49 protein-coding genes (1 of these 49 cut by a window edge) are annotated in these 56881 nt (G+C 73.8%); 37 read left to right on the top strand and 12 right to left on the bottom strand.

The genetic code is table 11. The features are described 5' to 3' along the window. From ACFVTF_RS33125 to glmM, 7 genes are all read left to right on the top strand, one after another. A protein-coding gene (locus tag ACFVTF_RS33125; protein WP_030232516.1) for a DNA-directed RNA polymerase subunit alpha crosses the window boundary here: on the top strand, positions 1–361 show its end. 662 nt of this gene lie to the left of the window's left edge; 361 of the gene's 1023 nt are visible here — the last part of the coding sequence; its start codon lies off the left edge, out of view; the stop codon is at positions 359–361. A gap of 126 nt (positions 362–487) precedes the next feature. Beyond that, positions 488–964: a 50S ribosomal protein L17 gene (gene rplQ / locus ACFVTF_RS33120; RefSeq protein ID WP_387817802.1), complete on the top strand. Its 477-nt coding sequence runs from the start codon at positions 488–490 to the stop codon at positions 962–964. Positions 965–1040: 76 nt separating this feature from the next. After that, complete coding sequence (gene truA, locus ACFVTF_RS33115; protein WP_387817800.1) at positions 1041–1952, top strand: tRNA pseudouridine(38-40) synthase TruA; 912 nt, start codon at positions 1041–1043, stop codon at positions 1950–1952. Between the two features lie 41 nt (positions 1953–1993). Then, positions 1994–3652, top strand: a complete 1659-nt coding sequence (locus tag ACFVTF_RS33110) for an ATP-binding cassette domain-containing protein (RefSeq protein ID WP_363617995.1) — start codon at positions 1994–1996, stop codon at positions 3650–3652. A gap of 234 nt (positions 3653–3886) precedes the next feature. Continuing rightward, a complete protein-coding gene (rplM, locus tag ACFVTF_RS33105; protein WP_030055846.1) occupies positions 3887–4330 on the top strand; it encodes a 50S ribosomal protein L13 in 444 nt (147 codons plus the stop codon). 45 nt (positions 4331–4375) lie between these two features. Further along, the gene (rpsI, locus tag ACFVTF_RS33100) at positions 4376–4885 is read left to right on the top strand and encodes a 30S ribosomal protein S9 (RefSeq protein ID WP_363580124.1); all 510 of its coding nucleotides are present in this window, start codon (positions 4376–4378) and stop codon (positions 4883–4885) included. Between the two features lie 165 nt (positions 4886–5050). Next, positions 5051–6415, top strand: a complete 1365-nt coding sequence (gene glmM / locus ACFVTF_RS33095) for a phosphoglucosamine mutase (RefSeq protein WP_387817799.1) — start codon at positions 5051–5053, stop codon at positions 6413–6415. 63 nt (positions 6416–6478) lie between these two features. On the opposite strand, the gene coaA is transcribed toward glmM, so the two are convergent. Further along, on the bottom strand, positions 6479–7474 hold the full coding sequence (gene coaA / locus ACFVTF_RS33090; RefSeq protein WP_063348983.1) for a type I pantothenate kinase: 996 nt from the start codon (positions 7472–7474) through the stop codon (positions 6479–6481). A 99-nt stretch (positions 7475–7573) separates the two neighbouring features. Here coaA and glmS point away from each other — a divergent pair, with 99 nt between their 5' ends. Next, positions 7574–9430: a glutamine--fructose-6-phosphate transaminase (isomerizing) gene (glmS, locus tag ACFVTF_RS33085; RefSeq protein ID WP_387817798.1), complete on the top strand. Its 1857-nt coding sequence runs from the start codon at positions 7574–7576 to the stop codon at positions 9428–9430. A 31-nt stretch (positions 9431–9461) separates the two neighbouring features. Here the strand turns inward: glmS and ACFVTF_RS33080 are convergent, their stop codons facing one another. Continuing rightward, the gene (locus ACFVTF_RS33080) at positions 9462–10019 is read right to left on the bottom strand and encodes a Uma2 family endonuclease (protein WP_387817797.1); all 558 of its coding nucleotides are present in this window, start codon (positions 10017–10019) and stop codon (positions 9462–9464) included. A gap of 171 nt (positions 10020–10190) precedes the next feature. On the opposite strand from ACFVTF_RS33080, the gene ACFVTF_RS33075 reads away from it, so the two are divergent. The 5 genes from ACFVTF_RS33075 (at position 10191) to ACFVTF_RS33055 (ending at position 15191) form a co-directional block, all read left to right on the top strand. Continuing rightward, positions 10191–11678, top strand: coding sequence for an NAD(P)H-hydrate dehydratase (locus ACFVTF_RS33075; protein ID WP_387817796.1), 1488 nt, complete (start codon positions 10191–10193; stop codon positions 11676–11678). Positions 11679–11896: 218 nt separating this feature from the next. Then, positions 11897–13096, top strand: a complete 1200-nt coding sequence (gene alr, locus ACFVTF_RS33070; RefSeq protein ID WP_371518436.1) for an alanine racemase — start codon at positions 11897–11899, stop codon at positions 13094–13096. Beyond that, the gene (locus tag ACFVTF_RS33065; protein WP_387817794.1) at positions 13093–14286 is read left to right on the top strand and encodes an alpha/beta fold hydrolase; all 1194 of its coding nucleotides are present in this window, start codon (positions 13093–13095) and stop codon (positions 14284–14286) included. The genes alr and ACFVTF_RS33065 overlap by 4 nt, the downstream gene beginning before the upstream one ends. Positions 14287–14381: 95 nt before the next feature. Beyond that, positions 14382–14879 (top strand): tRNA (adenosine(37)-N6)-threonylcarbamoyltransferase complex ATPase subunit type 1 TsaE, encoded by a 498-nt coding sequence (tsaE, locus tag ACFVTF_RS33060; RefSeq protein WP_371518439.1) that lies wholly within the window; start codon positions 14382–14384, stop codon positions 14877–14879. Between the two features lie 117 nt (positions 14880–14996). Further along, the gene (locus ACFVTF_RS33055; RefSeq protein WP_063348989.1) at positions 14997–15191 is read left to right on the top strand and encodes a hypothetical protein; all 195 of its coding nucleotides are present in this window, start codon (positions 14997–14999) and stop codon (positions 15189–15191) included. A 16-nt stretch (positions 15192–15207) separates the two neighbouring features. Here ACFVTF_RS33055 and ACFVTF_RS33050 read toward each other — a convergent pair whose 3' ends face one another. Next, a complete protein-coding gene (locus ACFVTF_RS33050; protein ID WP_371522784.1) occupies positions 15208–15777 on the bottom strand; it encodes a hypothetical protein in 570 nt (189 codons plus the stop codon). A 153-nt stretch (positions 15778–15930) separates the two neighbouring features. Between ACFVTF_RS33050 and tsaB the strand changes: the two genes are divergently transcribed. The 5 genes from tsaB to ACFVTF_RS33025 all read left to right on the top strand — a co-directional run bounded on the left by tsaB (position 15931) and on the right by ACFVTF_RS33025 (position 19452). After that, on the top strand, positions 15931–16587 hold the full coding sequence (gene tsaB, locus ACFVTF_RS33045) for a tRNA (adenosine(37)-N6)-threonylcarbamoyltransferase complex dimerization subunit type 1 TsaB (RefSeq protein WP_387817793.1): 657 nt from the start codon (positions 15931–15933) through the stop codon (positions 16585–16587). Positions 16588–16610: 23 nt separating this feature from the next. After that, entirely contained in the window at positions 16611–17090 is a 480-nt protein-coding gene (gene rimI / locus ACFVTF_RS33040) for a ribosomal protein S18-alanine N-acetyltransferase (protein WP_363580297.1), read from the top strand. Continuing rightward, a complete protein-coding gene (gene tsaD / locus ACFVTF_RS33035) occupies positions 17083–18189 on the top strand; it encodes a tRNA (adenosine(37)-N6)-threonylcarbamoyltransferase complex transferase subunit TsaD (protein ID WP_387817792.1) in 1107 nt (368 codons plus the stop codon). Before rimI ends, tsaD begins: the two co-directional genes overlap by 8 nt. Before the next feature lie 11 nt (positions 18190–18200). After that, positions 18201–18446: a hypothetical protein gene (locus tag ACFVTF_RS33030; RefSeq protein WP_387817791.1), complete on the top strand. Its 246-nt coding sequence runs from the start codon at positions 18201–18203 to the stop codon at positions 18444–18446. A gap of 91 nt (positions 18447–18537) precedes the next feature. Next, positions 18538–19452 (top strand): polysaccharide deacetylase family protein, encoded by a 915-nt coding sequence (locus ACFVTF_RS33025; RefSeq protein WP_387817790.1) that lies wholly within the window; start codon positions 18538–18540, stop codon positions 19450–19452. 25 nt (positions 19453–19477) lie between these two features. On the opposite strand, the gene ACFVTF_RS33020 is transcribed toward ACFVTF_RS33025, so the two are convergent. After that, positions 19478–20644 (bottom strand): SAM-dependent methyltransferase, encoded by a 1167-nt coding sequence (locus ACFVTF_RS33020; RefSeq protein ID WP_387817789.1) that lies wholly within the window; start codon positions 20642–20644, stop codon positions 19478–19480. A 317-nt stretch (positions 20645–20961) separates the two neighbouring features. Between ACFVTF_RS33020 and groES the strand changes: the two genes are divergently transcribed. The 3 genes from groES to ACFVTF_RS33005 all read left to right on the top strand — a co-directional run bounded on the left by groES (position 20962) and on the right by ACFVTF_RS33005 (position 24145). After that, a complete protein-coding gene (gene groES, locus ACFVTF_RS33015) occupies positions 20962–21267 on the top strand; it encodes a co-chaperone GroES (RefSeq protein WP_014136232.1) in 306 nt (101 codons plus the stop codon). Between the two features lie 116 nt (positions 21268–21383). Beyond that, the gene (gene groL / locus ACFVTF_RS33010) at positions 21384–23009 is read left to right on the top strand and encodes a chaperonin GroEL (protein WP_387817788.1); all 1626 of its coding nucleotides are present in this window, start codon (positions 21384–21386) and stop codon (positions 23007–23009) included. A gap of 140 nt (positions 23010–23149) precedes the next feature. Continuing rightward, a complete protein-coding gene (locus tag ACFVTF_RS33005) occupies positions 23150–24145 on the top strand; it encodes a LysR family transcriptional regulator (protein WP_387817787.1) in 996 nt (331 codons plus the stop codon). Between the two features lie 89 nt (positions 24146–24234). Here ACFVTF_RS33005 and ACFVTF_RS33000 read toward each other — a convergent pair whose 3' ends face one another. Continuing rightward, entirely contained in the window at positions 24235–24561 is a 327-nt protein-coding gene (locus tag ACFVTF_RS33000; RefSeq protein ID WP_063348997.1) for a WhiB family transcriptional regulator, read from the bottom strand. Between the two features lie 559 nt (positions 24562–25120). On the opposite strand from ACFVTF_RS33000, the gene ACFVTF_RS32995 reads away from it, so the two are divergent. The 4 genes from ACFVTF_RS32995 (at position 25121) to ACFVTF_RS32980 (ending at position 29859) form a co-directional block, all read left to right on the top strand. Further along, positions 25121–25732 (top strand): response regulator transcription factor, encoded by a 612-nt coding sequence (locus ACFVTF_RS32995; protein WP_014136228.1) that lies wholly within the window; start codon positions 25121–25123, stop codon positions 25730–25732. Between the two features lie 338 nt (positions 25733–26070). Continuing rightward, the gene (gene shbA, locus ACFVTF_RS32990; protein WP_079135824.1) at positions 26071–26787 is read left to right on the top strand and encodes an RNA polymerase sigma factor ShbA; all 717 of its coding nucleotides are present in this window, start codon (positions 26071–26073) and stop codon (positions 26785–26787) included. A 251-nt stretch (positions 26788–27038) separates the two neighbouring features. Further along, the gene (guaB, locus tag ACFVTF_RS32985) at positions 27039–28541 is read left to right on the top strand and encodes an IMP dehydrogenase (protein ID WP_063348998.1); all 1503 of its coding nucleotides are present in this window, start codon (positions 27039–27041) and stop codon (positions 28539–28541) included. 190 nt (positions 28542–28731) lie between these two features. Beyond that, the gene (locus ACFVTF_RS32980; RefSeq protein ID WP_063348999.1) at positions 28732–29859 is read left to right on the top strand and encodes a GuaB3 family IMP dehydrogenase-related protein; all 1128 of its coding nucleotides are present in this window, start codon (positions 28732–28734) and stop codon (positions 29857–29859) included. Between the two features lie 65 nt (positions 29860–29924). Here the strand turns inward: ACFVTF_RS32980 and ACFVTF_RS32975 are convergent, their stop codons facing one another. Next, positions 29925–30488 (bottom strand): hypothetical protein, encoded by a 564-nt coding sequence (locus ACFVTF_RS32975; protein WP_371518446.1) that lies wholly within the window; start codon positions 30486–30488, stop codon positions 29925–29927. Between the two features lie 254 nt (positions 30489–30742). Between ACFVTF_RS32975 and ACFVTF_RS32970 the strand changes: the two genes are divergently transcribed. After that, a complete protein-coding gene (locus ACFVTF_RS32970) occupies positions 30743–32725 on the top strand; it encodes a protein kinase (protein WP_387817785.1) in 1983 nt (660 codons plus the stop codon). A gap of 22 nt (positions 32726–32747) precedes the next feature. Here the strand turns inward: ACFVTF_RS32970 and ACFVTF_RS32965 are convergent, their stop codons facing one another. Next, positions 32748–33290: an SHOCT domain-containing protein gene (locus ACFVTF_RS32965; RefSeq protein WP_387817784.1), complete on the bottom strand. Its 543-nt coding sequence runs from the start codon at positions 33288–33290 to the stop codon at positions 32748–32750. 57 nt (positions 33291–33347) lie between these two features. Here ACFVTF_RS32965 and ACFVTF_RS32960 point away from each other — a divergent pair, with 57 nt between their 5' ends. The 7 genes from ACFVTF_RS32960 to ACFVTF_RS32930 all read left to right on the top strand — a co-directional run bounded on the left by ACFVTF_RS32960 (position 33348) and on the right by ACFVTF_RS32930 (position 45914). Continuing rightward, a complete protein-coding gene (locus ACFVTF_RS32960; protein WP_387817783.1) occupies positions 33348–34472 on the top strand; it encodes a protein kinase in 1125 nt (374 codons plus the stop codon). Between the two features lie 160 nt (positions 34473–34632). Then, positions 34633–36384, top strand: coding sequence for a protein kinase (locus ACFVTF_RS32955; RefSeq protein WP_387817782.1), 1752 nt, complete (start codon positions 34633–34635; stop codon positions 36382–36384). 87 nt (positions 36385–36471) lie between these two features. Beyond that, positions 36472–38103: a succinic semialdehyde dehydrogenase gene (locus tag ACFVTF_RS32950; RefSeq protein ID WP_387817781.1), complete on the top strand. Its 1632-nt coding sequence runs from the start codon at positions 36472–36474 to the stop codon at positions 38101–38103. Between the two features lie 99 nt (positions 38104–38202). Next, complete coding sequence (locus tag ACFVTF_RS32945) at positions 38203–40008, top strand: GMC oxidoreductase (RefSeq protein WP_387817780.1); 1806 nt, start codon at positions 38203–38205, stop codon at positions 40006–40008. 218 nt (positions 40009–40226) lie between these two features. After that, positions 40227–41993 carry a hypothetical protein gene (locus ACFVTF_RS32940; RefSeq protein ID WP_387817779.1) on the top strand — a complete coding sequence of 589 codons (1767 nt, stop codon included), beginning with the start codon at positions 40227–40229 and terminating at the stop codon, positions 41991–41993. A gap of 1094 nt (positions 41994–43087) precedes the next feature. Continuing rightward, positions 43088–44683 carry a glutamine-hydrolyzing GMP synthase gene (gene guaA / locus ACFVTF_RS32935; protein WP_387817778.1) on the top strand — a complete coding sequence of 532 codons (1596 nt, stop codon included), beginning with the start codon at positions 43088–43090 and terminating at the stop codon, positions 44681–44683. 193 nt (positions 44684–44876) lie between these two features. Then, the gene (locus ACFVTF_RS32930) at positions 44877–45914 is read left to right on the top strand and encodes a ubiquinol-cytochrome c reductase iron-sulfur subunit (RefSeq protein ID WP_387817777.1); all 1038 of its coding nucleotides are present in this window, start codon (positions 44877–44879) and stop codon (positions 45912–45914) included. A 16-nt stretch (positions 45915–45930) separates the two neighbouring features. Here the strand turns inward: ACFVTF_RS32930 and ACFVTF_RS32925 are convergent, their stop codons facing one another. Together ACFVTF_RS32925 and ACFVTF_RS32920 are read right to left on the bottom strand one after the other, a co-directional pair. Continuing rightward, on the bottom strand, positions 45931–46140 hold the full coding sequence (locus ACFVTF_RS32925) for a hypothetical protein (protein WP_371518459.1): 210 nt from the start codon (positions 46138–46140) through the stop codon (positions 45931–45933). Further along, complete coding sequence (locus ACFVTF_RS32920; RefSeq protein WP_387817776.1) at positions 46140–47570, bottom strand: PspC domain-containing protein; 1431 nt, start codon at positions 47568–47570, stop codon at positions 46140–46142. Before ACFVTF_RS32920 ends, ACFVTF_RS32925 begins: the two co-directional genes overlap by 1 nt. 179 nt (positions 47571–47749) lie before the next feature. Here ACFVTF_RS32920 and ACFVTF_RS32915 point away from each other — a divergent pair, with 179 nt between their 5' ends. From ACFVTF_RS32915 to pcrA, 3 genes are all read left to right on the top strand, one after another. After that, positions 47750–49162 (top strand): PspC domain-containing protein, encoded by a 1413-nt coding sequence (locus ACFVTF_RS32915; protein WP_371522787.1) that lies wholly within the window; start codon positions 47750–47752, stop codon positions 49160–49162. Further along, positions 49155–49832, top strand: a complete 678-nt coding sequence (locus ACFVTF_RS32910) for a response regulator transcription factor (RefSeq protein ID WP_350877187.1) — start codon at positions 49155–49157, stop codon at positions 49830–49832. The genes ACFVTF_RS32915 and ACFVTF_RS32910 overlap by 8 nt, the downstream gene beginning before the upstream one ends. A 106-nt stretch (positions 49833–49938) precedes the next feature. After that, positions 49939–52584, top strand: a complete 2646-nt coding sequence (gene pcrA / locus ACFVTF_RS32905; protein WP_371518463.1) for a DNA helicase PcrA — start codon at positions 49939–49941, stop codon at positions 52582–52584. Positions 52585–52604: 20 nt separating this feature from the next. Here the strand turns inward: pcrA and ACFVTF_RS32900 are convergent, their stop codons facing one another. Continuing rightward, complete coding sequence (locus ACFVTF_RS32900; RefSeq protein ID WP_387817775.1) at positions 52605–53444, bottom strand: M23 family metallopeptidase; 840 nt, start codon at positions 53442–53444, stop codon at positions 52605–52607. 369 nt (positions 53445–53813) lie between these two features. Between ACFVTF_RS32900 and ACFVTF_RS32895 the strand changes: the two genes are divergently transcribed. Continuing rightward, entirely contained in the window at positions 53814–54221 is a 408-nt protein-coding gene (locus ACFVTF_RS32895; RefSeq protein ID WP_063351339.1) for a cobalamin B12-binding domain-containing protein, read from the top strand. Between the two features lie 88 nt (positions 54222–54309). Here ACFVTF_RS32895 and ACFVTF_RS32890 read toward each other — a convergent pair whose 3' ends face one another. After that, positions 54310–55911 carry a DUF5691 domain-containing protein gene (locus tag ACFVTF_RS32890; RefSeq protein WP_387817774.1) on the bottom strand — a complete coding sequence of 534 codons (1602 nt, stop codon included), beginning with the start codon at positions 55909–55911 and terminating at the stop codon, positions 54310–54312. A gap of 39 nt (positions 55912–55950) precedes the next feature. Further along, on the bottom strand, positions 55951–56881 hold a 931-nt coding region (locus ACFVTF_RS32885; protein WP_387817773.1), incomplete at its 5' end, for an SWIM zinc finger family protein.

The following is a 56881-nucleotide window of genomic DNA, read 5'->3' as shown; positions in this document are numbered from 1 at the left end:
CGCCCGCGAGCTGAACATCGACGCCGAGGGCATCGACATGGGCCCGTCCCCGACGGACGCCGCCCTGGCCGCCGACCTGGCGCTGCCGATCGAGGAGCTGGAGCTCACGGTCCGCTCCTACAACTGCCTCAAGCGCGAGGGCATCCACACCGTGGGTGAGCTCGTCGCCCGCTCCGAGGCCGACCTGCTCGACATCCGCAACTTCGGTGCGAAGTCGATCGACGAGGTCAAGGCGAAGCTGGCCGGCATGGGCCTGGCCCTCAAGGACAGCCCGCCCGGGTTCGACCCGACCGCCGCCGCCGACGCCTTCGGCGCCGACGACCTGGACGACGCGGGTTACGCCGAGACCGAGCAGTACTAAGAGATTTGGCCGCGGGGGCGGTTCCACCGAACCGCCCCCGTCGTCGTGAAAGTCGTCCGGGCAACAGTGCCCGGACGCCCGCTGCGGTACCTGATACGGCCGTAGTCGGAGATTCAAGGAGTCACCATGCCGCGTCCCACCAAGGGTGCCCGCCTCGGCGGCGGCCCGCACCACGAGCCGCTGCTGCTCGCCGGTCTGTGCCGGGAGCTGTTCCAGTACGGCCGCATCACCACGACCGAGGCCAAGGCCCGTCGGATGCGCCCGCTGGCGGAGAAGCTGATCACCAAGGCGAAGAAGGGCGACATCCACAACCGTCGCCTGGTGCGCAAGACGATCACCGACATCGCCGTGCTGCACACCCTCTTCACCGAGATCGCGCCGCGCTACGAGAACCGCCCGGGTGGTTACACCCGTATCACCAAGATCGGTCCCCGTCGTGGCGACAACGCCCCGATGGCCGTGATCGAGCTGGTCGAGGCGCTGACCGTCGCGCAGACCGCCGTCGGCGAGGCCGAGGGCGCCACCAAGCGCGCCGTCAAGGAGGCCGAGGCCAAGGTCGAGGCTCCGGCCGACGCCAAGGTCGACGAGGCCGAGCAGGCCTGACACCGCTAGGTGTGGTCGCGGGCCCGCTCTCCCATCCGTGGGGGAGCGGGCCCGTTCCTTCTGTCTGGAGTGGATTGTGGTCAACGATTGCGCCGAGCAGCCGCCGGTGAAGGACGGCCCGGCCGACGGGTGCGTCCGGGTCCGGCTCGATCTCGCCTACCAGGGCGCCGAGTTCTCCGGCTGGGCCCGCCAGCGTGGCGGCCGTCGGACGGTCCAGGAGGAGATCGAGAGCGCGCTGCAGATCGTCACCCGCAGCCCCGAGCTGTTCCCGCTGACCGTGGCCGGGCGCACCGACGCCGGGGTGCACGCCCGCGGCCAGGTCGCGCACGTCGACCTGCCGGCCGAGCTGTGGGAGGCGCACCGCGAGAAGCTGCTGCGCCGGCTGGCCGGCCGGCTGCCCGGGGACATCCGGATCTACCGGGTCGGCGAGGCGCCGGCCGGGTTCGACGCCCGCTTCTCGGCGATCTGGCGCCGCTACGCCTACCGGGTCGCCGACCACCCCGGCGGGGTCGACCCGCTGCTGCGCGGGCACGTGCTCTGGCACGACCGCCCGCTGGACGTCGACCGGATGAACGAGGCCGCGAAGCTGCTGCTCGGCGAGCACGACTTCGCCGCGTACTGCAAGAAGCGCGAGGGCGCCACCACCATCCGTACCCTGCTGGAACTGCACTGGGACCGCGTCCCGGTGGACTCCTACGCCGCCCAGGAGGGCTCGCTGGCGGTCGCCACCGTCCGCGCCGACGCGTTCTGCCACAACATGGTCCGGGCGCTGGTCGGGGCGATGCTGCTGGTCGGCGACGGGCACCGGCCGGTGGAGTTCCCCGGCGAGGTGCTGGCCGGCGGGGTCCGCAACTCGGCCGTCAACGTGATCCGGCCGTACGGGCTCACGCTCGAGGAAGTCGGCTACCCGGCGGACGACCAGCTCGCCGAGCGCAACCGCCAGGCCAGGCGGCTGCGCACACTGCCCGGTCAACCGCCCGTCGGGTAATCCGTTTGGGCCGGGCGCGTCGGCTTGGGACAATCGTCCGCATGGGACACGTCGAGATTTCGCACCTTGAGTACTACCTGCCGGACGGGCGGGTGCTGTTCGACGACGCGTCCTTCCGGGTCGGCGAGGGCGCCGCGGTCGCCCTGGTCGGCGCCAACGGGGCCGGCAAGACCACCCTGCTGAGGATGATCGCGGGGGACCTCCAGCCGCACGGCGGCACGGTGACGATCAGCGGCGGGCTCGGCGTGATGCGCCAGTTCGTCGGCACCACCGGCCGCGAGGACGAGCGGGCCACCCCGGGCGCGCTGGCGCCGGACGCCTCCGTCCGCGACCTGCTGGTGTCCGTCGCCCCCGAGCGGATCGCCGTCGCCGCCCGCGCGGTGGACGCCGCCGAGCTGGCGATGATCGCCCAGGACGACGAGAAGACCCAGATGGCCTACGCCCAGGCGCTCTCCGACTGGGCCGACGTCGGCGGCTACGACTACGAGACCGACTGGGACGTCTGCACCATGGCGGCCCTCGGGATGCCCTTCGACAAGGCCCAGTGGCGCGGCCTGAACACCCTCTCGGGCGGCGAGCAGAAGCGGCTCGTCCTGGAGGCGCTGCTGCGCGGCCCCGAAGAGGTGCTGCTGCTCGACGAGCCCGACAACTACCTGGACGTCCCGGGCAAGCGCTGGCTGGAGGAGGCCCTCAAGGCCACCTCGAAGACCGTCCTGTTCATCTCGCACGACCGCGAGCTGCTCTCCGAGGCCGCCGACAAGATCATCGCCGTCGAGTCCGGCGCGGCCGGGAGCAGCGTCTGGGTGCACGGCGGCGGCTTCGACAGCTTCCACGAGGCTCGCAAGGACCGCTTCGCGCGCTTCGAGGAGCTGGGCCGGCGCTGGGACGAGGAACACGCCAAGCTCAAGAAGCTGGTCGTCACCCTGCGTCAGGCGGCCTCCGTCAGCCACGCGCTCGCCACCCGCTACGCCGCCGCCCAGACCCGGCTGAAGAAGTTCGAGGAGGCCGGCCGCCCGGAGGAGCCCCCGCGCGAGCAGAGCATCACCATGCGGCTCAAGGGCGGGCGCACCGGCGTGCGCTCCTTCACCGTGGAGCAGCTGGAGCTCACCGGTCTGATGAAGCCCTTCGACCTGGAGGTCTTCTACGGCGAGCGGGTCGCCGTGCTCGGCTCCAACGGCTCCGGCAAGTCGCACTTCCTGCGGCTGCTGGCGGGCGACGAGAGCGTCGCGCACACCGGCACCTGGAAGCTCGGCGCCCGGGTCGTCCCCGGCCACTTCCGGCAGACCCACGCCCACCCGGAGCTGTTCGGCCGGACGGTGCGCTCGATCGTCGAGGAGGAGCACGCGCTCAGCCGCAGCGCCGCGATGGGCGCGCTGCGCCGCTACGAGCTGGACCGCCAGGAGGAGCAGAAGTTCGAGTCGCTGTCCGGCGGGCAGCAGGCCCGGCTGATGATCCTCAAGCTCGAACTCTCCGGCGTGACGGCCCTGTTGCTCGACGAGCCGACCGACAACCTGGACCTGGACAGCGCCGAGGCGTTGCAGGCCGGGCTGGAGGCCTTCGACGGCACCGTGCTGTGCGTCACCCACGACCGCTGGTTCGCCAGGACCTTCGACCGCTACCTGGTGTTCGGCGCCGACGGCCGGGTCTACGAGTCGCCCGAGCCGGTCTGGGACGTCAGCCGGGTGGAGCGCGAACGCTGAGTGACGGCGGGGGTGGGGGAAGCCGATTTTTGACCCCCACCCGTGCGCCCGGTAACCTGGACGCTTGATGTGCGTATTGGCTCGCTCTATCTCACGTGAGAGGTCGGTACGCCGGAGACATCAGGTTCGACGACCAGCGGTCCCCCTTGAATTGCGTCCAAGGTTGGCCAGGCTGCTCTTCCGTCCCAGGTGCTCCTGTCAGGACTCACTCACTGAAAAGCGAAGGCTACGACCGTGCGTACGTACAGCCCCAAGCCCGGCGACGTCCAGCGTCAGTGGCACGTCATCGACGCGACCGACGTCGTGCTCGGCCGCCTGGCTTCCCAGGCCGCCAACCTCCTCCGGGGTAAGCACAAGGCGATCTACGCGCCGCACGTTGACACTGGTGACTTCGTCATCATCATCAACGCCGACAAGGTGCACCTGTCCGGTAACAAGAAGACCCAGAAGCTGGCCTACCGCCACTCTGGCTTCCCGGGCGGTCTGCGGTCGGTGCGCTACGACGACCTGCTGGCGAACAACCCGGAGAAGGCCGTCGAGAAGGCCATCAAGGGCATGATCCCCAAGAACAGCCTGGGCCGCCAGATGCTCTCGAAGCTGAAGGTCTACTCGGGCGACCAGCACCCGCACGCTGCCCAGCAGCCGGTGCCGTTCGAGATCACCCAGGTCGCGCAGTAATTCGGCCACCAAGCCCCCCAACACTGAAAAGAGCTGAGGAACACCGTGGCCGAGACCACTGAAACCCTTGAGGTCGACTTCGACGAGGCCGTTGAGGCCGTCGAGGGCGAGTACACCTCCGAGGAGAGCTACACCTCCGAGTCGCTGGCCGGCCGCTTCGGCGAGGCCATCCCGGGCGCCGGCCTCGGCCGTCGCAAGGAGGCGATCGCCCGCGTGCGCATCGTCCCCGGCACCGGCCAGTGGAAGATCAACGGTCGCACCCTGGAGAACTACTTCCCCAACAAGGTGCACCAGCAGACCGTGAACGAGCCCTTCAAGCTCCTCGAGCTTGACGGCCGTTACGACGTCGTCGCCCGCATCACCGGTGGCGGCGTCTCCGGCCAGGCCTACGCGCTGCGCCTCGGCGTTGCCCGTGCCCTGAACGAGGCCGACGTGGACAACAACCGCGGCGCGCTGAAGAAGGCCGGCTTCCTGACCCGTGACGCCCGCGCCGTCGAGCGCAAGAAGGCCGGTCTCAAGAAGGCCCGCAAGGCGCCGCAGTACAGCAAGCGCTAATCGCGTCCCTGGGGGTGCGGTCCGCCCTGGCGGCGCACCCCCTGGTTGCGCGAACCGTCGCCCCGGAGTACCACGTGTACTCCGGGGCGACGTGTTCCCCGGCTATCGTGCGGCGGCCGGGTGCCATCGGTTGGGTTCCGAGCAGTGGTGATGGAGGACGGGACAGTGGGACGACTCTTCGGTACGGACGGCGTGCGCGGGGTGGCCAACGAGGGCCTGACGGCCGAGCTCGCGCTCGGGCTGTCGGTCGCGGCGGCCCATGTGCTCGGCGAGGCCGGCGCCTTCGAGGGCCACCGGCCGGTCGCGGTGGTCGGCCGGGACCCGCGCGCCTCGGGCGAGTTCCTGGAGGCCGCTGTCATCGCGGGCCTGGCGAGCGCCGGCGTCGACGTGCTCCGGGTCGGCGTGCTGCCGACCCCGGCTGTGGCGTATCTCACCGGCGCGCTCGGCGCCGACTTCGGCGTGATGCTCTCCGCCAGCCACAACGCGATGCCCGACAACGGCATCAAGTTCCTCGCCCGCGGCGGCCACAAGCTGGACGACCGCATCGAGGACGCGATCGAGACCCACTACCGCAAGCACACGCTCGGCAGCGAGGACTGGAACCGCCCGACCGGCGCCGCCGTCGGCCGGGTGCGCGAGTACACCGAGGGCTTCGACAAGTACGTCGCCCACCTGATCGGCGTGCTGCCCAACCGCCTCGACGGCATCAAGGTCGTCATCGACGGCGCCCACGGCGCGGCCGCCTACGTCGCCCCCGAGGCCTTCGCCCGGGCCGGCGCCGAGGTCGTCCACACCCTGGGGGCGGAGCCCACCGGCCTCAACATCAACGACGGCGTCGGCTCCACCCACCTGGACCGGCTGCAGGCCGCCATGACGGAGTACCGCGCCGACCTCGGCATCGCCCTCGACGGCGACGCCGACCGCTGCCTGGCCGCCGACGCGGACGGCAACGAGGTGGACGGCGACCAGATCATCGCCATCCTGGCCGTCGCCATGAAGGACGCCGGCACCCTGCGCCGCAACACCGCGGTGGCCACCGTGATGTCCAACCTCGGCTTCAAGCTGGCGATGGAGCGCGAGGGCGTCGACCTGGTGGAGACCGCCGTCGGCGACCGCTACGTGCTGGAGGCGATGAAGGAGCACGGCTTCGCGCTGGGCGGCGAGCAGTCCGGCCACGTCATCCTGCTCGACCACGCCACCACCGGCGACGGCACCCTGACCGGCCTCATGCTGGGCGCCCGACTGGCCGCCACCAAGCAGCCGCTGGCCGACCTGGCCGCCGTGATGACCCGTCTGCCGCAGCAGCTGATCAACGTCAAGGGCGTCGACAAGAGCCGGGTGAACACCAGCGTCGAGCTGGCCGCCGCCGTCTCCGAGGCCGAGGCCGAACTGGGCTCCACCGGCCGGGTGCTGCTGCGCCCGTCCGGCACCGAGCCGCTGGTCCGGGTCATGGTCGAGGCCGCCGACCCGGTGCAGGCCGAGTCCGTCGCGCAGCGGCTCGCCGAGGCCGTGCGGACGCACCTGGGCTGAACGGGCCCGGTATGACGGAAGGGGCCCCCGCCAGCGGCGGGGGCCCCTTCCGTCATACCGGCGTCAGAGCTTGCGCAGCAGTGCCCGGCGGACCTTGTGGTCCGCCCCCTTCTGGAGGATCAGGGTGGCCCGGCCGCGGGTCGGCAGCACGTTCTCCAGCAGGTTCGGCTTGTTGATGGTGCGCCAGACCTGACGGCCGTACTCCATCGCCTCCTCCTCCGGCACCTCGGTGAAGCGGCGGAAGTAGGAGTTCGGGTCCTGGAAGGCCGTCTGCCGGAGCTTGCGGAAGCGGTCCAGGTACCAGTGCTCGATGTCGTCGGTGCGGGCGTCGACGTAGATCGAGAAGTCGAAGTAGTCGGCCACCGCCAGACGGGTGCGCCCGTCGCTGCCGGGCAGGGCCGGCTGGAGCACGTTCAGGCCCTCGACGATCAGGATGTCCGGGCGCTCCACGGTGAGCCGCTCGCCCTGCACGATGTCGTACACCAGGTGCGAGTACACCGGCGCGGTGACCCGCTCCTTGCCCGCCTTCACGTCCGCGACGAAGCGCATCAGCGCCCGGCGGTCGTACGACTCCGGGAAGCCCTTGCGGGCCATCAGGCCGCGGCGGCGCAGCTCGGCGTTGGGCAGCAGGAAGCCGTCCGTGGTCACCAGCTCGACCCGCGGGTGCTCGGGCCAGCGGGCGAGCAGCGCCTGGAGCAGGCGGGCCGTCGTCGACTTGCCGACCGCGACCGAGCCGGCCACCCCGATGATGAACGGGGTGCGGGTGCGCTCGGTGTCCGGCGTGTCCAGGAAGGTGCCCAGCGTGCCGCGCAGCTCGTGCGTGGCGTGGATGTACAGGTTCAGCAGCCGGGACAGCGGCAGGTAGACGTCGCGGACCTCGTCCAGGTCGAGGGCGGTACCGAGGCCGCGTAGCCGTTCCACCTCCTCGGCGGTCAGCGGCAGCGGCGTACGCTCGCGCAGTGCGCTCCACTCGGCCCGACTGAGGTCCACGTAGGGGGACGGCGACGGGCCGGGCGTGGCGGCGCCCCGCGTACAGAGTTCGGTCAGCACATGCTCCATTGTGAGCCGTGGCGGCGTTCACCGTGGTTGTGGTGTCGGTCACGCAGTGTTCGCGGGAATCGGGAAAAGGGCCTCAGAACCGCCCTTATGCTGGCACGCATGTGCGGAATTGTTGGATACGTGGGCGCGCAGTCCGCCCTCGACGTAGTAATCGCAGGCCTGCAGCGACTGGAGTACCGGGGCTACGACTCGGCCGGTGTCGCGGTGCAGGCGCAGGACTCCGACGGGCAGTGGAGTCTGGTCACCGACAAGCGGGCCGGCAAGCTCGCCAACCTGGAGAAGTCGCTCGCCGAGACCCCTCTGCCCGGCGGCACCACCGGCATCGGCCACACCCGCTGGGCCACCCACGGCGGCCCGACGGACGCCAACGCCCACCCCCACCTGGACGACCACCTCCGGGTGGCCGTGGTGCACAACGGCATCATCGAGAACTTCGCCCAGCTGCGGGCCGAGATCGCCGAGCGCGGCCACACCCTCCGCTCCGAGACCGACACCGAGGTCGTCGCGCACCTCCTCGGCGAGGCCTACGACGGCGACCTCGCGGAGGCCATGCGAGTGGTCTGCCGCCGCCTCGACGGCGCCTTCACCCTCGTCGCCGTGCACGCCGACGCGCCGGACGTCGTCGTCGGCGCCCGCCGCAACTCGCCGCTGGTGGTCGGGCGCGGCGAGGGCGAGAACTTCCTCGCCTCCGACGTCTCCGCGTTCATCGCGCACACCCGCGAGGCCATCGAGCTGGGTCAGGACCAGGTCGTCGAGCTGCGCCGGGACGCCGTCACGGTGACCAACTTCGACGGCACCCCGGCCGACGTGCGCGAGTACCACGTCGACTGGGACGCCTCGGCCGCCGAGAAGGGCGGCTACGACTACTTCATGCTCAAGGAGATCGCCGAGCAGCCGAAGGCCGTCGCCGACACCCTCCTCGGCCGGATCGGCACCGACGGCCGGCTCATCCTCGACGAGCTGCGGATCTCCGACGCGGACCTGCGCTCGGTCGACAAGGTCGTCATCGTCGCCTGCGGCACCGCCTTCCACGCCGGCATGATCGCCAAGTACGCGATCGAGCACTGGACCCGCATCCCCTGCGAGGTCGAGGTCGCCTCCGAGTTCCGCTACCGCGACCCGATCATGGGCCCGGGCACGCTGGTCATCGCCATCTCCCAGTCCGGCGAGACCATGGACACCCTGATGGCCCTGCGACACGCCCGGGAGCAGGGCGCCAAGGTGCTGGCGATCTGCAACACCAACGGCTCCACCATCCCGCGCGAGTCGGACGCGGTGCTGTACACCCACGCCGGCCCCGAGGTCGCCGTCGCCTCCACCAAGGCGTTCCTGACCCAGCTGGTCGCCTGCTACCTGGTCGCCCTCTACCTGGGCCAGGTGCGCGGCACCAAGTGGGGCGACGAGATCTTCGCCGTCATCAAGGAGCTCGGCGACGCGCCCAAGCAGGTCGAGCAGGTCCTGGAGACCATGGAGCCGGTGCGCGAGCTGGCCCGCTCGCTCGCCGACGCCCGCTCGGTGCTGTTCCTCGGCCGTCACGTCGGCTTCCCGGTGGCCCTGGAGGGCGCGCTCAAGCTCAAGGAGCTGGCGTACATGCACGCCGAGGGCTTCGCGGCGGGCGAGCTCAAGCACGGCCCGATCGCGCTGATCGAGGAGGGGCTGCCGGTCGTCGTGGTCGTCCCCTCGCCGCGCGGGCGGTCGATCCTGCACGACAAGATCGTCTCCAACATCCAGGAGATCCGGGCCCGTGGCGCCCGTACCATCGTGATCGCGGAGGAGGGCGACGAGGCGGTCGTCCCGTACGCGGACCACCTGATCCGCATCCCGGCCACCCCGACCCTGCTCCAGCCGCTGGTCTCCACCGTGCCGCTCCAGGTCTTCGCGTGCGAGCTGGCGACGGCCAAGGGCCACGAGGTCGACCAGCCTCGCAACCTGGCCAAGTCGGTCACCGTCGAGTAGTACGGCGTGGTGCCCCTGCGGTGGCTGTGCCCTACCGCAGGGGCGCCGTGTCGAGCGTGAAGGAGAAGGGGGCGGGCAGGTCGATCGGCTTGCCGAAGGGGACCGAATCCTTGTCGGTGTAGTCGTTGTCCTCGGGTTTGGAGAACAACGTGACCATGCCTTCGCTGCGGTCGACCAGTAGGTAGCAGGGGATGCCGGCGGCGGCGTAGCCGCGACGCTTCTGCTCGCGGTCCAGGCGCGGGCTCGTGGACGTGATTTCGAAGACGAGCAGTACGCCGTCGGCGTCGGCCCACGAACCGGCGTTCAGGAAGTGGTTGACCGGGCAGACGGTTCCATCGGGGATGAACCGTCCGGTCGGTACGATCAGGCCCTTGTTGCCGAGGAGATCCAGGTCGATCGCGGCCTTGCGGAAGAACTGCTTGGCGAGCAGGGAAAACGCGGTCTCGTGCTCTCCGTCCGGCGGTGGCGTCACGGCGATTTCCCCTTCGATGAGCTCTGCCTTGTAGCCGGGCGGGGTGTCCAACTCCAGGAACGCCTGGATGAGGTTGTCCCGGCCTCGCGGGCCCTCGACAGCTGGCATGGCGACCATGGCCCTTCTCCCTCCTGTGGGTCCGTGCCGAGCCACAAGGTAGGCGCGTGGACTGACACCGGTGGGGGATCGAAGTGGTTGTCACTCGAAAGTGTCCCGCAGCTCGGCCTGCCGTGGGGCGGTGACGCGGGCTAGCGTCGGCGGTACGTCGACTGCTGAAGGAGCCCTCGCATGCGTCATGCCCATCGGGTGGAAGTCGTCCGGGCCGCCGAGGCCGCGCTGATGGCGCGGCTGCCGGAGGGGACGCTGATGCAGCGGGCGGCCGCCGGGCTGGCGGCGACCTGTGCCCGGCTGCTGGCGGGGCGTCGGGGGCGGGTGTACGGCAGTCGGGTGGTGGTGCTGGCCGGCAGCGGGGACAACGGGGGTGACGCCCTGTACGCCGGGGCGGCACTGGCCCGGCGGGGCGCGCGGGTGACGGCGGTGCTGCTCGCGCCGGAGCGCGCGCACGCGGGCGGGCTGGCCGCGCTGAGGGCTTCCGGCGGGCGGGTGGTGCTGGATCAGGAAGTCGGCCTGGCCGACTTCTCGCGCGCCGACCTGGTGCTGGACGGCATCGTCGGCATCGGCGGCCGGGGCGGGCTGCGGGACGGGGCCCGGCCGTACGCGCGGGCCGGGCGGCGCGGGGTCGTGGTGGCCGTGGACCTGCCCAGCGGGGTCGACGCCGACACCGGCGAGGTGCCGGGCGAGGCGCTGCGCGCGGACGTCACGGTCTGCTTCGGCACGTACAAGCCGGGCCTGCTGGTGGACCCGGGCGCCTCCTACGCGGGCGCCGTCCAGCTGGTCGGGATCGGACTGGAGCCGCCCGCGCCGGAGGTGACGGCCCTGCAGCACGCGGACGTGGCGGCGCTGCTGCCGCTGCCGGGCGCCGAGAGCGACAAGTACCGGCGGGGCGTGGTCGGGGTGGCGGCCGGTTCGGCGACGTACCCGGGCGCGGCGCTGCTGGCGGTGGCCGGGGCGCTGCACGGCGGCGCGGGCGCCGTCCGGTACGTCGGCACGGCGGCCGAGGAGGTGGTGCGGCGCTTCCCGGAGGTGCTGGTCACCGAGGGCGGGCCGGCCGGGGCCGGGCGGGTGCAGGCCTGGGTGGTCGGGCCGGGCGGCGGCGAGGGGGCGCGGCAGGCGCTGGCCGAGGCGCTGTCGAGCGACGTCCCGGTCCTGGTGGACGCGGACGGGCTGACCGAGCTGGCCCGGCTCGGCCCGGACGCGCTGGCCGGCCGGACGGCCCCCACCCTGCTCACCCCGCACACCGGCGAGGCCGCCCGGCTGCTCGCGGGCGCCGACGGCACCGCGCCGCCGCCCGCCGACTCGCTGGCCGCCGCCCGGCTGGCCACCGCCCGCCGGCTGGCGGCCGCCTACCGGGCGACGGTCCTGCTCAAGGGCTCCACCACGGTGATCGCCGACCCGGGCGGCGCCGTCCGGGTCAACCCGACCGGTACGTCCTGGCTGGCCACGGCCGGCAGCGGCGACGTCCTGGCGGGCCTGGCGGGCTCCCTGCTGGCGGCCGGCCTGTCGCCGCTGGACGCCGCGTCGGTGGGCGCCTACCTGCACGGTCTGGCGGGCCGCCACGCGGCGGGCGACCCGGGCGCGCCGGTGACGGCGCCGGCGGTGGCGCAGGCGCTGCCCGCGGTGTGGCGGGCGGTGCGGGAGGCGGCGCGGGAGGCGTAGCCGGGGGCGTCGGTCGAGGACGGACGGGCGGTGCGGGAGGCGTAGGCCCGGGGCGGGCGGGACGGGCGATGCGGAACCGATCGGTCCTCCGTGGGCGTCCGGAACAGGGTGACGAGCGGTGCGCCGCAGGTCGGCGCGGTGCCGGGGGCCCCGGCACCGGCCGCCGCACGGACGGGCCGTTCGGCGAGGACTCCGGGATGTCTGGGAGACTGACCCTGATGACAACTGCGAACACGACCGGCACGGCCACCCTGACCGACGGCGTAAGGGCCGAGGCGACCATCGATCTGGCCGCCCTGCGCGGCAACCTCGCCGCGCTGCGCGAGCGCGTCGGCAGCTCGGCGGTGATGCTCGCGGTCAAGGCGGACGCCTACGGCCACGGCGCCGTCGAGTGCGCCCGCGAGGCGGTCGCGAACGGGATCGGCTGGCTCGGCTGCGCGACGCCCGAGGAGGCGCTGGCACTGCGGGCCGCGGGCATCCGCCCGGAGCAGGCCCGCGTCCTGTGCTGGCTGTGGACGCCGGGCGGACCGTGGCGGGAGGCGCTGCGCGCGGGCATCGACATCTCGGTGAGCGGCCAGTGGGCGCTGGACGAGCTGCTGCCGGCCGTCCGGGAGACCGGCATCCCGGCCCGGGTGCACCTGAAGGCGGACACCGGTCTGGGCCGCAACGGCTGCCAGCCGCACGACTGGCCGCACCTGGTGGCCGCCGCCCGCCGCGCCGAGGCGGAGGGGCTGCTGACCGTGGTCGGCGTCTGGTCGCACTTCGCCGCCGCCGACGAGCCGGGCCACCCGTCGATCCAGGCCCAGCTGGACTCCTTCCACGTGGCGCTGGCCCGGGCCGAGGCCGCCGGGCTGCGCCCGGAGGTGCGGCACCTGGCGAACTCGCCGGCCACCCTGCTGCTCCCGCAGTCGCACTTCGACCTGGTCCGCACCGGCCTGGCCGCGTACGGGCTGTCGCCGGTGCCGGAGGTCGGGTCGCCGGCCGACTTCGGGCTGCGCCCGGTGATGGCGCTGACCGCGCGGCTGGCGCTGGTCAAGCACGTTCCGGGCGGGCACGGGGTCAGCTACGGCCACCACTACGTGACGCCGGGCCCGACCACGCTGGGCCTGGTCCCGGTCGGCTACGGCGACGGCATCCCGCGGCACGCCAGCGGTACCGGCCCGGTGCAGATCGGCGGCAAGTGGCGCACGATCGCCGGCCGGGTGGCGATGGACCAGTTCGTCGTGGACCTGGGCGGGGACACCCCCGCGATCGGCGACGAGGTGCTGCTGTTCGGCAACGGCGAGCAGGGCGAGCCGACCGCCGAGGACTGGGGCCGGGCCTGCGGCACCATCTCGTACGAGATCGTGACCCGGATCGGCGCCCGGGTCCCGCGCCGCTACCTGGGCGGCAGCCGCACCGAGGGCGCGGGCGCATGACGGAGGGACCGGCCGAGAGCGGCCCGGTCGCGGCGGTGGCCAAGGCGGCCGGCGCGGCCTCCGGGGTGAGCCGGGCCGGTGTGATCGGGATCTCGGTCGGCGTGCTGGCGGCCGGGGCGGCCGCCGGGGTGGCGATAGAGCGGCTGACCGTCGGTCGGGCGACCCGCCGCCGGGCCCGGGCCGAGCTGGACGCCGAGGCCCCGTACGGCTCGCTGCGCGGGCGCCCGCGGACGGTGGCCGCGCCGGACGGCACTGAGCTGTACGTCGAGCTGGACGGCACCGGCCCCGAGCCGGACGGCGACACCTCCGGCCCCGAGCCGCTGACCGTGGTGTTCTGCCACGGCTACTGCCTCAACCAGGACAGCTGGCACTTCCAGCGGGCCGCGCTGCGCGAGGGACTGCGGCTGGTCTTCTGGGACCAGCGCAGCCACGGCCGCTCCGAGCGCTCCCGCTCCTACCTGGCCGGTGAGCCGGCCAGTATCGACCAGCTGGGCGGCGACCTCAAGGCGGTGATCGACGCCGTCGCGCCGACCGGGCCGCTGGTGCTGGTGGGCCACTCGATGGGCGGCATGACGGTGATGGCGCTGGCCGACCAGTACCCGGAGCTGTTCCGGGAGAGGGTCGCCGGGGTGGCGCTGATCGGCACGCTGGCGGGGGACTGGAACGAGGTCAGCCTCGGGCTGCCGTCGGCCGGCGCGAAGCTGTTCAAGAAGGTCGCGCCCGGGATGATGCGGCTGCTGGGCCGACAGGTCGAGCTGGTGGAGGCGAGCCGGCGGCTGGGCGCGGACGTCGCCGCCGTCTTCTACCGGAGGTTCTCCTTCGGCGGGCGGGACGTCGACCCGGGCGTGGTGCGGTTCGCCGAGCAGCTGCTGGACGCCACCCCGATCGACGTGGTCGCCGAGTTCTACCCGGTGTTCGGCACGCACGAGAAGTACGGGGCGCTCGCCGCGCTGAGGGGCCTGCCGGCGCTGGTGCTGGCCGGTACGAAGGACCTGCTGACGCCGTCGGCGCACAGCGAGGCGATGGCCGAGCGGCTGCCCGGCGCGGAGCTGGTGCTGGTGGAGGGCGCCGGGCACCTGGTGATGCTGGAGCGTCCGGAGCTGGTCGACCACGAGCTGGTGGCGCTGCTGCGCCGGGCCGCCGACTTCGCCGCCGCCGGGCCGCCCCCGGCGGTCCTGGACGGCCCCTGACCCCTTCCGGCGCACGCCGGGCCGGCGATGTGGCACGGTAGCGGTGGCGGCCGGCGGTCGGCACGCCGGTACGGACCGAAGGGCAAGACACGCGCATGGGCTCGCACGCCACTCTCACCGTCCCCACCCCGGAGCGGATGGGCCGGCTCGGCCGGGAGCTGGCCGCGCTGCTGCGGCCCGGGGACCTGGTGCTGCTCTCCGGCGAACTGGGAGCGGGGAAGACCACGCTGACCAGGGGCCTGGGGGAGGGGCTGGGGGTCCGCGGGGCGGTGACCTCGCCGACCTTCGTGATCGCCCGGGTGCATCCGTCGCTGGTCGGCGGCCCGGCGCTGGTGCACGTGGACGCGTACCGGCTCGGCGGGGACCTGGACGAGATGGAGGACCTCGACCTGGACGTCTCGCTGCCGGAGTCGGTGGTCGTGGTCGAGTGGGGCGAGGGCAAGGTCGAGCGGCTGTCCGAGGACCGGCTGGAGGTGCGGATCGAGCGCGCCCTCGGCGACACCGCCGACGAGGGCGACCTGGACCCGCGCCGGGTGGTGCTGACCGGCCTCGGTCCGCGCTGGACGGGCGTCGCGCTGGAGGCGCTCGGCTGAGGCCCGAACCCGGGTGTGCGCCGTTTTGCCGACAGGCTGTCGGGAAGTGTTGCGGGCGTGGTGCCCGGCGTGGTGGGATGGGTGCTGCGGTTAGGTCTGCCTAACTAGGGAGGCGCCATGTCGAGCACCACCCCCGCCCCGAAGCGCGCCGGGCACGGCGCCGGGGCCGGAGAGTCCGCCCGCCGCGTCCAGGGGGCGCCGATGCGGGCGCTGCTGGCCGCCTGCGCGGCCGCCGAGGCGGTGTCCACCCCGCCCGAGCCGGAGCCCCGGCGGGCCGAGGAGCCGGAGACGGGCACACCCCGCGCGGCCTGACACGCCCGGGCCGGGTTCAGGCGACCACGACCACCTTGGTGCCGTTCGGCGCGAAGTCCCAGAGCAGCTGGCCGTCCGGGCGGCCGCTGCGGATGCCGCCGGTCTTGGCGTTCGGCTCGGCGGTCGGGGTCGCGCCGTCCACGGCGGCGCTGAAGCCGAACACCACGCCGTTCTGCTGCGCGAAGCGCACCACGTGCTCGATCTGCTTGCCGTCCGTCCCGGTGGTCGTCGGGGTGCGGCTGTAGACCGAGTAGCTGCCCGGAGCCGGCTCGACCGAGCCTGGGGTGACCGGGAAACCGGGTGTGACCTGCGGGTTCTTCTTCGGGTCGACCAGCCAGACGTAGTGGCTGCTGATCGAGTAGACCACCCGGGTGCCGCTGCCCGAGACGGTCGGCAGCGGCGGGGCCGTCGGGGTGGCCGAGGCGCTCGGCGTCGCGGAGGCGGCCGGCCCGCTGGACGTCGCGGTGCTGGCGGTCGGCTTGGCGCCGGCCGCCCGGTCCTGGGCTCCGTTGGCCTGGAAGGCCAGCAGGCTCACCACCGCCAGGGCCCCCAGGGTCAGCCCCGTGACCACCACACCAGGACCCATCTTCGCCACGTGCCGCTCCCGCCGCCGTCCCTTTACGTACCGCCCCATCGTGCCAGGTCCGTCCAGCCGGGGCGCGGCGCCCCGGATGTGTGTTCCCGGGTGGCACACCCGGTCGATCAGCCGGTCGGACCAACGTCGGTCTAACCTTGACCCGTGCTGCTGCTCGCGTTCGACACCGCTACCCCCGCCGTCACCGCCGCCGTCCACGACGGCACGGCCGTCCTCGCCGAGACCCACCAGGTCGACGCCCGGCGCCACGGCGAACTGCTCCTGCCCGCGATCGACCAGGTCCTGCGGGCGGCCGGCGTCGACAAGCACCGGCTCACCGGCATCGCGGTGGGCGTCGGTCCGGGCCCGTACACCGGCCTGCGGGTCGGCCTGGTGACCGCCGCCGCGCTCGGCCACGCCCTCGGGCTGCCGGTGCACGGCGTCTGCACCCTGGACGCGATCGCCCACCAGGCCCGCGCCGAGGGCCTGGACGGGCAGCCGTTCACGGTGGCCACCGACGCGCGCCGCAAGGAGGTCTACTGGGCCTCCTACGACGCCGACGGCCGCCGCACCGAGGGCCCCGGCGTGGACCGCCCCGCCGAGCTGGCCCCGCGCCCGCGGTCGGTCGGCGCCGGCGCGCTGCTCTACCCCGAGACCTTCCCCGGCGCGCACGGCCCCGAGCACGTGTCGGCCGGCGCCCTGGCCGGCTTCGCCGCCGCCGAGCTGAAGGCCGGCCGGGAGCTGCTGCCGAACGTCCCGCTGTACCTGCGCCGTCCGGACGCCCAGGTGCCGGCCGGCTACAAGGCGGTGCTCCCGGCGTGAAACACGGCACCACCCTGCGCCCGATGCGCTGGTGGGACATCGCGCCGGTGATGGAGCTGGAGCTGCGACTCTTCCCCGAGGACGCCTGGTCCACCGGGATGTACTGGTCCGAGCTGGCCGAGACCCACCCCGGCGGCACCCGCCACTACACCGTCGCCACCAACGCGGACGGCGCCGTCGTCGGCTACGCCGGGCTGATGGCGATCGCCGGCGAGGGCGACGTCCAGACCATCGCCGTCGACCAGCGCCACCAGGGCGCCGGCCTCGGCGCGGCGCTGCTCACCGACCTGATCCGGGAGGCCGCCCGCCGCGGCTGCGCCGAACTGCTGCTGGAGGTGCGGGTGGACAACCCGCGCGCCCAGCAGCTGTACGAGCGCTTCGGCTTCCAACCGGTGGGCATCCGGCGCGGCTACTACCAGCCCGCCAACGTCGACGCGCTGGTGATGCGCCTCGACCACCCCAGCACTGACCCGAAGGACCTTAAGGACACCCGCCATGGCTGACGAACCGCTCGTCCTCGGCATCGAGACCTCCTGCGACGAGACCGGCGTCGGCATCGTGCGCGGTACCACGCTGCTGGCCGACGCGGTCGCCTCCAGCGTCAACGACCACGCCCGCTTCGGCGGCGTCGTCCCGGAGATCGCCAGCCGCGCCCACCTGGAGGCGATGGTCCCGACCATCCAGCGCGCCCTGGACACCGCCGGCGTCAAGGCGAGCGACCTGGACGGCATCGCGGTCACCGCGGGCCCCGGTCTGGCCGGCGCGCTGCTGGTCGGCGTCAGCGCCGCCAAGGCGTACGCCTGGGCGCTGGACAAGCCGCTGTACGGGGTCAACCACCTCGCCTCGCACATCTGCGTCGACCAGCTGGAGCACGGCCGGCTGCCGTCGCCGACGATGGCGCTGCTGGTCTCCGGCGGGCACTCCTCGCTGCTGCTCAGCGAGGACATCACCAGCGACGTCCGACCGCTCGGCGCGACCATCGACGACGCGGCCGGCGAGGCCTTCGACAAGGTCGCCCGGGTGCTCGGCCTGGGCTTCCCCGGCGGCCCGGTGGTCGACCGCACCGCCCGCGAGGGCGACCCCAAGGCGATCGCCTTCCCGCGCGGCCTGAGCGGCCGCAACGACCCCGCGTACGACTTCTCCTTCTCCGGCCTGAAGACCGCCGTCGCCCGCTGGGTGGAGGCCAAGCGCCGGGCCGGCGAGGAGGTGCCGATCGCCGACGTGGCGGCGTCCTTCCAGGAGGCCGTCACCGACGTGCTCACCCGCAAGGCCGTCAAGGCGTGCCGGGACAACGGCGTCGACCACCTGATGATCGGCGGCGGGGTGGCCGCCAACTCGCGGCTGCGCGAGATGGCCCAGCAGCGCTGCGACCGGGCCGGCATCCGGCTGCGGGTGCCCCGGCCGGGCCTGTGCACCGACAACGGCGCGATGGTGGCCGCGCTGGGCTCCGAGATGGTGTGGCGCGACCGCACGCCGTCCGCGCTCGACCTGTCCGCCGACTCCTCGCTGCCGGTGACCGAGGCGCACGTGCCGGGCGCGGACGTCCGGCACGGCGACGTCCACGGCCAGGCGTACCAGGCCCTCACCGGCGGCTCCGAGTGACCGTCGCCGCGATGTGGGAGGCCCGCGCCGCCACCGGTCGCGGGGCCGAACTCGCCTCCTGGGTACGGGAGGTGGCGCTGCTGGCGGTGCGCGGCTCGGCCGGGCTGGTCCGCACCGAGCTGCTCGGCGCGCCCGGCGAACGGGTGCTGCTGATCACCTGGTGGACCGGCGAGCCGGTGCCGGTCGCCGACCCGCCGGCCGACCTGCTCGGCCGCCCGGTGCACCGCTGGTCCTTCACCAGCGAGCACGTCGAATAGGCGTCGAACAGGCACTGTCCGGGAACCGCCGCCCCGACCGCTACCGTGCATAGCTGAGAAGAAGCTGGACGGGAACCGGGAGCGCGCTGCGGTGAACAGGGACGGTCGGAGCAGGACCAGGACGTACGCGGTGGGGGCGCTGGCCCTGCTGGCCCTGGCCACCGGATGCGGCGACAACGGGGGCGGCGCCGCCCCGGCGGCGGCCGGCGGCAGCTCGGCGACCACGCCCCAGCCCGCCGGGGGCGGCGCCGTGCCGACCAGCCCGGCCGGCACGCCCACCACCGCGGCCCCGGCCGGCGGGGACCCGGCGGCCTGGGCGAAGTGGAACCTCAAGCCGCTGGCGCCGGCCCCCGCACCGCCCGCGGACAAGCCCATCAAGCTCGAACGGACCGGCCCCGTACCGGTGTTCAGCGAGGTGAAGACGAGCGACAAGGTCGTCTTCATCACCATCGACGACGGCGCCGAGAAGGACCCGAAGTTCGTCGAGATGCTGACCGAGCTCAAGGTGCCGATCTCGATGTTCCTGACCCGGGACATCGTCAAGAACGACTACGGCTACTTCAAGCCGCTCCAGGCGCTCGGCAACCACATCCAGAACCACACCGTGGACCACCCGGTGATGAGCAAGATCCCGGTGGAGAAGCAGAAGTCCGAGATCTGCGACGCGCAGTCCGCGCTCACCCAGCAGTACGGCACCGCCCCGCTGCTGTTCCGCCCGCCGTTCGGGGACGGCGCCAACACCCCGACGCTGAACAACTCGGTCCAGCAGTGCGGCCCGCGCGCGATGGTGCTCTGGCGCGAGTCGATGCAGATCCACGACATGCAGTACCAGGCGGCGGACAAGAAGCTGAAGTCCGGCGACATCATCCTGGCGCACTTCCGCGGCCCGAAGGAGCTCAAGGGCGCCACGATGACCCAGATGTTCGGCGACCTGCTGGCCCGGATCCAGGAGCAGGGCTTCTCGGTGGCCCGGCTGGAGGACTACATCCAGGCGCCCGCCTCGTAGTCCGGGCGCCCGCCCCGCGGCCGCCTCAGGCGGGCCGGCCGAGCATCATCAGCGGCCCGTTGTCGGTGCGGCTGAGGATCACCGTGACGGCGTTCGGCCCGGAGGGCTTGAGCTGGCGGCGCAGCTCCTCCGGGGTGATCGCCATCCCGCGCTTCTTGATCACCACCGTGCCGACCCCGCGCTCGCGCAGCAGCGCCTTCAGCCGCTTGATGTGGAACGGCAGCACGTCGGTGAGCTCGAAGGCGTGCGCGTACGGGGTGGCCACCAGCCGGTCCGAGGTCAGGTAGGCGATCTTCGGGTCGATCAGCCGCCCGCCCACCTGCTCGGCCACCTCGGCCACCAGGTGGGCCCGGATCACCGCGCCGTCCGGCTCGTACAGGTAGCGCCCGACCGGGCCGGCCGGCGGGTCGGGCAGGTCGCCGCCGGTGAGGCTGGCGGCCTGCGGCAGCAGGGTGGCGCGGTGCGGGCGGGCGGCCCCGGTGCCGAACCAGAGCACCGCCTCCTTCACGTCGCCGTGGTCGGAGACCCACTCCGCCTCGGCGTCGGCCGGGACGGCCTCGTGCGGGATGCCCGGGGCGACCTTCAGCGCGCCGATCGGGGTCCGGCGGCCGGCCTCGATCGCCCAGGAGAGCGGCGGGGCGTACGCCTCCGGGTCGAACACCCGGCCGCGCGCCGTCCGCCGCGCCGGGTCGGTGAACACCGCGTCGTAGCCGGTGACGTCCACCTCGGCGACGTCCGCGCAGCGCACCCGGACCAGGTCGGACAGGCCCAGCGCGGCCGCGTTGGCGGCGGTGGCGGCGCAGGCCGCCGGGTCCTTGTCGACGGCCAGCACCTCGATCCCGGCCCTGGCCAGCGCCAGCACGTCCCCGCCGATGCCGCAGCACAGGTCGGCCAGCCGGCGGACGCCCAGTTCGGCGAAGCGGCGCGCCCGCCACTCGGCCACGCTGCGCCGGGTGGACTGCTCGACGCCGTTGGGCGTGAAGTACATCAGGTCGGCGTCCGGCCCGAACTTCGCCCGCGCCCGCTGCCGCAGCCGGGCCTGCCCGAAGGCCGCCGACACCAGCTCGGCCGGGTGCTCCCGCCGCAGCCTGGTGGCCAGCGCCAGCTCCTCCTCGGGCGTGAACTCGCGCAGTTCGGCGAGCAGGGCCTGGCCCTCGGGGGTCAGCAGGGGCTGGAGGTTCTCGGTGTCCACGGGGCCATTCTGGCGGGTTGGCGGCCCCACCGGCTCCGACGGCCGGCGCGGTGGGCGGGGTCGCGGCCCGCGGCGGGAGCCCGCCCGGGGCGGGGTGGTCGCACAGGAGTACGGCTGCGCGCCCGCGGTTCGGGACGCCAGGGCGCGCCGTTGGCACTCTGGTTGACTGAGTGCTAACACCGGCCTATGGTCGTCCTTGGCACTCCCCACTGGGGGAGTGCTAACGCGAAGACGTGTGCCTGACCCCCGCGACGGCAGGCCCGCAGGTTCGCTCCTACCCGTTAGAAACCCCGTAATCTCCGAAGGGGAGCTCGGACGTGACCACCAGCAGCAAGGTTGCCATCAAGCCGCTTGAGGACCGCATCGTGGTCCAGCCGCTCGACGCCGAGACCACCACGGCCTCCGGCCTGGTTATCCCGGACACCGCCAAGGAGAAGCCCCAGGAGGGCGTCGTCCTGGCCGTCGGCCCGGGCCGCTTCGAGGACGGCCAGCGTCTGCCGCTCGACGTCGCCGTCGGTGACATCGTCCTGTACTCGAAGTACGGCGGCACCGAGGTGAAGTACCAGGGCGAGGAGTACCTGGTTCTCTCCGCTCGCGACGTTCTCGCCATCATCGAGAAGTAAGTCGTTCCGACCCGCCCCGGATCCGTGTCCCAAGTGACAGGGGCCCGGGGCGTGGTTGTTGGTTCACGTAGTCCGGCGGCCGGTGGGCCGGCCGAAGCCCCGAGGGAATAGGGAACATGGCGAAGATCCTGCAGTTCAACGAGGACGCCCGCCGCTCGCTGGAGCGCGGTGTCAACAAGCTGGCCGACACCGTCAAGGTGACCATCGGCCCCAAGGGCCGCAACGTCGTCATCGACAAGAAGTTCGGCGCCCCGACCATCACCAACGACGGTGTCACCATCGCCCGTGAGGTCGAGCTGGACGACCCGTACGAGAACCTTGGCGCGCAGCTCGTCAAGGAGGTCGCCACCAAGACCAACGACGTCGCGGGTGACGGCACCACCACCGCCACCGTGCTGGCCCAGGCCCTGGTCAACGAGGGTCTGCGCAACGTCGCCGCCGGTGCCGGCCCGGCCGCCCTGAAGAAGGGCATCGACAAGGCCGTCGCCGCCGTCTCCGAGCACCTGCTCTCGGTGGCCCGCGAGATCGAGGGCAAGGACGACGTCGCCGCCGTCGCGTCCCTCTCCGCCCAGGACACCCAGGTCGGCGAGCTGATCGCCGAGGCGATCGACAAGGTCGGCAAGGACGGTGTCATCACCGTCGAGGAGTCGAACACCTTCGGCGTGGAGCTGGACTTCACCGAGGGCATGCAGTTCGACAAGGGCTACCTGTCGCCGTACTTCGTCACCGACGCGGAGCGGCAGGAGGCGGTCCTGGAGGACCCGTACATCCTGATCAACCAGGGCAAGATCTCCTCCATCCAGGAGCTGCTGCCGCTGCTGGAGAAGATCCTCCAGGGCGGTGCCTCCCGGCCGCTGCTGATCATCGCCGAGGACGTCGACGGCGAGGCGCTGTCCACCCTCGTGGTGAACAAGATCCGCGGCACCTTCAACGCGGTCGCCGTCAAGGCCCCGGGCTTCGGCGACCGCCGCAAGGCGATCCTCGGCGACCTGGCCACCCTGACCGGCGGCACGGTCATCTCCGAGGAGGTCGGCCTCAAGCTCGACCAGGTCGGCGTGGACGTGCTGGGCACCGCCCGTCGCGTGACCATCACCAAGGACGAGACCACCGTCGTCGACGGCGCCGGTGACACCGAGGCCGTGGCCGGCCGCGTCGCCCAGATCAAGGGTGAGATCGCCGCCACCGACTCCGACTGGGACCGCGAGAAGCTGCAGGAGCGCCTGGCCAAGCTGGCCGGCGGCGTCTGCGTCATCAAGGTCGGCGCCGCCACCGAGGTGGAGCTGAAGGAGCGCAAGCACCGCCTGGAGGACGCCATCTCGGCGACCCGTGCCGCGGTCGAGGAGGGCATCGTCGCCGGTGGCGGCGCCTCCCTGGTGCACGCCGCCAAGGTGCTGGACGGCGGCCTGGGCCTGTCGGGCGACGAGGCGACCGGTGTCGCGGTCGTCCGCAAGGCGCTGCACGAGCCGCTGCGCTGGATCGCCCAGAACGCCGGCCTGGAGGGCTACGTCATCACCTCCAAGGTCTCCGAGCTGGAGATCGGCCAGGGCTACAACGCGGCCACCGGCGAGTACGGCGACCTGGTGAAGGCCGGCGTCATCGACCCGGTCAAGGTCACCCGCTCCGCCCTGGAGAACGCGGCCTCGATCGCCTCCCTGCTGCTCACCACCGAGACCCTCGTGGTGGAGAAGAAGGAAGAGGAGGCCGAGGCGGGCCACGGCCACGGTCACGGCCACTCGCACTGACGCCTGACGGTCGACCGGAGGCCCGGTCCGCGCCCCTCGGGGTGCGGCCGGGCCTCCGGCGTGTTCGGCGTGTTCGGCGCTTGAGGGTTCAATCATCAGTAGAATTTTGCCATTGGCAAAGATTGCCTTATAACTGAGGCATGATCGAGGCCCGTCACCTGCGCGTTCTGCGTGCCGTCGCCCGCACCGGCTCCTTCTCCGCCGCCGCCCGCGAGCTGGGCTGTACGCAGCCCGCCATCAGCCAGCAGATGAAGGCCCTGGAGAAGTCGGTGGACACCCCGCTGGTGGTCCGCTCCGGCCGGGGCATGCAGCTCAGCGAGGCGGGTCGGGTGCTGCTCAAGCACGCCACCGGGATCCTGGCCGGGCTCTCCGCCGCCGAGGAGGAGATCGCCGCGATCGCCGGGCTGCGGGCCGGGCGGGTGCGGCTGGTCTCCTTCCCGACCGCGAGCTCCACCCTGGTGCCGCCCGCGGTCGCCCGGCTGCGGGACAGCCATCCGGGGGTGCGCGTGTCGCTGGTCGAGGCGGAGCCGCCGGAGTCGCTGGCGATGCTGCGCGGCGGCGAGTGCGAGATCGCGCTGGCCTTCCGCTACCCGCAGTCCGACGACGGCGTCGCGCTGCCGGCGCCCGCGCACGGGACACCGCGCGAGGCGCGGGCCGAGGCCAACCTGGAGGCGCAGCAGCTGAGCGCCGGCTCCGACTGGTCCGATCTGGTGGTCACCCCGCTGCTGGACGACCCGCTGGTGGGCCTGCTGCCCGCCGCGCACCGGCTGGCGGGGCGCGGCAGGCCGGTGGAGCTGGCCGAGCTGGCGGGGGAGCAGTGGATCGCGGGCTGCCCGCAGTGCCGGGGGCACCTGGTGGAGCTGTGCGCGGGGGCGGGCTTCGAGCCCAGGATCGACTTCGCGACCGACGACTATCCGGCGGTGGTCGGCCTGGTGGCGGCCGGGCTGGGGGTGGCGGTGCTGCCCCGGCTGGCACTGGAGTCGGTGCGCCCGGACGGGGTGTCGACGGTGCCGGTGCGGACGGCCGCGGGGGCGCCGGCGGTGCGGCAGGTGGTCGCGCTGACCCTGCCGGACCTGGCCGAGGTGCCGGCCGTGGCGCTGATGCTGGAGCGGCTGGCGGGGTCGGCCGGGCGCTGACCTCCGGGGCCTGAGCGTTCTGGACCGGGCTTGAACGGCCCGGGATGCAGAGAGGAAACGTTTCTTCGCGGTGCGCCGTGGAGGCGGGGCTAGCGCCGGGCGATCGCCGGCGGGGTCAGCGGGACCTCCACCAGCCGGTGCCGCGAACGCCCCAGCATCTCCTCGCGCTCGTCCTCGGTCATCCCACCCCAGACGCCGTACGGTTCGCGGACCGCCAACGCGTGCGCCGCGCACTCGGTGATCACCGGGCAGCGCATGCAGACCTCCTTGGCACTGGCCTCGCGCGAACTCCGCGCGGCCCCGCGTTCGCCCTCGGGGTGGAAGAAGAGCGAACTGTCCACGCCACGGCAGGCTGCTGAGAGCTGCCAGTCCCAGAGGTCCGCGTTGGGGCCTGGGAGGCGGGAGAAATCTGCCATGGCTCATTCCCTTCAGAGGCTCGTCGGCCGTGGGCCGGCGCTCAGCGGGCTGCTGCTGGGCGGCACGGCGGGCGTCGATGCACTGGTGTGGACACCTGGAAATATGACTTACGGCAACTCCATGGACAAGTCACCCACAGAGTGGCACAACAGTCAATGACCATACGAAAGCTATAAAAACGGGCAAAGTGGGCAAGGGCTTCGGCGGGCGCGGGCGTGGCATTCGGGTGGCCGACGGGCGCGCGACGCTCCGCACCGGTGTGCGGGTCGTGCGCCCACCGCGCGCGAGCTGGGCAAAAGTGCGGCGTGTGCACCGCGATGCGGCTGATCGGTAATGGGTTGGCCACGTACAGTGGTGGAGATGGCCCCGAAGGCCGTAACTCATTCGAGTGACGGTCGTTGGAAGTGCGGAGGCGGTTAGCGGGCGCCGGACGTCGGGAACGATCGCGGGAATTCGAGGCGATCAGCACGGACTCTGTCGCCGATCGGCCGTGTCGGAGAGGTTCGTACCAGCCAGGAGGCTCAACGTGACGCGGATCAGCTGCGGAGGACGACGGTCATGACTTCCGTTCTCGTTTGCGACGATTCCCCGCTCGCCCGCGAGGCGCTTCGCCGCGCGGTCGCGACCGTACCCGGTGTGGACCGGGTCACCACCGCGACGAACGGGGAGGAGGTCCTCCGCCGCTGGGTGGCCGACCGCTCCGATCTCGTTCTGATGGACGTCCGGATGCCCGGCCTCGGCGGGGTCGAGACGGTCCGGCGGCTGCTGTCCGCCGATCCGGGCGCGCGGATCATCATGCTCACCGTCGCCGAGGACCTCGACGGGGTCGCGCTCGCGGTGGCCGCGGGCGCCCGGGGGTACCTGCACAAGGACGCCTCGCGCGCCGAGCTGCGGGCCACCGTCACCCAGGCCCTCGCCGACCCGACCTGGCGGCTCGCCCCGCGCCGGCTGCGCAGCCCCGACATGGGCGCGGCGCCCACGTTGACGGCGCGTGAGATCCAGGTGCTGGAGGGCATGAGCCACGGCCGCAGCAACGCCGAGATCGGCCGCGAGCTGTTCCTGTCCGAGGACACCGTCAAGACCCACGCCCGACGGCTGTTCAAGAAGCTCGGGGCCTCCGACCGCGCGCACGCGGTGGCGCTGGGTTTCCGCTGGGGCCTGGTCCGCTGACCGCCGGTGGCGCCGCCGGCTGCGGCGCGCCGCCGGCGGTTCCCGGGACGGACGCCGTCCGGGCGTGTGACGTTACGGTCCCGAGGTTGCACCATGGAGGAGTGGAGCACCTCGGGGACCAGCGGACAGGCACTGCGGCGAACCACACGGCCGCGGGACATTCGGCGGACGGCGCGAAGGACGGGACCACCGACGGCGGCGGGGCGGGAGGCGGCACGGTGCAGGAGGGGCCGGTGGTGCGCGGCGGCACGCCGTACGGCGCCGCAGCGCATAACGTTCCGGTGCACAACTCCGGACGCGGTGCCGCGTTTTCCCGCGCGACCAGGCACCATGGACCGATGCGTGACGACGTCGCCGGTGCGGCCGGCCAGGCGGACCCGGTGGAGGCCGAGCCCTCCGGCCCGGGTGGCGATCCGTCGTACGCCGATCCCGGCGGCCCCGGCGCGGTGCCCGGCCCCGGTCGACCGCCGGTGCTCGGCGCGGGCGGCTCCCCGCTGGTGGGCGAGCTCGTCGCGGCCGCCGTCCGCGGTGAGGGCCCGGCCATCGACGCCCTGCTCGCCTACGTCCATCCGCTGGCGCTGCGCTACTGCCGCGGCCGGCTGGTCCGGCTGCCCGGCGGCGCCCGGCACCACGTGGACGACGTCGCCCAGGAGGTCTGCGTCGCGGTGCTGTGCGCGCTGCCCCGGTACAAGGACCAGGGGCGGCCGTTCGAGGCCTTCGTCTACGGCATCGCCGCGCACAAGATCGCCGATCTGCAGCGGGCCGCGATGCGCGGGCCCGGTTCGACGGTCGTCCCGCAGGACGACCTGCCGGAGGTGCCGGACGAGGCGCTCGGCCCGGAGGAGCAGGCGCTGCTGAGCAGCGACGCGGCCTGGGCCAAGGAACTGCTCTCCAACCTGCCGGCCCGTCAGCGCGAACTGGTGCTGTTGCGGGTGGCCGCCGGGCTCTCGGCGGAGGAGACCGGCGAGGTGCTGGGGATGTCCCCGGGCGCCGTCCGGGTGGCGCAGCACCGGGCGCTCAGTCGGCTGCGGGCACTCGCGGAGGAGTCCTCCTGAAGCCTTGACCGGCCGGAATGAGCCACGGGGGGCCGGTGTTGTCAAGGGCACACGAGGACACATTCGCGGTGCCAGTACCATGGGGTATCGGCGCCTGGGCGGGTTGCCAAAGTTTCGCGGGTGCGCGCGGGGTTCCCCTGGAGGTTCCTCCAAAACCACCCGGCTTCGGCGGTCTGCTGCGAGTGAGCGATGAACGCGCCCCACCCTCAGGGCGTGAGCGGAATAGGCCGGCCACGGAAGGTACCCCCCAAATGTCTTACAACGCCGCAGGCGTACCCGAGAAGTTCGCCATGCTCGGGCTCACGTTCGATGACGTCCTGCTGCTGCCCGGGGCCTCCGCGGTGCTGCCGAACCAGGTCGACACCTCCTCGCGGGTCTCCCGGAACGTGCGCGTCAACATCCCGCTGCTCTCCGCCGCGATGGACAAGGTCACCGAGGCGCGGATGGCGATCTCGATGGCCCGCCAGGGCGGCGTCGGCGTGCTGCACCGCAACCTGTCGGTCGAGGACCAGGCCAACCAGGTCGACCTGGTGAAGCGCTCCGAGTCCGGCATGGTCACCGACCCGATCACGGTCGGCCCGAACACCACGCTGGCCGAGGCCGACGCGCTGTGCGCCAAGTTCCGCATCTCCGGCGTGCCGATCGCGGACGAGGCCGGCAAGCTGCTCGGCATCGTCACCAACCGTGACATGGCCTTCGAGTCGGACCGCAGCCGCCAGGTCCGCGAGATCATGACCCCGATGCCGCTGATCACCGGCAAGGTCGGCATCTCCGGGGTGGACGCGATGGCGCTGCTGCGCCGTCACAAGATCGAGAAGCTGCCGCTGGTCGACGACGAGGGCCGGATCAAGGGCCTGATCACCGTCAAGGACTTCGTCAAGGCCGAGCAGTACCCGAACGCCGCCAAGGACGCCGAGGGCCGTCTGCTGGTCGGTGCCGCCGTCGGTGCCAGCGCCGAGGCGTTCGACCGGGCCCAGGCCCTGGTCGAGGCCGGTGCGGACTTCCTGGTCGTGGACACCTCGCACGGTCACAGCCACAACGCGCTGGCCTGGATCGGCAAGATCAAGTCGGCCGTCGGGATCGACGTGGTCGGCGGCAACGTGGCCACCCGTGACGGCGCCCAGGCGCTGATCGACGCGGGCGTGGACGGCGTCAAGGTCGGCGTCGGCCCCGGCTCCATCTGCACCACCCGCGTGGTCGCCGGCATCGGCGTCCCGCAGATCACCGCCATCTACGAGGCCGCGGTGGCCTGTCAGGCGGCCGGCGTGCCGGTCATCGGCGACGGCGGCCTGCAGTACTCCGGCGACATCGGCAAGGCGCTGGCCGCCGGCGCCGACACCGTGATGCTGGGCTCGCTGCTGGCCGGCTGCGAGGAGTCCCCGGGTGAGCTGATGTTCATCAACGGCAAGCAGTTCAAGTCCTACCGCGGCATGGGCTCGCTGGGCGCGATGCAGTCCCGCGGCCAGGGCCGCTCGTACTCCAAGGACCGCTACTTCCAGGCCGAGGTGGCCTCGGACGACAAGCTCGTCCCCGAGGGCATCGAGGGCCAGGTGCCCTACCGCGGCCCGCTGTCGGCCGTGCTGCACCAGCTGGTCGGCGGCCTGCGCCAGACCATGGGCTACGTCGGCGCCGCCACCATCGCCGAGATGGAGAGCAAGGGCCGCTTCGTCCGGATCACCTCGGCGGGCCTCAAGGAGAGCCACCCGCACGACATCCAGATGACCGTCGAGGCGCCGAACTACTCCAACCGCTGAGTCCGCGGACCTCAGGGGCCCGTCGCCGCACCGCGGTGGCGGGCCCCTCGGCGCGCCCGGGAGCGGGGGCCGGGCCGCCGGGGCGGGCCCCGCGCCCCGGAGGCGAGCGCGCGAGGCAACCGGGGTGCGGGATACTGGGGGCGGCCGGGGTGACCCGGCGGGCATGAGCAACAAACCAGAAGGGCTCGAAGTGACTGAGATCGAGATCGGGCGAGGCAAGCGCGGCCGACGGGCGTACTCCTTCGACGACATCGCCGTCGTCCCCAGCCGCCGTACCCGGGACCCGAAGGAGGTCTCGATCGCCTGGCAGATCGACGCCTACCGCTTCGAGCTGCCGTTCCTGGCCGCCCCGATGGACAGCGTGGTCTCGCCGCAGCAGGCCATCGCCATCGGCCGCCTCGGCGGCCTCGGCGTGCTGAACCTGGAAGGCCTCTGGACCCGCTACGAGGACCCGCAGCCGCTGCTCGACGAGATCGCCACGATCACCGACGAGGCCGCCGCGACCCGCCGCCTCCAGGAGATCTACGCCGCGCCGATCCGCGCCGAGCTGATCAAGCAGCGGATCCAGGAGGTCCGCGACTCCGGTGTGGTCACCGCCGCCGCGCTCTCGCCGCAGCGCACCGCCGAGTTCTCCAAGGCCGTCGTGGACGCCGGCGTCGACGTCTTCGTCATCCGCGGCACCACCGTCTCGGCCGAGCACGTGTCCAGCGGCGCGGAGCCGCTCAACCTCAAGCAGTTCATCTACGAGCTGGACGTCCCGGTGATCGTCGGCGGCTGCGCCACGTACACCGCGGCCCTGCACCTGATGCGCACCGGCGCGGCCGGCGTGCTGGTCGGCTTCGGCGGCGGCGCCGCCCACACCACCCGGGGCGTCCTCGGCATCCAGGTGCCGATGGCCACCGCCGTCGCCGACGTGGCCGCCGCCCGCCGGGACTACATGGACGAGTCCGGCGGCCGCTACGTGCACGTGATCGCGGACGGCGGCGTCGGCTACAGCGGCGACATCCCGAAGGCCGTCGCCTGCGGCGCCGACGCGGTGATGATCGGTGCCGCGCTGGCCCGTGCCACCGACGCGCCCGGCAAGGGCTTCCACTGGGGCATGGAGGCCGTCCACGAGGAGCTGCCGCGCGGCAAGCGGGTGGACCTCGGCACGGTCGGCACCACCGAGGAGATCCTGACCGGTCCCTCGCACACCCCCGACGGCACCATGAACCTGTTCGGCGCGCTGCGCCGCGCGATGGCCACCACCGGCTACACCGAGCTCAAGGAGTTCCAGCGGGTCGAGGTGACCGTCAACCCGGCGCTCAACCACCGCTGAGACGCGTCGTGGTGAAGGCCCCCGTCGGTTCGGCCGGCGGGGGCCTCGGGCTGTCCGGACCGGCGTCAGCCGCGGTTGGCGGTGCGGCGGGTGAGCAGGAAGCCGCCGACCAGGGCGATGCCGTAGAAGGCGAGGTCGAGCGCGCGCAGCTCGGCGCGCCAGTGCGCCAGGGCGTCGTGCGGCAGGCCGCGCGGGCCGGGGCCGGCCGCGTGCACCCGGCGGAGCTGGCCGGTCAGCTGGCCGATCAGCAGCGCGCAGGCCGCGAGCAGCGCGCCGAGCAGCGGCAGCACCCGGCTGCGGCCGCCGAGCCGGCCGAGCGGTAAGGCGACCAGGGCGGCGAGGGCGATGGCCAGCCAGCCGAGGCTGTCCGCGGCCCGGGCCGGCGCGCAGCCGTAGGCCAGGCCGCCGAGCAGCATGGCGAGGACGGCGAGGGTGACCGCCAGGGCGGTGCGGCGGCGCGGGCCCGTCCGGTGGGAGCGGACGGCGGGGACGTATCCGGCCACCGGGACACCGGGCATACCGGGTGCGACGTAGCCCTCGGGGGAATCCAGGGTGGGTGTGACCGAGTAGTGCTGGGCGGTGCGCGGCCGGCCCGACTGGCCGTCAGCGCCCGGTGCGGGTGCGGTCATGGGCGTCGGATCCCCCCGGAAAGACGATGAGCTGCCGAACGGTAGCAGCGCCCCGGTTAGATCTTGGCGAGTTTTCGATCACAGATCGGGCACGGAGCGCCGAGCCCGATCCGGCACGCCCCGGATCGGGTGCGGGGGTCGGGTGGTCCCGGCCCCCGGGGACAGGGGATGATGGAGACTTGGGCGTTCGGGCCTGAGGCCGGGCCGACACGCCGTCACCACGACCGCCAGCAGCACATGGGGGAACGTTCCGAATGACCCAGGCGCAGGGTTCCACCGGCCGCCTCCTGGCCGGCCGCTACCGGCTGAACGGCGTGCTCGGGCGCGGCGGCATGGGCACCGTCTGGCGCGCCGAGGACGAGATGCTGGGGCGGACCGTCGCGGTCAAGGAACTGCGGATGAACGCCAGCGTCGAGGAGGAGGAGAAGCACCGGCTGATCGTCCGGACGCTGCGCGAGGCCAAGGCCACCGCACGGATCCGGCACAACTCGGCGGTCACCGTCTTCGACGTGGTCGACGAGGACGACCGGCCGTGGATCGTCATGGAGCTGGTCGAGTCCCGCTCGCTGGCCGACGTCATCCGGGAGGACGGGCCGCTGGCCCCCGCCCGGGCCGCCGAGATCGCGCTCGACGTGCTCGGCGTGCTGAGCGCCGCGCACGCGCTGGGCATCCTGCACCGGGACGTCAAGCCGTCCAACGTGCTGATCGGCGACGACGGCCGGGTCGTGCTCACCGACTTCGGCATCGCCAGCGTGGAGGGCGACGCCTCGGTCACCTCCACCGGCATGCTGGTCGGCGCGCCCTCGTACATATCCCCGGAGCGGGCCCGCGGGCAGAAGCCCGGGCCGCCGGCCGACCTGTGGTCGCTGGGCGGCACGCTGTACGCGATGGTCGAGGGCCGGCCGCCGTACGACCGGGGCTCGGCGCTGGCCACCCTGACGGCGGTGATGACGGAGGAGCTGACCGCCCCGGTGAACGCCGGGGCGCTGCAGCCGGTGATCGAGGGGCTGCTCGCCAAGGACCCGGCCGAGCGGCTGGACGCCTCGCAGACCCGGTCGATGCTGAAGCGGGTCGTCGCGGAGGCCACCTCGAAGGCCGAGTCGACCACCGTGCACGCGCTTCCGGTCGAGCGGCCGGTCGCCGCCGCGGCGGAGCCGGAGGAGGCCCCGGCCGAGGCCGAGGAGGGCCGCAAGCGGTCCATCGGCGGGCTGCTGGGGACGGTCCGGGTGGGCAGCCGGGCCAAGGACGAGAAGCCCGCCGCCGCGGCGGAGCCCGTCGTGGACCCGGCCCCCGAGCCCGCTTCGCCGTCCTCGGAGGTGGCGTCGGGGTCGGCGCCGGGCCCGACGTCGGGTTCGGCTCCGGCGGCCGATCCGATCCGGCCGGTGACCAGCGAGTGGACCCTGGGCGCCACGCAGGCGGCCGGTGCCGACCCGCGCAACGGACGGCGGCGGCTGGCCGTCGTCACCGTGGTGCTGGTCCTGCTGCTGATCGCCGGGGTGGTCGCGGTGCTCCAGGCCGTCGGCAACGGGGACGACTCGTCGGCGAACGGCGCGGGCGCCACCTCGTCGGTCTCGACCGTCCCCGAGACCGGGCCGAGCGGGACGCCGGCCGCGTCCGTTCCGCCCGCGGAGCCGGAGCCGGGCACCGACAAGCCCGCCCCGGAGAAGCCGGCCACCGACACACCGGCCCCCGACAAGCCGGCCGACACGCCCGGCCCCTCTGCGGCGAACCCGCCGGCCGCCGGCACGCCCGCCACCACCCCCGCGCAGAGCCCGACCCCGCCGGGGGCCGCCGTACCGGCCGGTTACCACGAGTACAAGGACCCGACCGGCTTCTCGGTCGTCCTGCCGGACTGGCTCCAGCCGGCCGGTTCGGAGGGCGTCCGCCGGATCTTCAAGGGCAACGGCAGTACCCTGACCATCGAGTGGACCACCAGCCCGGGCCCCAGCGCCGTCGCCGACTGGCAGGAGTCCGAGCCGGGCCTGCGGTCGAAGGTCACCAACTACCAGCGGGTCAATCTGGCCGCGATCAACTACCGGCAGTGGAGCAACGCGGCCGACTGGGAGTGGATCAGCGGCACGCCGCGCACGCACTCGCTCAACCGGGGCTTCGTCACCGGGAACCCGGCCAAGTACGGCTACGCGATCTACTGGATCACCCCGGACGCGGACTGGGGTGCCCCGGCCAACTCCCAGGCCCGGGACACGGCCTTCGCCACCTTCCAGCCCGCGCCGTAGGTCCTGACCGGTCGGACAGGACCTAGCCGATCAGGCGGGCCTTGGCCCGGGTGAACTCCTCGTCGGTGAGCGCGCCGGAGGCGTGCAGGGCGGCCAACCGCTCCAGCTGGCCGAGGAGTTGGTCGCCCGCGCTGAGGTCGGCGGGGGCGGCGTCGGCCGCCGGGCGGGTGGCCGACGCGGCTTTGCGGGCGAGCCGGGCGGCCTCCCGGATCTGCTCGGCGAAGACGTCGGCCTTGGCCACGTCCTCGAACCGGTGCGAGCCGGTCAGCGCGACGACGGTGAGCACGTCGCCGTTGAGCTTGGTCCTGGCCACGGCCGCGTCCGTGACCGCCGTAAGCGGAACCGGTACCGGCGGTTTACCGTCCTTGAGGAAGAGCAGTCGGTGGGTGGTGAGGACGAGCACGCCCTTGCGGAAGTGGTCGGGATGGCGCCCGGCCGTCGAGGCGACCGGATTCTCGCCGTCGATGACGGCCGCCTCCACGGTGCGCACGGCCTCGGCCTGATTGGCTTGGCTGTTGTTTCCCGCCACCTTGAAGGCGGTGTCGATCAGATCGGTCCAGTCCATGGGACCGAGCGTAAAGGAGCCGCTCAGTAGGCTGCTCGGTGAGCGAGAGGAACTGGCATGCGAGGCGGCCCGGGGCAATTGCTGGCGGGACGGTACCGGCTGACGGACCGTCCCGAACTCCTGCGGGCCCTGGCGGTGGACGACCGCACCGGGGAGTCCGTGCTGCTGCGCGCCCTGGAGCTGCCGGCGCTGCTGACCACCGGTCAGGAGGTGGACGGCGAGGTGCCCGCGCACGCCGACCGGCTGGTCCGCCGGGTGGCGGCGGTCGGCTCGTCCGCGCCGACCGGGCACCCCCGGCTGCTGCGCGGGCTCGGTGCCTTCGTCGAGGACGATCTGCTGTGGACGGTGGAGGAGCGGTCGGGCGCCATGACGCTGGCGGACCTGGTGGCGGCCGGACCGGTGCCGCCCTACCGGGCGGCCGAGCTGGCGGCGGACCTGGCCGGCGCGCTGCGGGCGCTGCACGAGGACGGACTCGTCCACGGGAACCTGACCCCCGATTCCGTGCTGGTCTGCGAGGACGGCGCGGCGATGCTCGGCGGGCTGCTGTCCGGGGTGGCGCAGGAGGCGCTGGCCGAGGACCTCGGCGGCCCGGGAGGGCGCCGCCGGTACGACGTGCGGGCCACCCTGGTCGGCCCGGTGGCGGAGCGCTGGCCGCTGGACGGCGGCCCGGCGGGCGACTGCTGGGCGCTCGGGGTGCTGGTGCAGCGGCTGGTCACCGGCCGCTCGCCGTTCCCGGACGGAGGCGTGCCGGAGCTGGTGTCGGCGGTCCGGGACGGGCGGCGGGAGCCCGCGGCGGCCTGCGGGCCGCTGGCGCCGCTGGTCGAGCGGCTGCTGCAGCCCGACCCCTCGCTGCGGCCGACCGCCGAGGAGGCCCGCCGGGAGCTGGCGGCGCTGCTCGCGGGCGCGCCGGAGCCGGTCGACGAGGAGTGGGCGTCGCGGGCGCTGGTGCTGAGACCGGAGGCCCCGCTGGTGCGGCGTCGGCGCGGGCGGGGTGGTGGACGGGGGCGGCCGGAGGCCGTCGTGGGCGCGAACGTCGGGGTGGGCGCCGGGGCGGGCGCCGGGCGGCCGGACGAGGAGCGGCCGCCGCGGATACCTCCGGCGCTGCTCGGCCCGCTGCTGGTCGGGGGTGTGTTCCTGCTGCTGGTGCTGGGAGTGACCGCGGTGGTGCTGTTCGCAGGCTGACGGCCCCGCAGCGTCCCGGGCCTTCGGTCCGACGGGTGAGCGTGATTACCGGGGCCGGCAAGGTGCGCCTAATGTGTGCGTGGGATTTGTTCGAACAGTGGTCTGCACCAGGCCCTCCGTCGCTGTGACGGCAGACGGATGTGAGGGGGAGTGGTCGCCGATGGGCGTGCAGGACCGGCCGGAGACGGCCGAGACGGAGCGGCTGCTGGCCGGGCGGTACGAGCTGGGCGACCGGCTCGGACGCGGCGGGATGGGGACCGTCTGGCGGGCCTGGGACCGGATGCTGAACCGCGAGGTCGCGGTCAAGGAACTGACCGTCAACCACCTGCCCGAGGACGAGCTCCAGATCCTGCACGCCCGGATGAAGCGGGAGGCCAGCGCGGCCGCCCGGATCAAGCACCCCGGCGTGATCACGGTGCACGACGTGCTGGAGCAGGACGGCCGGCCGTGGATCGTCATGGAGCTGGTGGACGGCCGCTCGCTGGCCGACGTGATCAGCCAGGACGGCACCCTGCAGCCGCGCGCCGTCGCCGAGGTCGGCAGCCAGGTGCTCGCCGCACTGCACCGCGGCCACCAGCTCGGCGTCCTGCACCGCGACGTGAAGCCGGCCAACGTGCTGCTGGAGCGCGGCACCGGGCGGGTGGTGCTGCTGGACTTCGGCATCGCGACGTACGAGGGCTCGGCCGAGCTGACCCGGCCGGGCGACCTGGTCGGCTCGCCGGACTACCTGGCGCCGGAGCTCGCCCAGGGCGAGCGGCCCGGGCCGGCCTCCGACCTGTGGGGCCTCGGGGCGACGCTGTACGCCGCGGTGGAGGGCCAGTCGCCGTTCCGCCGGACCTCGCCGATCACCACGCTGGCCGCCGTGGTGGGCGAGCCGTTGCCGGAGCCGCTCCGGGCCGGGCCGCTGGGCCCGGTGCTGGCCGCGCTGATGGCCAAGGACCCGGCCGAGCGGCCGAACGCGGACGAGGCCGCCCGGATGCTGGCCGAGGTGAAGGACGGGCACACGATCGGCCTGAAGTCGGTCGCGCCGCTGCGCGCGCCCACCCAGTCGGTGCCCGTGGTGGACCGCAGCGAGCGCCCGGCGGCGGAGGAGGACCACGCGGAGGAGGCCGCGCCGGGGGCGACGCTGGAGGAGACCGAGGAGCCGACCGGGGTGCGCTCGGCGGCCGGTCCGGACACCACCGGGGGCGTGGCCGTCGAGGCGGCGGCGCTCACCGCCGAGGTCGCGCCGGTGGCGCACCCCGTCACGCCCGCGCGCGGGCCGGCCAAGCGCCGCAGCACCCTGAAGATCGTCGTGATCGCGGTGGCCGTCGGCCTGCTGGCGGCCGGCGCGACCTTCCTCGCCACCCGGCACACCACCACCGGGCACGTCGCCGCCTCCACGGGCGACGAGCCCGTCCCGACCGCCTCCGTCAGCCCGGACCCGACCAGTGACGCCAGCCGGGGGCCGGCCGCGCCCAACGGCTACCACTGGGTCGACGACCCGGCCGGCTTCCGCTTCCCGCTGCCCTCGGGCAGCCCGACCTGGCAGCGCAGTGCCACGCCCGACAACCAGGTCTACTACAGCCCCGACAACAAGGTGCACTACCTGCAGTTCGCGGTCACCGTCGGCCAGTCGGTCAAGCCGCTGGACCACCTGCGGCAGATGGAGGCCACCGTCTCCAAGAACCTGAAGGAGTACAAGCAGCACAAGATGACCGGCGTCGCGGTGAACGGCCACGAGGCGGCCGTCTGGGAGTTCAGCTACCTCGCCAAGGAGGGCGGCCGGCGCCGGGCGGTCGAGGCCGAGTTCATCGACGACGACGGCACCAGCTACGCGATCTACTCGTCCAGCCCGGACCGGGGCAACGAGTGGAACGAGGCGGAGCAGCGCTTCAACGCGGTGCTGCACTACTTCGCGCCGACCCGCTGACCGGGGGGAGCCCGCTCCACCCGGCCGCGGCAGATTCTTGTTACCGACGGGTACCGGACCGGCCGCCGAACGCCTAGGCTGCGCCGTATGTCGGACCTCACAGCAGGCGCAGCGGCCACCGAACACCCCGCGACCGGGAACCCGCCCGCCCCCGGCGGGAGCCGGACCGTCGCGGCGGCCGTCCCGCCGTCCCTGGTCGCCCGGCTGGCCGCCGGCGTCACCGCCACCGGCGAGCCCAGCCTGGTGGAGACCGTCGCCCCGCTGACCGGCGAGCGGCTGGCGAGCCTGCCGCGCTCCACCCCGGCCGACGTCGAGGTCGCCTTCGAGCTGGCCCGCCGCGCCCAGACGGCCTGGGCCGCGCTGCCGGTGCGCCGCCGCGCGGCCGTCCTGCTGCGCTTCCACGACCTGCTGCTCAAGCGGCAGGACGAGGTGCTGGACCTCGTCCAGGCCGAGACCGGCAAGGCCAGGCTGCACGCCTTCGAGGAGGTGCTCGCCGTCGCCATGGCCGCCCGGCACTACGGGCGGGCCGCGCACGGCTACCTCCGGGACAAGCGGCGCGGCGGGGCGCTGCCGGTGCTCACCCACGCGGTCGAGGCCCGCCGGCCCAAGGGCGTGGTCGGCCACATCTCGCCCTGGAACTACCCGCTGGAGCTGTCCGTCGGCGACGTCCTGCCCGCCTTCGCGGCCGGCAACGCCGTGGTCAACAAGCCGGACACGCAGACCGCGCTGACCGCGCTGTGGGCCCGCGAGCTGCTGATCGAGGCCGGACTGCCGGCCGACCTGTGGCAGGTCGTGATCGGCGACGGCCCGGTGATCGGCCCCGCCGTGGTGGAGCACGCCGACTACGTCTCGTTCACCGGCTCCACCCGCACCGGCCGGGAGGTCGCCCAGCGCGCCGCCGCCCGGCTGGTCGGCGCCTCGCTCGAACTCGGCGGCAAGAACGCCATGCTGGTCCTCTCCGACGCCGACCTCGACCGGGCCGCCGCGGGCGCCGTGCGGGCCTGCTTCTCCTCCGCCGGGCAGCTGTGCATCTCGATCGAGCGGCTGCTGGTGCACCGCTCGGTGGCCGACGACTTCCTGGAGCGCTTCGCCGCCCGCACCCGGGCGCTGCGCCTCGGCGGCGGCCTCGCCTACGGCGCCGACATGGGCTCGCTGGTCTCCGTCCGCCAGCTGGAGACCACCACCCGGCACGTGGAGGAGGCGGTCAAGGCGGGCGCCACCGTGCTGGCCGGCGGCCGGGCCCGGCCCGACCTCGGCCCGTACTTCTTCGAGCCGACCATCCTCGACGGGGTGACCCCGGACATGGCGGTCTGCGGCGAGGAGACCTTCGGCCCGGTCGTCTCCGTCTACCGCTTCGACACCGACGACGAGGCGGTGGCCGCCGCCAACTCCACGCCGTACGGCCTGAACTCCAGTGTCTGGACCAGGGACACCCGGCGCGGCCGGGCGGTCGGGGCCCGGCTGCGCACCGGCACGGTCAACGTCAACGAGGCCTACGCGGCCGCGTACGGCTCGATCGGCTCGCCGATGGGCGGCATGGGCGACTCCGGGCTCGGCCGCCGCCACGGCGCCGAGGGCATCCTGCGCTTCACCGAGGCGCAGACCGTCGCGACCCAGCGGCTGATGCCGATCGCGCCCTCGTTCGGGCTGGACGACCGGCAGTTCGCCGCGGTGATGACCGGCGGGCTGCGGGTGCTGAAGGCGCTGCGGTTCAAGTAGCCGCACCGGGCCGGGAGTTCGTCCCGCGGTCAGGTTCCGTCCCGCAGTCAGGTCCGTCCGTCCCGTAGTCAGGTTCGCGTCCCGAAGGAGCAGTGGCAGATGGTGGAGTCCGGCGGTGCGGCGGAGTTCGACTACGACGTGGTCGTGGTCGGCTCCGGCTTCGGTGGTTCGGTCGCCGCGCTGCGGCTGACCGAGAAGGGCTACCGGGTCGCCGTCCTGGAGGCGGGCCGGCGCTTCGAGCGGGACGAACTGCCCAGGAACTCCTGGGACCTGCCGAACTACCTGTGGGCGCCGAAGCTCGGCCTCTACGGCATCCAGCGGATCCACCTGCTGGCCAACGTGCTGATCCTGGCCGGCGCCGGGGTCGGCGGCGGCTCGCTGAACTACGCCAACACCCTGTACGTGCCGCCGAAGGCCTTCTTCGAGGACCGCCAGTGGCGCCACATCACCGACTGGCAGGAGGAGTTGGCGCCGTTCTACGACCAGGCGCAGCGGATGCTCGGGGTCCGGCTCAACCCGACCGTCACCCCCTCCGACGTGCACCTCAAGGCTGCCGCCGAGCAGATGGGGGTGGGCGACACCTTCCACATGGCGCCGGTCGGGGTCTTCTTCGGGGACGGCCAGGACGCCGGCGGCAGGGCCAAGGCGGCGCCGGGGGACGAGGTCGCCGACCCGTACTTCGGCGGCGCCGGGCCGGCCCGCAAGGCCTGCGTGGAGTGCGGCGAGTGCATGACCGGCTGCCGGCACGGGGCCAAGAACATGCTCACCGAGAACTACCTGCACCTGGCCGAGCGGGGCGGTGCCGAGATCCACCCGCTCACCACGGTGGCCCGGATCCGGGAGCTGGCCGGAGCCGACGGGAGCCACGGCTACGCGGTGGACGTGCGGCGGACCGACTCCCGCTCCCGCACCGACCGGGTGAAGGCGGGCGCGCGGACCATCACCGCCGCCCGGGTGGTGGTCGCGGCCGGGACGTACGGCACCCAGTCGCTGCTGCACCGGATGCGTGACGGGGGGCACCTGCCCCGGATCTCCGCCCGGCTCGGCGAGCTGACCCGCACCAACTCCGAGGCGCTGGTGGGCGCGCAGACCACCGACCGGCGCTACGGCAGCCGGGTGGACTTCACCAAGGGTGTGGCGATCACCTCCTCGATCCACCCGGACGCCAGCACCCACATCGAGCCGGTCCGCTACGGCAAGGGCTCCAACGCGATGGGCGCGCTGTCGATAGCCCAGGTCAAGGGCGGCGGGCGGGCCCCGCGCTGGCTGCGCTACCTGGGCGGGTCGGTGCGTCACCCGGTGACCTTCGCCCGCTCGATGAACCAGCACCGCTGGTCCGAGAAGACGATCATCGGCCTGGTGATGCAGTCGCTGGACAACTCGATCACCGTCTCGCTGAAGAAGGACCTGCTCGGCAAGAGCCGGCTCACCTCCACCCAGGGCCACGGCGCCCCCAACCCGACCTGGATCCCGGCCGCCGAACAGGGCGCGCAGGCGCTGGCCGAGCAGATCAACGGCTTCGCGGGCAGCAGCGCCGGCGAGATCTTCGACATCCCGATGACCGCCCACTTCCTCGGCGGCTGCCCGATCGGCGACGCCCCCGAGACCGGCGTGGTCGACGCCTACCACCGGCTGTACGGCCACCCTGGGATCAGCGTGGTCGACGGCGCGGCCGTCTCCGCCAACCTCGGGGTGAACCCCTCGCTGACCATCACCGCGCAGGCCGAGCGCGCCATGTCGATGTGGCCCAACAAGGGCGAGGCGGACCGCCGCCCGGCCCAGGGTGAGGCCTACCGGCGGGTCGCCCCGGTGGCGCCGGCCCGGCCGGCCGTCCCGGAGGACGCGTTCGGCGCGCTCCGACTGCCGCTGCTGCCCGTCCCGGAGGTCCCGAAGAAGCGCGGCTGAGCAGGCCTCGACGGGCCAACCCGCCCGGCTCGGTACCCGGTTGACATTCGTTCGGATCCGATGGGATAAACGGGCTTTCTGGGGGACCAGGAACTCGTCGAGCGGGGGGAAACCGGTCCATGGCCATCTGCGCATCGTGCGGCGCGGCATCGGTGGAAGGGGCGTCCGCGTGCGCCTCGTGCGGGCGGCCGCTGACGCCGCCCCCGCCGACGGCCGCCGTGCCCGCGGTACCTCCCGTCGTTCCGCCTGCCGTTCCGCCCGCCGTACCGCCCCCGCCGGCGTACGGTCCGCCGTCCGCCGCGCCCGGGTACCCGGCGCCGCCTCCGCCGCCCGGCTACGGGCCGCCGCCTCCGCCGCCCGCGCCCGGCTACGGCCCGCCGCCCGGCTACGGCCCGCCGCCCGGGTACGGCCCGGGCCACCCGCAGCCCGCCGGGCCGCCCACGCTGGGCAGTTGGGGCGCCGGGCAGCCGTACGACCCGCGGGCCGGCCGGCCGTCCGCGCTGCGTCAGCTGCTCGGCGCGGACTGGCGCCCGGCGCTGCTGGTCGCCGCCGCCCCGACCGCCGTGCTGCTGCTGGCGGCGCTGATCGTGGCGATCCCGAGCGACTACCAGTACGCCTACCTGGTCCGGGCGCCCGGGTTCGGCGAGCGCTTCGGCGCCGCCCTGTCGATGGCGCTGAGCGCGCTCGGCGCGCCGTTCAAGCTCGGGTACACCAGCGCGCTGCGACGCGGCGACGCGGAGGGCATGGACGCGCTGCTCCGGGCGGTGCCGCTGACGGTCACCGTGCTGTGGGCGCTGGCGCTCTGGCTCGGCCTGCGGACCGCGGCGCGCCGCCGCCGGGCCGCCGGCCTCCAGCTGACCCGGGCCCAGGCCGCGGGCGAGGCGCTGCGTACCGCGGTGGTCCTGGCGGCGGTGACCGCGCTGCTCGGGCTGGCCGGCGGGACGTCCTGGGAGCCGCAGCGCACCGGACTGATCGGCCGCGCCCTCGGGGTGACGTACACCGTGGACTCCGGCTGGCCGGAGGCGACCGGCTGGACCGCCCTGCTCGCCGCGCTGACGGCCTTCGCCGTCCACGGCACCGACGCGCTGCGCTGGGCCGCCTGGCGCAGCCGGGCGGTGCGCGGCTGGGCGGTCGCCGCGCTCACGGCCGGCCGGGCGCTGGCACTGTCACTGGGCCTGGCCTCGGTGACGGGCCTGGTGCTGGTCGCCGTCAACAGCGACGAGGGCTGGCAGACGCCGGTCTCGGCGGCCTTCCTGCCCAACCTCGGCCTGGGTCTGCTCGGCCTGGGCTCGGGGGCGACCTTGCAGGCGTTCAACGGGGCGAGCGGCGGGGCGAGCGACGCGGCGGCCGCGATCGGCGGCGACTGGCAGGACACCCCCGACAGGGGGGAAATCTCCTTCTTCGACCTGCACGACCAGACCGCCGACTGGCGCTGGACCGGCCTGCTGGCCCTCGCCACGGCGGGCGTCCTCGGCTGGTCGGCGTACCGGCGGCGGCTGGACGCGGCCGACCGGCTCCGGCTGGCGGCCGTCCACGCCGTGGCGCTCACCGCGCTGATGGCGGTGGGCGGTGCGCTGATGACGACCTCGACGTCCTCGGCGGCTCCGGGGTGGGACACCTTCGCGAACCAGACGGTGCTGTCCCGGGACACCTCGATCAACCTGGGCTTCGCCAGCGTGCTGGTGGCCAACCTGGTCTGGGCGGCGATCGGCGCGCTGCTGGTGCCGCCGCTGCTGGCGGCCGTCCGCGGCCGGGGCGCGGTGGCCCGCGAGGACGCCTACGGCGCGCCCCCGTACGGTGCGGTTCCGCACGGTGCCGTGCCGTCGCCGGGGGCGCCGTACGAGGCCGGTCCTGAGCCGCAGCCGTACGCCTCCGGGGCGGGGGTGGGCGACGTGGTCGGCTCGGACGACGTGCCGCTGGTGCCGCCGCCGGGTCCGCCGGCCGAGGAGCCGGTCGATCCGAGCGTCTGGCGCAAGCAGCCCTGAGCCGGGCAGCCGCGGGCGGAGCGACCTGAGTGGAGCGGCCTGAGTGGAGCGGCCCGGACAGGGCAAAGGGCCCCGCGGGGGAACGGGGCCCTTTGTCGCTCAGCACGCGGCGTCAGGGCTGCGCCGGTGCTGGGGGTGACGGCGCCGGGGGAGGGGCGCCGTCGGGTCGGTCGGCTCAGGGGTCGCGCCGTCGCGGGCCGGCGTGGGTGGCCGGTGGCGCGGAGCGCGCACGCTCGCGGTGCGGCGGGTCGGCGCGCAGGTCTGCGCCGGGCCTTCGCTCACGGAGCGTGAGGTGACGTACGGGGCTGTCGCCCGGTGCGGCGGCAGCGGTCGGGGTCTCCGCGATGAGCCTGCCGGCCGCCGGGAGAACCGCTTCCACGCAGCATCGTGCTGGACGAAGGGCTTGCTCTGCAACCGATTCGGCACAGTTCGGCCCAGCGCATTTTGGTGCGGGTGCCGACTCCCCGGTGTGGCCCCGGTGCGGGTGCGGGCCTCGTTCCGCCCCGTCGGGCGGTTGCGGGCAGGGGCCGACGCGAGGCGTCGATGATCACGGTGCGTAGTGGTGTGGGTGGCTGCGGCGCACGGGGACGCGCGTAGCGGCGCGGGACGGGAAAGGGTGTGCGCCCGGGTGTGCCCGGCTCGCGACGGGGGGGTGCGACGACCGGCCCGGGCGTCCCCGGGGACCGGCCGTCCCACCTCTCGGTCCAGTCGTGGCCGGGGTCGCTGTCCCCTGCTGTCCGGCCGCGGCACCCGCGCACGGTCCCACGGCACCGCGCTCCCGGCGGGGCCGGGGCGGCGGTGCCACATGCGCCGGTGGACTGGGATGAAGCTCCACGCGTGGTCCTACAGGCCGTACGGCGGCGCCCCTGGCCGGGGCGAAGGCGGCGCGTCTGGCGGGCGCGGCGCGGTCGTACGGTCGTCTGAAGCAACGAAAGGCGGCCCCGCCCGGTCACGGTCGTTTGGACGGGCAGACGAGTGAAACCGGACAGCCCGGTAGAATCGGTGTCCAGACACCCCCACCCGTCGCCGCCGCGGCCCCCGCCGGGGAAGCGGTTCGGTGTGACACCTCTCGTACCGCTGCCGGAAGGCCGTCTGTGTCCTCTGCAATTCCCGTCCAGTCCGCGCCGGACAACGACACCGTCCTGGTGGTCGACTTCGGCGCCCAGTACGCCCAGCTCATCGCCCGTCGGGTGCGTGAGGCGCGGGTCTACAGCGAGATCGTGCCGAGCAGCATGCCGGTCGCCGAGATGCTCGCCAAGAACCCGAAGGCGATCATCCTCTCCGGCGGTCCGTCGTCGGTCTACGAAGAGGGCGCGCCGCAGCTCGACCGCGCGATCTTCGAGGCCGGGGTCCCGGTCTTCGGCATGTGCTACGGCTTCCAGCTGATGGCCAAGACCCTCGGCGGCACGGTCGACAACACCGGCGCCCGCGAGTACGGCCGCACCCCGCTGACCGTCAGCCGCACCGGCTCCACCCTGTTCGAGGGCGTTCCGGCGGAGCACTCGGTGTGGATGTCGCACGGCGACGCCTGCTCCGCCGCCCCGGAGGGCTTCACCGTCACCGCGTCCACCGCGGTGGTCCCGGTCGCGGCCTTCGAGAACGACGAGGCCCGCCTCTACGGCGTCCAGTACCACCCCGAGGTGCTGCACTCCGACCACGGCCAGCAGATCCTGGAGCACTTCCTCTACCGCGGCGCCGGCATCGCCCCGACCTGGACCACCGGCAGCGTGGTCGAGGAGCAGGTCGCGCTGATCCGCGCCCAGGTCGGCGAGAAGCGCGCGATCTGCGGCCTCTCCGGCGGCGTGGACTCCGCGGTCGCGGCGGCCCTGGTCAACAAGGCCATCGGCTCCAAGCTGACCTGCGTGTACGTCGACCACGGCCTGATGCGCAAGGGCGAGACCGAGCAGGTCGAGAAGGACTTCGTGGCGGCCACCGGCGTGCAGCTGAAGGTCGTCGACGCCGCGGAGCGCTTCCTGAGCGCGCTGAAGGGGGTCACCGACCCCGAGGAGAAGCGCAAGATCATCGGCCGGGAGTTCATCCGGGTCTTCGAGCAGGCCCAGGCCGAGATCGTCGCCGAGGCCGGCGAGCACGGCGAGTCGGTCGACTTCCTGGTCCAGGGCACCCTGTACCCGGACGTGGTGGAGTCCGGCGGCGGCACCGGCACCGCCAACATCAAGTCCCACCACAACGTCGGCGGCCTGCCCGAGGACCTCCAGTTCCAGCTGGTCGAGCCGCTGCGCAAGCTGTTCAAGGACGAGGTCCGGATGGTCGGCCAGGAGCTGGGCCTGCCGGACGAGATCGTCCAGCGCCAGCCGTTCCCGGGCCCGGGCCTGGGCATCCGGATCGTCGGCGAGGTCACCCAGGAGCGGCTGGACCTGCTCCGCGACGCCGACGCGATCGCCCGCGAGGAGCTGACCGCGGCCGGCCTGGACCGCGAGATCTGGCAGTGTCCGGTCGTGCTGCTCGCCGACGTGCGCAGCGTGGGCGTGCAGGGCGACGGCCGCACCTACGGTCACCCGATCGTGCTGCGCCCGGTCTCGTCCGAGGACGCCATGACCGCCGACTGGTCGCGCCTGCCGTACGACGTGCTGGCCAAGATCTCCACCCGGATCACCAACGAGGTCCGCGACGTGAACCGCGTCGTCGTCGACGTCACCAGCAAGCCGCCGGGCACCATCGAGTGGGAGTGAGCACTCCCGCCGGCCGCTGAGCCGCTGTTGAACGGCCGTGCCGTCGTTCCCGTACCAGGGAGCGGCGGCGCGGCCGTTCGCGGTGGGGCGGTCGCCGCCCGGGTGGGGACCTCCCACCGAAAGCGATCGGGAGCGGGCAGAATGCGGACCGGACCTGTCAGGGAGTGGCGGGCCGCGAGGGAAGGTGTGAGCGATGTCGGAGGCCGGCAACTCCGTGGCGGGTGACGGGGAAACGGGCGTCGGGGGAGCGGCCGGCCTGGCCGACCGGGCGGCGCAGTGGCGGGCGTCCGCGTCCCGGTACGCGCTGCTTCCGCTGCGGCTCTTCCTCGGCGTCACCTTCGTGTACGCCGCCCTCGACAAACTGTCCGACGCGCACTACCTGGCCGGGGCGGCCGACCCGGCGTCGTTCGTCTCGCAGACCCAGGCGGCCAGGGGCGGCAGCCCGATCTCCTTCCTGCTCGGCGCCGCCCTGGACGCGCCCACCCTGTTCGCGCTCGCCGTCGCCTTCGGCGAGCTGGCGGTCGGCCTCGGCACCCTGCTCGGCCTCTGGGGCCGGGTCGCGGCGCTCGGCGGCGTGCTGATCAACCTCAGCCTCTGGCTGTCCATCAGCTGGAGCGTCTCGCCCTACTACCTGGGCAACGACCTCGGCTACCTGATGGCCTGGACGCCGCTGCTGCTGGCCGGCACCCCGGACCTGTCGGTGGACGGCTACCTCGCCCGGCGGGCCGGCCGGGACCGGGGGCGCGGGCTGGGCGAGGACCGCGTCAGGCGCCGGGCGCTGGTGGACGGCGGGATCGCCGCCGTCGCGATCGGCGGCGCCGGGCTGCTCACCGGCTCGCTCACCCGGACCTTCGGCCGGGCCAAGAACTCCGCGCCCAAGCAGTCCGCGGCCCCGGCCGCCACCCCGGCGCAGTCCGGACCGGCCCCCTCGGTGGCCGCCGCGAGCGTGCCGGTCGGCGGCTCGGCCCAGGTCAAGGACCCGGCCACCGGGGACGCCGTCTACATCGTGCAGCCCAAGGCGGGCCAGTACTGCGGCCTGTCCGCGGTGTGCACCCACTCCGGCTGCGCGGTCGACGCCCCGAAGAACGGCCAGCTGTACTGCCCCTGCCACGGTTCCCGGTTCGACGCCGCGACCGGCGCGGTGGTCAACGGGCCGGCGGTCAAGCCGCTGCCGAAGTACACCGTCACCCGGGACGGCGACAAGCTGAACCTCGGGCCGCTGCAGAGCTGAGCCCGACCGGGTGGGGTCAGTCCGGGCGGTCGGTGCGGCCGCGCCGGGCGACCGCCGCGACCGCGCCGGCCAGGCCGCCGAGGCCGAGCACGATGAAGGTGACCGGGATGACGACCCGGCCGTTCACCGCCTGGTCGTTGAGCGCCGCGACCAGGTAGACCACCGCGATCGTGCTGAACAGGGCCCCCGCGATCAGCGAGAACAGGTCGAGCCGGTGCTTCCTCACTACTGGACCACCTTGATGTTGCCGATCCCGACCGCGAGTTCGAGGTCGAACGTGCCCTTGGACTGATGACCGCTGCCGGGTGACAGCAGGTAGGTGTGGCGGCCGGTGCCGTTGTTGCGCTCACCGGGGGTGGAGACGTCGCCGAGGCCCACCTGGGCCACCAGGTTCACCGTCACGTCCGGCGGCAGGATGACGGTCAGCTCGCCGACGCCGAGTTCGACCTTGCTGGTGAGGGTGCTCCCGGCCGGGTCGAGCCTGCTCAGGTCCAGCCGGAGCTCGCCGGCCCCCAGGGCGTACCGGGGGTGGAGCTCGGCCGAGGTGACGACGGTGAAGTCGCGCTGGCCGACGGCGTTGCGCATGGAGTTCGGGGAGTGGCCGACGAAGACCAGCGCCAGGGTGAGCAGCAGGCCCGTCACCGCGAGCTTGCGGGCCCGGCCGAACTTCGCGCCGAGCAGCAGCGTCAGGCCGATCACCAGCAGCGCGGTGGCCAGCACGGTCGCGCTCAGCACGGTGACGTCGGTGTGGCCGGCCGAGACGGACCAGACCGCGGCACCCGCGCCGATCGCCAGCAGCAGGCCGAAGAAGCCGAGCGCGGACCGCTCCCGGGGGTGCCGGACGGCGGCGGGCCGGGGCCGGCCGGGCGGGCCGTCCTTGCGCAGCGGGTCGCCCGCGGGCAGGTCGGCGCGCTGCCACCAGGGCTGGGCCGGGCCGCCGGCCGGCGGCACCGGGGTGCCGAACGGCGGGGTGGGGCCGGCGCCGTACGGGTTGCGCTCGGGGTGGCGCGGGTCCCACAGGTAGCCGGTCGGGCCGGGGGCCGGGGAGTCGGCGGGCACCGTTCCGGCGGCGCGCTCGGCCGCGTGCCGGGCGCGGGCGGCCTCGTCGTCCTCCGGCCCGGACCACGGGTACGGGCCGTACTGGTCCCCGTCGGGGTAGTGGCGGTCGTACGGGCCGCCACGGCGCCGGCGCCGCCGGCCGCGGCGGCGGTCCGGGTCGTAGCGCACCGCCAGGAAGACCAGGCCGGCGAGCAGCAGCAGCGGGAACAGCTGGTCGTCCTCGCCCATCGAGGAGAAGAACACCCCGGTGCCGATCACGGCCAGCAGCACCGCGCCGACCGACTGGCCGTCCACCCGGCCGGTGAGCACCCGCTGGAGTTCGGTGCGCCCGTGCCGGGTGCCGCCCCGGCCGTCCGGCACCGACTCGGTGGGGACGATCAGCCAGGCCAGGCCGTACAGGAACAGCCCGAGGCCGCCGGAGAGGCAGAGCACCACGGTGACCACCCGGAAGACCACCGGGTCGATGTCCAGGTGCCGCCCGAGGCCGCCGCAGACGCCGGCCACCACGCGGTGGTGCTCGGTCCTGGTCAGCGGGGGGCGGTCCGGTTCCGGCGGGGCGGCGGGCCCGGTCTCCTGGATGCGGTGGTCGTCGGTCATGGGCACCATCCTCCCGGCTGCCCCGGTCCGGCCCAACCGGTGCGAGCCCTGCCCGGACCCTGACTTGTCCCTGAGAAGGGGTCAGGGGCGCACCCTGATGCGTCCGCGTGCGCGGGCGTGGAACCATCGGTGGCGTGGCAGCACCCGGTTCCGACCCCCGATCCCTCGCCCCCGACGCCGTGCCGGCGGGCGGCACCGACCCGACCGCGCCCGACGGCGGACGGCCGCCGTACCGCCGGCTCTACCGCAGCCCGCAGGGGCGGATGCTCGGCGGCGTCGCGCAGGGGCTCGCGGTGCACCTCGGGCTCCCGGTGCGGTGGGTGCGGCTCGCGTTCGTGCTGCTGTTCTTCGCGCAGGGGATCGGCACCCTGCTGTACGCGGCGTTCTGGTTCGTGGTGCCGATCGGCATCGGCGAGCCCGCGCAGCGCGGCGCCGCCCACTGGACGTACGTCAACGGCACCTTCGTCCCGACCGGGTCGGGGCAGCAGCCGGGCGGCGCGCTGAGCAAGGGCCGCGGCGGCTGGCTCGGCCGGCTGCGCGAACTGCTCCAGCACGCCCTCCAGGGCGAGCCGGCCGCGGCCCCCGCGGAGGGGGAGGACGGCGCGGGCGGCAAGACCGGGCAGGGCGGCCTCGGCCAGCTCGCCGCCCTGGTGATGATGGTGATCGGCATCACCGCCCTGCTCAACGCGCTCGGCCTGCAGACCGCCAAGCCGTACACCTGGCCGCTGCTGGCGATCGGCGTCGGCGTCGCGCTGGTCTGGCGGCAGGCCGACGACTCGCGCTGGCAGCGCTGGTTCGGCCTGGAGGAGGGCGACAAGCGGCGCGGCGCCTACACCCGGGTCGGCGCCGGCGTGCTGCTCGTGGTGGCCGGCACCATCGCCTTCCTCGTCATGCAGGGCAGCGGCTCGACGCTCGGCTCGGTGGTCGAGGCCTCGCTCGCGGTGCTCGCCGGGGTGCTGGTGCTGCTCGGCCCGTACGGGCTGCGCCTGTGGCAGGACCTCGGTGCCGAGCGCACCGCGCGCATCCGCGCCCAGGAGCGGGCCGAGATCGCCGCGCACGTCCACGACTCGGTGCTGCACACCCTGACCCTGATCCAGCGCAGGGCCGAGGACCCCAAGGAGGTGCTGCGGCTGGCCCGTGCCCAGGAGCGCGAGCTGCGGCTGTGGCTGTACCGCCCGGAGGCCGCCGCCGAGGCCGCGCCCGACACCATGGCGGAGAGCCTGCGCGCCGTCGTCGCCGAGGTCGAGGACCGGCACGGCGTCCCGGTCGAGGTCGTGATCGTCGGCGACTGCCCGATGGACGAGCGGATCGCGGCCCAGATGCAGGCCGCGAGGGAGGCGACCGTCAACGCGGCCAAGTACGGTGGCGGGGGACCGGTCCAGGTCTACGCCGAGGTGGAGGGGAAGACGGTGTCGGTGTTCGTCCGCGACCACGGTCCCGGCTTCGACCCCGACACGGTGCCCGAGGACCGGATGGGCGTACGGGAGTCGATCATCGGCCGCATGAAGCGCAACGGCGGCACCGCACGGGTGCGGCCCGCGCCGGACGGCGGGACCGAGGTCGAGCTGGAGATGGAGAGAACGAATGACTGAGGCAGCGCCGGAGCGCACCGCGAGAGTCGTCCTGGTGGACGACCACCGGATGTTCCGCACCGGGGTCCGGGCCGAGATCGGCCGCACCGAGGCGACCGGCATCGACGTGGTCGGCGAGGCCGACGACGTCGAGTCGGCGGTCCGGGTCGTCGCCGAGACCCGGCCGGACGTGGTGCTGCTGGACGTCCACCTGCCCGGCGGCGGCGGTGTCGAGGTGCTGCGGCGCTCGGCCGGGGTGATGGGCGAGCAGGGCGGGGTCAAGTTCCTCGCCCTGTCGGTGTCGGACGCCGCCGACGACGTGATCGGCGTCATCCGCGGCGGCGCGCGCGGCTACGTCACCAAGACCATCACCGGCACCGACCTGGTCAACGCGATCTTCCGGATCGCCGACGGCGACGCGGTGTTCTCGCCCCGGCTGGCCGGCTTCGTCCTGGACGCCTTCGCCGCCACCGACACCCCGCCGGTCGACGAGGACCTGGACCGCCTCACCCAGCGCGAGCGCGAGGTGCTCCGCCTGATCGCGCGCGGCTACGCGTACAAGGAGATCGCCAAGCAGCTCTTCATCTCGGTGAAGACGGTCGAGAGCCACGTCTCCGCCGTGCTGCGCAAGCTCCAGCTGAGCAACCGGCACGAACTGACCCGCTGGGCCACCGCCCGCCGCCTGGTCTGAGCCCCGGTTGCGCGCCCTGGTCGGGCGCCCCGGTCGCGAGCCCGCCCGGTCCGGTTCCTCCGGGCCGGGCGGGCTTGTCGGTGGGTGGCCATAGACTCGGAGTGCCATGAGTAGCCTCTTTGACGACCTCCCGCTCCCCGGTTTCGAGGCACCCGCCGCCGGGTCGAAGCAGCCCGCCGTGCCCCTCGACGAGGAGCCCCCGCCGTACGAGGACGACGCCCCGTACGAGGCCTACGAGGAGGCGATCCCGGAGGGGCTGTTCCAGACCGACCACGCCGCCGAGACCGCGCGGGACGCCTGGTACCGCAACGGCGCCGCCCGCACGGTGGTGGATCCGGCGCAGCTGCTGGAGGGCATGAACGACCCGCAGCGCGAGGCGGTGCTGCACGCGGGCTCGCCGCTGCTCATCGTGGCCGGCGCCGGCTCCGGCAAGACCCGGGTGCTGACCCACCGGATCGCCCACCTGCTGGGCGCCCGCGGCGTGCAGCCGGGCGAGATCCTGGCGATCACCTTCACCAACAAGGCCGCCGGCGAGATGCGCGAGCGCGTCGAGGCGCTGGTCGGCCCGCGGGCCCGGGCGATGTGGGTGTCCACCTTCCACAGCGCGTGCGTGCGGATCCTGCGTCGCGAGTCCAAGGTGCTGGGCTTCACCTCCAGCTTCTCGATCTACGACTCGGCCGACTCGCAGCGGCTGATGTCGCTGGTCTGCCGCGACCTCGACCTGGACCCGAAGCAGTTCCCGCCGAAGTCCTTCACCGCGAAGATCAGCAACCTGAAGAACGAGCTGATCGACGAGGAGACCTTCGCCGACCAGGCCGCCAACCCGATGGAGAAGAAGCTCGCCGAGGCGTACACGCTCTACCAGCGGCGCCTGCGCGAGGCCAACGCGCTGGACTTCGACGACATCATCATGACGACGGTGAACCTGCTCCAGGCCTTCCCCGACGTCGCGGAGCATTACCGGCGCCGGTTCCGGCACATCCTGGTCGACGAGTACCAGGACACCAACCACGCCCAGTACATGCTCGTCCGCGAGCTGAGCGGCGGATCCGTCGCGGCCGCGCCGAAGCGCACCGTGGACGGGGAGTTCGTGAACCCGGCCGCCGGGCGCCTGTCCGAGGTGCCGCCGGCCGAGCTGTGCGTCGTCGGTGACGCGGACCAGTCGATCTACGCCTTCCGCGGCGCGACGATCCGCAACATCCTCCAGTTCGAGGAGGACTACCCGAACGCGACCACGATCCTCCTGGAGCAGAACTACCGCTCCACGCAGACCATCCTGAGCGCCGCCAACGCCGTCATCGAGCGCAACGCCAACCGGCGCGAGAAGAAGCTCTGGACGGCCGGCGAGCACGGCGAGAAGGTCGTCGGCTACGTCGCGGACGACGAGCACGGCGAGGCCCAGTTCATCGCCGACGAGATCGACCGGCTCACCGACGCGGGCGACGCCAAGCCCGGCGACGTCGCGATCTTCTACCGGACGAACGCCCAGTCCCGCGTGTTCGAGGAGGTGTTCATCCGGGTCGGCCTGCCGTACAAGGTGGTCGGCGGGGTGCGCTTCTACGAGCGCAAGGAGGTCCGGGACGTCCTGGCGTACCTGCGGGTGCTCTCCAACCCGGAGGACACCGTGCCGCTGCGCCGGATCCTCAACGTGCCCAAGCGCGGCATCGGCGAGCGGGCCGAGGCGATGGTCGACGCGCTGGCCGCGCGGGAGCGGATCTCCTTCGCCCAGGCGCTGCTGCGCGTCGACGAGGCGTACGGGATGGCCGCGCGCTCGGCCAACGCGGTGAAGAAGTTCAACGTCCTGATGGCCGGGCTGCGGCAGGTCGTCGAGTCGGGCGCGGGCCCGGCCGCGGTGCTGGAGGCCGTCCTGGAGGAGACCGGCTACCTGGCCGAACTCCAGGCCTCCACCGACCCGCAGGACGAGACCCGGGTGGAGAACCTCCAGGAACTCGCCTCCGTCGCCCTGGAGTACGAGCAGGACCCGGGCGAGCGGCCCGACGCCGACGAGGAGGGCACCCCGCCGGTCGGCTCGCTCCCCGACTTCCTGGAGCGGGTCGCGCTCGTCGCCGACTCCGACCAGATCCCGGACGACGAGGAGGGCCGGGGCGTCATCACGATGATGACCCTGCACACCGCCAAGGGCCTGGAGTTCCCGGTGGTCTTCCTGACCGGCATGGAGGACGGGATCTTCCCGCACATGCGGGCGCTCAACCAGGTCAAGGAGCTGGAGGAGGAGCGGCGGCTCGCCTACGTGGGGCTCACCCGGGCGCGGCAGCGGCTCTACCTGACCCGCTCGGTGCTGCGCAGCGCCTGGGGGCAGCCCGCGTACAACCCGGCCTCGCGGTTCCTGGAGGAGATCCCGGAGGACCTGGTGGAGTGGAAGCGGACGGGGGCGGCGCAGGCGCCGGCCGCGCGCGGCTTCTCTTCGGGGTCGTCCTGGGGCAAGTCCTCGTCGGGGGGCGGCGGTTCGCGCTCCTCCTCGGGTTCCTCGGGTTCCTCGGGTTTCTCGGGCTCGTCGGCCTCGTCGAAGCCGAAGGCGGGCTGGGGGCAGTCGGCGCGGCGCGGCGGCCAGGTCGTCGAGCGGGACGCCGTCTCGCTCGCGGTCGGGGACCGGGTCACCCACGACACCTTCGGGCTGGGCACGGTGGTGGGCGTCACCGGCGTCGGCGACCGGGCGCAGGCCACGGTCGACTTCGGCTCGGAGGGCCGCAAGCAACTGCTGCTGCGCTACGCGCCGGTGGAGAAGCTCTAGAGCATTTCCCGGGACCGGGCCTAGCGGGGGTCGAGCCCGTTCGCGAGGAACCACGGCAGCGGGTCGACCGGCCCGCTGCCGGCCGGGCGGATCTCGAAGTGCAGGTGCGGCCCGGTGCTGTTGCCGCTGCTGCCGACGAAGGCGATGACGTCGCCCTGCTTCACCGGCCCCTTGCGGACCTTGTACGCCCGCAGGTGGCAGTACCAGGCCTCGGTGCCGTCGGACATCTTCAGCACCGTCATGTAGCCGTACGACGGGTTCCACTGCGTGCGGATCGTGCCGTCGGTGACGGCCATCACCTCGGAACCGCCGTCCACCGGGAAGTCGATGCCGGTGTGGCGGTTGGCCCAGTGGGTGCCGGCCTCGCCGAACAGCTCGCCGAGGCCGTGCCGGGCGACCGGCATGACCACCTTGGGCTTGACGGGCTCGGCGCTCGGCTGTGCGTCCGGGGTGCCCTGGGCGTCGGCGGGCTGGGCGCCGGCCAGCGGCTGGCGGGCGTCACCGCGGGAGGCCTGGGCCGGGTCGCCGGCCGCGACCGCCTGCCGGGCGGCCGTCTTGGCGGCTTCGGCGCCGCCGTCGGCCGGGTTGTCCGGACCGTTCGGGCTGTCCTGGGTGCCCGGGGCGTCGACCGCCGTCCGTGCCGTCCGGCCGGCCGCCTGGGCGTGCTGATCGGCCTCGTTCTGCACCGTGACGGCCGCCGCGGCGGCGACCCCGAGCGCGGCCACCGACGGCAGCGCGACCCGCAGCAGTGCGGTTCTGGTGGCGGCCTTGGCGGCGCCGCGGCGCTGGGCGCGGGACTGCTCGCGGGCGGCGAGGCGCAGCTCCGCACGGGTCGGGCGGGCGGCTGCGTCGGGAGCCATCGGGGGCTGCCTCCTCGGTGGGCCTGGGGCGCGTCGTCGGGCAGGGGGAGCGGCGGGGAAATCGGCGGGGGGAAGTGGTACCGGGGAAGCGGGGAGAAAACAGCCGAGACTGTATCCGCAAGGCCGACGCCCCGGAAAAACCTCCGGTTGTCAAGAGGTCGGCCGGGGGTCTGTGCGGTGGACGGGTGTACGGGTATACCCACTGGTAGCAAGGCCGGGGGCTGTGACTTTGCCCTCCTCTTGGGAGGTGGCGCGGCCAACCGGGCCGGGTGGCGCTAACCTCCCCTCAGGTTGGTTATTGACCGTTAACCGCACCCGTGGCCCGCGAGGTCCGGTCGGATGGTGGACGACGAGGTCCAGGAGGCAGTCATGAGTGTGTCGGGGCCGATCCGTGTGGTGGTCGCCAAGCCGGGGCTCGACGGTCACGACCGTGGCGCCAAGGTCATTGCGCGTGCCCTGCGCGACGCCGGTATGGAGGTCATCTACACCGGGCTGCACCAGACGCCCGAGCAGGTCGTCGACACCGCGATCCAGGAGGACGCGGACGGCATCGGGCTGTCGATCCTCTCCGGTGCCCACATGACGCTGTGCGCACGGGTGCTGGAGCTGTTGAAGGAGCGCGACGCGGCGGACATCAAGGTCTTCTGCGGCGGGATCATCCCGGACGACGACATCGCCGAGCTCAAGGCGATGGGCGTCGCGGACATCTTCACCCCGGGCACGTCCACCCGGGACGTCGTGGCCTGGGTCGCGGCCAACCTGCGGGCGGCAGGCTGAGGTTGACGGTGCGGGACGGGCCGGCCCATGCTTCGGCGGGGCCGGCCCGTCCCATTGTTCTGTCGCCCCGCCGCTTCGAGAGCGGGCGTCAGGCGTCGAGTTCGGCGAGCATCGCGGCCCGGAAGCGCAGCGTCCCGGCCAGCCGGGCGAAGGTCTCCGACCAGGCGGAGTCGGGCGCGGCCCCGGCGGCCAGCTCCTCCACGGCGGCCGCCGTCTCCGGGGCGAGCGCGCGTTCCGTCATCCCGAGCACCCCGCTGTGGCTCCACGGGTACGCGCCGGAGCCGGCGGCGCGGGCCAGCGCCGTCACCACGGCGGTGGACAGCGGCGGCGTCCACGGCGTGCCGCAGGCGCCGAGCAGTTGGAAGGCCTCGCCCAGGCCGTGCACCTCGATGAACGCGGCCGTCCAGGCGGCCCGCTCCTCGGGCGGGAGGACGGCCAGCAGCTTGGCGGGGGCGCCGGTGACACGGGGCGCGCGGGCCCGTCCGGCGCCGCGGGCGGGCAGTGCGGGTGCCGGGCCGAGCAGCGCCCGGGCCCAGTCGGCGTCGTGCTGGCGGACGGCGGCGCGCGCCCAGGCCTCGCGCAGGTCGTCGGCCCAGCTGCTGCTGGTCTCGTCGATGCTGTCGCCGACCCGCAGGGCGAGCAGCTGCTCGGGTGTCAGACCGGTGCTCTCGGGCCAGAGCCGTAGCGGTGCGGCGGCGATCACCTCGCCGAACCACCAGGCCCGTTCGCCGCGCCCGGTGGGGGACTTGAGCGGTATGCCGTCGCGCTGCATGGCCGCGTCGCACTCGGCGGGCGGGGTGACCAGCAGGTGCGTCCCGGTCGCGGCGAGGCGGACGGCGGCCCCCGCCCGCTCGGCCATCCGCCGGGCGAGGGCCGAGCCGGGCAGGGTGGAGAGCAGTTCGGCGGCGGTGGCGCGGACGTTCTTGCTGCGGTCGCCGAGGGCGGCCTCCAGGAAGGGTTCGTCGGCGGCGGAGAGGCCGTCCTGGAGGGCGTCCAGGAAGAGCAGCCGGTCCTCGGCGCGCTCGGTGGACCAGGTGCCGCTCAGCAGTTCCAGGCCGGCGGCCGGATCGCGGCGGCGCAGCAGGGTGAGGTGGGTGACCCGCTCGGCGAACAGGCCCTCGTGCCACAGCTGGTGGTCGACGGGCCCGCCGGGCTGCTCGGCCGGATCGGGGGCGGCGGTGCGCAGCACGAAGCGCCAGTCGGGGTTCTGCTCGGCCAGCCAGCGGCCCAGCGGTCCGGCCAGGGCGACGGCGTCGGAGCGCAGTTCGCTGCGGGCGCGGGCGGCGTCGAGCAGGCCGGGTATCAGCGCGCCGGGCGGGCGCAGGCCCCGGGCGCGGGCGGTGGCGAGCCACTGCGGGAGCAGTTCGGCGAGGTTGGCCAGGGTGGCGCCGCCGCTGCCGCCGGACCGGCCGGCCAGCAGGACGGCGAGCCGGCGGGCGGCCGCCGCGGGCAGCTCCGGGCGCCCGTCCTCGGGCGAGGGCGGGCCGGGCGGTCCGGCGGTGGGGACGGGCAGGGCGCCGGCCCGGCGGCGGACGGTGGCGAGGGCGGCCAGCTCCAGCAGCGCGGTGGCCGGGTCGGCCTGGTCGACGGTGTCGGCGAGCGGCAGGGCGGTGGCCGGGAGCGGGCGGCGGTCGGTGCCGAGCAGGGCGGTGGTGTGCAGGGTCTCCCACGGGTCCTGGGTGATCGTCATCTTCGATGCTCCTGACTGTGCTCGGGCGTGTCTTGTGGATCAGGCCGGGCCCTGGACGGTGGTGAGGCCGATCGGGCGGTCGTGGCCGGCCCAGGCCGTGACCGGGGCGAAGCCCTGGTGGCCGTACTCGCCGAAGACCGTCAGCGGGCGGCCGGTGGAGACCGCGGCCAGCCGCCACAGGGCCGCCTCCGGGAGGGCCGAGGTGCGGACGGGCAGGGTGTGGTGGCCGTCCGTCAGGTACCAGCCGTCCGGGGTGCGGACGGGCACGGCGCCGGCGAGGACGGTCGGCCAGCTGTCCAGCCACGGGTCGTCGGCGACGGCGGTGCCGTAGCCGGCCACCGCCTCGGCGACGGTGAGGCCGTCGGGCGGGCCGGCCGGGCCGGGCCCGGGGGCGCCGTAGCGGGTGCCGAGGGCGGCGCGCAGCGGGCGGGCGCCGGGGTGGAAGGCCAGGTCGGCCTCCAGCAGGTGGCCGGTGGGCAGGGCGAGGTCGGGAGCCTGGCCGGGGCGGCCGAAGGCGAGCAGCAGGGCGGGGCGGCCGGTCTTGGCGCCGCGCAGCCAGACCCGGCGGGTGGTGAGCCGCTCGTCGGCGGAGTCGCGGCTGCCGAGCACCTGCCAGCGGTCGCGCACGGTGGGGCCGGCCAGGATCTCGGCGGTGTCGGTGGGGTAGCCGACCCGGGTGCGGACGGTGGCGGCCAGCTCGGCCGGCAGCTCGTCGACGCGGGTGGCGGCGGTGGCGAGCAGGTGCAGCATCGCGTACTCCTCCAGGAGCCGGTCCTGCGGGGCGGTGTCGAGTTCGCGGACCCGGGTGGCCAGGCCGGGGGCCTGGGCGTCGACCATCCGGGCGGCGACCTCCTCCCAGGGCCCGGCGGTGGACTGGTCGGCCAGGCCGTGCCGGATCCGGTCGGCCAGGCGCAGCCGCAGCTCGGCCGCGCCGGCCGCGACCCGGGCGCCGCGCCGCTCGGCCCGGCGG

Origin of the sequence: Kitasatospora sp. NPDC057940 (assembly GCF_042887425.1) — a bacterium.
Classification (GTDB): Bacteria; Actinomycetota; Actinomycetes; order Streptomycetales; family Streptomycetaceae; genus Kitasatospora.
The sequence above is the reverse complement of the archived record's forward strand: the minus strand, read 5'-3'. Positions and strand labels throughout refer to the sequence as shown.

Excerpts from the sequence above, each read along its gene's own strand:
- ACFVTF_RS33055 (WP_063348989.1), top strand. The coding sequence starts at position 14,997 with ATGTCGAGCACCACCCCCGCCCCGAAGCGCGCCGGGCACGGCGCCGGG.
- ACFVTF_RS32890 (WP_387817774.1), bottom strand. The coding sequence starts at position 55,911 with ATGACGATCACCCAGGACCCGTGGGAGACCCTGCACACCACCGCCCTG.
- tsaE (WP_371518439.1), top strand. The coding sequence starts at position 14,382 with ATGGGCTCGCACGCCACTCTCACCGTCCCCACCCCGGAGCGGATGGGC.
- ACFVTF_RS32950 (WP_387817781.1), top strand. The coding sequence starts at position 36,472 with ATGTCGGACCTCACAGCAGGCGCAGCGGCCACCGAACACCCCGCGACC.
- rimI (WP_363580297.1), top strand. The coding sequence starts at position 16,611 with ATGCGCTGGTGGGACATCGCGCCGGTGATGGAGCTGGAGCTGCGACTC.
- ACFVTF_RS32930 (WP_387817777.1), top strand. The coding sequence starts at position 44,877 with ATGTCGGAGGCCGGCAACTCCGTGGCGGGTGACGGGGAAACGGGCGTC.
- ACFVTF_RS32970 (WP_387817785.1), top strand. The coding sequence starts at position 30,743 with ATGACCCAGGCGCAGGGTTCCACCGGCCGCCTCCTGGCCGGCCGCTAC.
- ACFVTF_RS32955 (WP_387817782.1), top strand. The coding sequence starts at position 34,633 with ATGGGCGTGCAGGACCGGCCGGAGACGGCCGAGACGGAGCGGCTGCTG.
- tsaD (WP_387817792.1), top strand. The coding sequence starts at position 17,083 with ATGGCTGACGAACCGCTCGTCCTCGGCATCGAGACCTCCTGCGACGAG.
- alr (WP_371518436.1), top strand. The coding sequence starts at position 11,897 with ATGACAACTGCGAACACGACCGGCACGGCCACCCTGACCGACGGCGTA.
- ACFVTF_RS33050 (WP_371522784.1), bottom strand. The coding sequence starts at position 15,777 with ATGGGTCCTGGTGTGGTGGTCACGGGGCTGACCCTGGGGGCCCTGGCG.
- pcrA (WP_371518463.1), top strand. The coding sequence starts at position 49,939 with ATGAGTAGCCTCTTTGACGACCTCCCGCTCCCCGGTTTCGAGGCACCC.
- guaB (WP_063348998.1), top strand. The coding sequence starts at position 27,039 with ATGTCTTACAACGCCGCAGGCGTACCCGAGAAGTTCGCCATGCTCGGG.
- ACFVTF_RS32945 (WP_387817780.1), top strand. The coding sequence starts at position 38,203 with ATGGTGGAGTCCGGCGGTGCGGCGGAGTTCGACTACGACGTGGTCGTG.
- ACFVTF_RS32900 (WP_387817775.1), bottom strand. The coding sequence starts at position 53,444 with ATGGCTCCCGACGCAGCCGCCCGCCCGACCCGTGCGGAGCTGCGCCTC.
- groL (WP_387817788.1), top strand. The coding sequence starts at position 21,384 with ATGGCGAAGATCCTGCAGTTCAACGAGGACGCCCGCCGCTCGCTGGAG.
- ACFVTF_RS33005 (WP_387817787.1), top strand. The coding sequence starts at position 23,150 with ATGATCGAGGCCCGTCACCTGCGCGTTCTGCGTGCCGTCGCCCGCACC.
- ACFVTF_RS33080 (WP_387817797.1), bottom strand. The coding sequence starts at position 10,019 with ATGGTCGCCATGCCAGCTGTCGAGGGCCCGCGAGGCCGGGACAACCTC.
- ACFVTF_RS33030 (WP_387817791.1), top strand. The coding sequence starts at position 18,201 with ATGTGGGAGGCCCGCGCCGCCACCGGTCGCGGGGCCGAACTCGCCTCC.
- coaA (WP_063348983.1), bottom strand. The coding sequence starts at position 7,474 with ATGGAGCATGTGCTGACCGAACTCTGTACGCGGGGCGCCGCCACGCCC.
- ACFVTF_RS33075 (WP_387817796.1), top strand. The coding sequence starts at position 10,191 with ATGCGTCATGCCCATCGGGTGGAAGTCGTCCGGGCCGCCGAGGCCGCG.
- rplQ (WP_387817802.1), top strand. The coding sequence starts at position 488 with ATGCCGCGTCCCACCAAGGGTGCCCGCCTCGGCGGCGGCCCGCACCAC.
- ACFVTF_RS33000 (WP_063348997.1), bottom strand. The coding sequence starts at position 24,561 with ATGGCAGATTTCTCCCGCCTCCCAGGCCCCAACGCGGACCTCTGGGAC.
- ACFVTF_RS32995 (WP_014136228.1), top strand. The coding sequence starts at position 25,121 with ATGACTTCCGTTCTCGTTTGCGACGATTCCCCGCTCGCCCGCGAGGCG.
- ACFVTF_RS33110 (WP_363617995.1), top strand. The coding sequence starts at position 1,994 with ATGGGACACGTCGAGATTTCGCACCTTGAGTACTACCTGCCGGACGGG.
- ACFVTF_RS32920 (WP_387817776.1), bottom strand. The coding sequence starts at position 47,570 with ATGACCGACGACCACCGCATCCAGGAGACCGGGCCCGCCGCCCCGCCG.
- ACFVTF_RS32910 (WP_350877187.1), top strand. The coding sequence starts at position 49,155 with ATGACTGAGGCAGCGCCGGAGCGCACCGCGAGAGTCGTCCTGGTGGAC.
- shbA (WP_079135824.1), top strand. The coding sequence starts at position 26,071 with ATGCGTGACGACGTCGCCGGTGCGGCCGGCCAGGCGGACCCGGTGGAG.
- ACFVTF_RS32960 (WP_387817783.1), top strand. The coding sequence starts at position 33,348 with ATGCGAGGCGGCCCGGGGCAATTGCTGGCGGGACGGTACCGGCTGACG.
- glmS (WP_387817798.1), top strand. The coding sequence starts at position 7,574 with ATGTGCGGAATTGTTGGATACGTGGGCGCGCAGTCCGCCCTCGACGTA.
- ACFVTF_RS32895 (WP_063351339.1), top strand. The coding sequence starts at position 53,814 with ATGAGTGTGTCGGGGCCGATCCGTGTGGTGGTCGCCAAGCCGGGGCTC.
- ACFVTF_RS32975 (WP_371518446.1), bottom strand. The coding sequence starts at position 30,488 with ATGACCGCACCCGCACCGGGCGCTGACGGCCAGTCGGGCCGGCCGCGC.
- ACFVTF_RS32965 (WP_387817784.1), bottom strand. The coding sequence starts at position 33,290 with ATGGACTGGACCGATCTGATCGACACCGCCTTCAAGGTGGCGGGAAAC.
- ACFVTF_RS33065 (WP_387817794.1), top strand. The coding sequence starts at position 13,093 with ATGACGGAGGGACCGGCCGAGAGCGGCCCGGTCGCGGCGGTGGCCAAG.